The following is a 57671-nucleotide window of genomic DNA, read 5'->3' as shown; positions in this document are numbered from 1 at the left end:
TGTGGGGGAAACCGTATTCCCCCCACACTTTACCCGGTATTAATGACGCTATTGTGACGCCGATTCTTCTTGTCACGATCACGGTGCTGCGGTAATGGCACCTTCGCTGTTCAATACACTGGCCATGATCTGATTTTGCCAGTCGAAATAGGGGTTAAAGGTTAAACGGATATGCGTTTTTCCTGGCTCCTGGTAGCTCCAGTCGGAATACCACACGTCCTCCCTTTTCTTGCAGTCGTTGGCGGTGGGCGTGGCCGGGCCGTTAGAACAGAGACGTAAACTCCCTGTTCGCCCATAGAGTGGGTTATCGGGAGAAAACAACACCGACATATGGGAAAACTGGCTGATGCGCCATTCAGGCAGGCGATCGGCACGTACCAGCACCCGCTCGGATACCGGCTGTGCCGGGGGATTGCCGTACCAGATGACGCGACTGGCTGGGTTAGGGAACGCCTTGTCAAACTGTGCCAGCATAGCGGCGGTGTCGAGCACCGAATCGTGCTGCGCCAGCACCATCAGCACCGGCTTGTCATAGGGATTTTTTGCCAGCAGGTGGCGCACGTTGGCGCTGGAGTAATAAAATTGTGCGAAACCGTTAGTGGGGACGCGCAGGTAACGCGTAGCAATCTGCTGCGGCTGCCCCGGTCGCGGCGGGCGCAGCCAGTCGGTCACGGAGGCCAGCAGCGGAGCCAGAAAATCGAGCGGTTCATCAGAGCGTATGGCGGGAGAAAACAATACCAGCCCCTGAATGTCCGGATGCTGCAACGCGTATTCCAACACCAGATTGCCGCCCGTCGAAAAGCCGCCCAGATAGACTTCGCCCACCTCTTGGTGCAGCAAGGCGGCCTGCTCAGCCACCACGCGCCGCCAGTCTTCCACCGACACCGGCATCAAGTCAGCGGGTTGTGTGCCATGGCCGGGGAGCAGCACAGTGCGCACCAGAAAGCCCCGTTGTGTCAGTGCGGGAATAATATCGGTAAATGAACCGGGGGAGTCTCCCAAACCGTGCACCAGCAATATGCCTTTGCGCGCGACGCCTGTCGGTAGGGTTTCCGACGGGGTATTCCAGGTTAATTCTAACGCCTTATCCAGCGTTTGAAAACGCCGGTGCTGCTCAACCCAGCGCGTAGTTTCCTGCTGATAGCGGGCAAACGTCGGCTGGCCTAGCGGCGTAATAGACGCAGGCGTGCGACTACAGGCGCTCAAAAACGCCAGTAGTATCAACATATACAGGCTGCGCCAGTAGCGCGAGCGAGATAAACGGGCAGAGCGCATCAATGCCATCGATGAATCCATTGTTATTCGGTGAAAATGGTTGTCCGGTGAGATAAGCGCAGAAGCGTACCGAACGGATAATAGAGAATGGCGGATTTTTCAGCAACGGATTTGCTGTGGCTGCAACAGTGGTCAACCGCCGTGGTAAGCGGTCAGCTAACTTGGCGTGCTCTGCGCTCCGGTAGATACGGTTTGTTAAAATGCGCACCCGGTGGCAATTTATGTGACAGCTTCATGTTATACTTGCACCAGATTTGCGTATTTTTTATTCTTTGGTCAGGCCAATTTTGCGCCATCGTTGTTTGTGAAGGAAAAACAATAAGATGCGATTATATCAAGACATTGGTAACAAGATTCGGACAGACATTCTGGCCGGCAAATATCAGGTGGGTGACCGTCTTCCTCCCGAACGTGATATCGCAGAGAGTTTTTCCGTCAGCCGCAGTGTGGTGCGTGAAGCGTTGATCATGCTGGAGCTAGAGAAACTGATTGAGGTGCGTAAAGGCTCCGGCGTGTATGTGATTCAGATTCCGACCGAAGATCAGAACCGCAATACAGACAGCGGTTATGGTCCGTTTGAGCTGATGCAGGCGCGTCAACTGCTCGAGAGTGAAGTGGCTGCGTTTGCGGCGATGCAGGCGACCAAGACCGATATTCTCAAGATGAAGCAGGCTATCGATCAGGAGCGTCAGGCGCTGGATAACGGCAGCGTAGACGAGAGTGCGGACGAGCTGTTTCACTGTCTGCTGGCGCAATCGACGCAAAACAGCGTGCTGGCCAATATGGTTTATGAAGTGTGGCAGGCGCGTAAACGCAGCTCCATGTGGCGTGGCTTACATTCGCACACGGTAGATTTCAGCTACCAGCGCCAGTGGTTGGACGATCACCAGCGTATTCTGCGCGCGGTGACCCGGCGTGATGCCAAGCTGGCGCGTCAGGAGATGTGGCAGCATCTGGAAAATGTGAAGCACAAGCTGCTGGAAATTTCGGATGTCGACGATCCTGCGTTCGACGGTTATCTGTTTGAATCGGTGCCTGCGCCGCAGGAAACGTAATCAGGGCTCCCGCGCTTCCTGCAAGAGAGTTCCGTTATCTTGCAGGTTACACGCACCTTTTCTGTCCGTTGTCCCCGACCGATGCCGAGGACAACGCGGGGATGTTACAGCGTTGATACCGCCGCTTTCGCCCCTTTCTCACTCAGCAGCAGGTACGCTTTGGTGAGGCGGCGCACAAACTCTTCGTTGTTTGCCAGATCGTCGCCGAAGATTGCGGTTAATCCTAACAGGGCCTGTACGCGTGCTGCACCGTCTTGTGTTGCATCGACGACCGTGCGCAACTGTGCTGCCATCGGATCGCGTACGTCGATGGTTTGGCCCGCGTCATCTACGCCGCCCACATAACGCATCCAGCCAGCGATACCCAGTGTCAGGCAACTGTAATCGCTGCCGTTTTGCAGATGCCAGCGCACGGATTCCACCATACGCTGTGGCAGCTTCTGCGTGCCGTCCATGGCGATTTGCCAGGTGCGGTGTTTCAGCGCCGGGTTGGCAAAGCGGGCAATCAACTGTGCGGCATAGTCCGGTAAATCTTCGTTAACGTGCAGCGTCGGTGCCTGCTCTTCCAGCATCAAGCGCTGCGTCGCGCGGCGGTAGTGGGCATCGGCCATACAGTCATTAATGTGTTCATAGCCAGCCAGATAGCCCAGATAGGCCAGGAAAGAGTGGCTACCGTTGAGCATGCGCAGTTTCATCTCTTCGAACGGCAGAACGTCATTCACCAGCTGTGCACCTGCCACTTCCCACTGCGGACGACCTGCAACAAAGTTGTCTTCCACCACCCATTGAATAAAGGGCTCACAGGCGATGCCTACCGGATCGGCGACACCAATGGCCTGCTCAACTTCAGCCAGCGTTTCCGACGTGGCGGCAGGCACAATGCGGTCCACCATGGTGTTGGGGAAGGTGACGTTGGCTGCGATCCACTGCGCCAGTTCTGCGCTGCGCAGCTGTGCCAGCTCCAGCACCGCGCGTTTCACCACGTTGCCGTTTTCCGGCATGTTATCGCAAGACAGCACGGTAAACGGTTTCAGGCCACGTTCACGACGCACGCGCAGTGCTTCTACCAGCAAACCCGGTGCAGAAGCCGGTGCGGTCGGCAATTCCAAATCTTGTTTGATCAGCGGGTTATTAATGTCTACGCCGCCGCTGGTGCGATCGATGCAGTAGCCTTTCTCGGTTACGGTGAGGGAAACAATGCTAACTTGCGGCTCTGCCAGTTTTTCCACCACAGCGTAGATGCCTTCCAGACGTGCATGCAGCGATTCGTGGACCGAGCCGATAACAATGGCTTGGCTGCCTTCTGCCCCTTTTTCCAGCACGGTATAGCGGTGGTCCTGCTCACGCAATTGGCTAATCAGGCTTTCACCGCCAAACAAGATCACTTCACAGTAGCCCCAGTCACCGCCTTGTTGCGTTAGTACGCGGTCGGTCAGCAGCGCCTGATGCGCACGGTGAAACGCTCCAAAGCCGATGTGCACCATGCGGCTGGTCAGTGCGCTACGATCGTACTGCGGCTGGCGTACGGCCTCTGGTAGCGGGGTGTTGGCAAGGGTGGCGTGATGCGTTGCGGTGGTCGACGTTGTCATAACAATATCCCTGAGTACGGTAGGCCATCATGCGTTAGCGCGTTCACTCGCCCTTGACGGTGGAGATTGTGGGAGAGCAAGGTAAAAAGTGGCCTGACCAAATAATGTAAAAAGACGCTTCTGTATAAAGTTTCACGCAAAACTGTACTTGTTTCCACGTTAAAAGCCAATTTGTTTGTCCAAAAAGCATTATTTTGGTGATATTGGTCAACCTGTTTTGTTTTCTTGTTGGTGCTTTTCACCGGCTGGTGTAGGCTGTCATTGGAATGATAAACAAAATTGGTCGGCCTGTTTACCGCTTTGGTTGGTGATATTGATGACCTGTCGTCCCGTAGCGATTGCCGTGGACGGGGAACAGCGCAAGAGATGATTTTACAAGTTATTGATTAAGGGTAATAAAGATGGAACAAACCTGGCGTTGGTATGGCCCGAACGATCCTGTCTCTCTGGACGATGTCCGTCAGGCTGGGGCGACGGGAGTGGTAACCGCGTTACACCACATTGCGAATGGCGAAGTCTGGACAGTCGAAGAGATCGAAAAACGTAAAGCTGAATTGCAAGCCAAAGGTCTGGTGTGGTCGGTGGTCGAGAGTGTACCGATCCATGAAGATATCAAAACGCAAACGGGTCGCTATCAGCACTACATTGCTAACTACCAGCAATCACTGCGCAATCTGGCGCAGTGCGGTATCGACACCGTATGCTACAACTTTATGCCGATTCTGGACTGGACGCGTACCGATCTGGAATACCAACTGCCGGACGGCTCCAAAGCGCTGCGCTTTGATCAAATCGCGTTTGCGGCGTTTGAACTGCATATCCTCAAACGTGACGGTGCAAAGAACGATTACACCGATGAAGAGCAGGCGCAGGCTGCCGCTTACTTTGAAGCGATGACGGAAGCGGATATCGCGCGTTTAACCGGCAATATCATCGCCGGTCTGCCGGGGGCGGAAGAGGGCTATACCCTGGATCAGTTCCGCGCACGTCTGGCGGAATATGACGGCATTGACCATGCCAAGCTGCGTGAACACTTAGGCTACTTCCTCAAGCAGATCGTACCGGTTGCCGAAGCAGCGGGTATCCGCATGGCGATCCACCCGGACGATCCGCCGCGTCCGATTCTGGGGCTGCCGCGCGTGGTGTCCACCATTGAAGATATGCAATGGATGAAAGAGACCGTGGACAATATCCACAACGGTTTCACCATGTGCACCGGTTCTTACGGTGTGCGTGCCGATAACGATCTGGTCAAGATGATCGAAACCTTTGGCGATCGCATCCACTTCACCCACCTGCGTGCGACTTGTCGTGAGCAGAACCCGAAAACCTTCCACGAAGCAGCGCATCTGGGCGGCGACGTGAACATGGTGGCAGTGGTGAAAGCGATCCTGACGGAAGAATCACGCCGTAAAGCGGCGGGCGATCTGCGTCCGATTCCGATGCGTCCTGACCACGGTCATCAGATGCTCGACGATCTGAAGAAGAAAACCAACCCTGGTTACTCGGCTATCGGCCGTCTGAAAGGGCTTGCTGAAGTGCGCGGCGTTGAGCTGGCACTCAAGCAAGTGTTCTTCCCTGAACTGCTGTAATACGGCAGCTTCTCCGTAGCAATACGCCCATGAGGCGCTAGCGTTCACGCAGCGCCTCGTTCACTTTATTCAGCGGCTTGATCAAGTAATCGAGTACACTTTTTTGCCCGGTTTTAATCTCCACATTGGCCATCATGCCGGGAACAATGGCAAACCGGTCGCCGTTTTTATTGGTCAACCCACTCTCCAGCGTGCGCACATACACCCGGTAATAATATTGATCGCGCCGTACTTCATCTTGCAGTGTGTCTGGTGAAACGCTTTCCACTTCACCGTTGAGATCGCCATAAATGGATGAATCATAAGCAGTAATTTTTACAATGGCAGGCAATCCAGGGCGGATATAGGAGATATCGCGTGGATTGACGCGGGTTTCAATCAGCAGTTTGTCTTCCAGCGGTACGATTTCCAGCAACTTGCCGCCGGGTTGCAGTACGCCGCCGACGGTGGTGACCTGAATATCTTTGACGATACCGCGCACCGGGGAGGTGAGGGTGGCGCGCCGTAGCTGGTCGGCCTTTCCGTTGACCACTTCCAACTGTGCTTCCAGATCGGCGTTATTCTTTACCTGCTCTTCGCGCGCCCTGACGGCATACAGATTGCGTGCTTCATCGATCTTGCCGCGAATTTCACTGATTTGTCGCCGCAGACGGATCACTTCGACCGCGCTGGCAGCGCCGCGTGCCACCAGCGGTTCGGTCATTTTCAATTCCTGCTCCACCAGTTGCATGGACTGTTGCAGGTTAAGCACGGTTTCATCTCGGTTACGCAGGCGGGATTCATACAGTTGGCGTTCGCGCGCCGCCAGATTGGGATCTTTCAATGTCTCTTGGCTAAAGCGCAGCGGCTCTCCACTCAGTTCCGCGCGCAACCGTTCTGCCGAGGCGCGCAGGGTGGTGACGCGCTAAAAGGCCTCTCCGTAGACGGACTGGGCGCGGTTGATGTCCAATTGCGCCAACGTCTGGCCTTTTTCCACGATATTCCCTTGCTGGACGTACAGGTTATCGATTACGCCACCATCAAGACTTTCAATCACTTGCGCACGCGTGGAGGGGGTGACTTTGCCACTGCCGATGGTGACTTCATCGAGAATGGCGATTTTCGCCCAGGCGAAAAATACCACCAACCCCAGCAGCGTCAACCAAATCACTTTGGAGGAGGCTTTCCCTTTTGCGCTGAACAGCGTCTTGTTCATGATTTTCTCCCTCAGGCGACCTGCTGCGCATTATCAAGCGGTTTACTGACCGACTTAAGTATCTGTTCTTTTGGACCATCAGCAATAACGCGCCCGTTGTCGACGACGATCAGCCTGTCAACCAGCTTGAGCAGGGCAGGGCGGTGTGTCACCAACACCAGCGTGCGTCCTTCCAGCCAGCTTTTCATCTGGCGAATGACCTGTTCTTCCAGTTGCTCATCCATAGAAGCCGTGGGCTCATCCATCAGCACGATCTGCGGATTGCGCAGGATAAGACGGCTTAGCAGCACCATCTGGCGCTGTCCACCGGACAGGCCGCGTCCACCCTCCTGAATGATGCGCTCAAGGCTGGAGGCATCCTGCTGCACCAGACTGAGCGCGCCGCTGATACGCAGTGCTGCCAGTAATTCCTGCTCACTGGCGTGGGGGTTGCCCAGCATCAGGTTTTGCCTGAGACTGCCAAAAAACAGCCGAGAATCCTGGGAAAGAAAACCGACCTGGCGGCGCATGTCTGACGGATCCATGTGCGCCATGTCGACGCCGTCCAGCGTTATTTTGCCGCGCGTGGCGGTCGCCTGCCCGGCGAGCAGCTTAGCTACCGAACACCAACATGCCAGCATAGGTGAGTTGCTGTACCGTCGAGGCCCAGCCGGTCAGACGTGCGCCCCACAGGCGCTGCTTCATGCCGACGGCTGCGCTCACCTCGTGCGTTTGTTCCCACTGCCGTTGGAAATAGGGTTCTGCCTGAAGTGCCTTGATGTCTTCGACGCCCTCAATCGATTCCACCAGCACCGCGTTGCGCAGCGCGCTCTCGCGCATGCCGTCTTTAGCCAGTTTCGCCATCGGCCATTGCAGCAAGATGCCGGGAATGACAATCAGCGGGATTGCCAGCATGGGAATAAACACCAGCGGGCCGCCAACAAATGACATCAGCGCCAGAAACAGCAGCACAAAAGGCATATCTGCCGCCGCGCCGACGGTGGTCGAGGTCAGTAATTCGCGGACCTGATCGATTTCTCGTAGCTGAGAAATAAAGGAGCCGGTAGATTTGGGGCGCGCTTCGTTTTTGATAGCCAATGCGCGGGCGAACAGCATGCCGGAAACGCTCAGGTCGATCTGCTTGCCCATCAAATCGGAGATCACGGTGCGGGATAACCGAATCGCGTATTCAATGGCGGCGGCCAGCAGTACGCCACCAAACAGTACCCACAGCGTGGGCATCGACTGTGAGGGGATAACGCGGTCGTAAACTTGCATCGAAAACAGAATGCCCGCCAGCGCCAGCACATTGCCGATGATAGAGGCCAGCGCCACTTCACCAATCTGCCGTTTGGCATGGGCAAAGTGCTGCCAGAACCAGTGCTTACGGTAGGGTTTGACGAAATCATCGATACGGGCATCGCGGCCGCGCTCGGCAATGCCTGTCAGTACCAGCGTGTCCTGAATCTGCGATTGCAGCGTTTCTTTGTCGATTTTGCGCTGCAAATCGCCGCCGTCGCTGCGCCAGTACAGCAAATTCTGGTCTTCATCGATGGCTTCGATGACCAGCACACTGCCGTCATGCGCGGCGGCCAGCACCGGAAGAATACCGGGGCTCCAGCGTAGGCGATCCCAGCGGCACAGGCTGGTGTGTAGGCCCATCAGGCGTGCGATCTGTTCCAGCTTGCGCGGCAGCGGCAGTTGTTCATGCCAGCGCATCTGCTGTGCAACGGTGCGCACATCAATCACATGCCCATAATGTGCGGCTGTTCTTGCCAGCGCGGCGATCCATATTTCTGTGGTAGCAGACGCAGTCATGCACTCTCCTGTGTGTAAACGCGTGGTTATCAGCCACTTTTTACGCCGTTACTTTCGTGGGCGTTACAGCGATGGCAGCCGATCGCCATTGGCCTTGTCTCGTTCTATGCCGAGCATATCCAGCAGATTATCGACGGCAGCCGCGTAGTTGACCGTTGCATCCCAGCCGTCAAACTGCGCGGTTGCACGGGCGTTTTCAGCCTGAAGGACGTCCTGCTCAACGCTGAGCAAATCGTTAAGGCTACGTTTGCTCAGGCGATATTCGTCGCGATAGACATCACGGGTATAGTTGGCGCTGGTGAGCTGGCGTTTTGGCGCTGCTGCGCGCCGATCATATCGGCATAGGACGTGGCCGCGCGTTGGTTGATATCCAGCTTAGCGGCTTCCACCTCAGCCTGTGCAGCCTCGCGTGCACTCTGGGCGGCATCAATCTGTGCGCTCACGGCGCCGCCCTGATAGATAGGCGCTTCCACCAGCAGCCGTACTTGATCGTCCCAGTAGGCGCGATTGCGGGTATCGTTGCGTGCGCGCGCCGCCTGTACCGAGAAACTGGGCCAATGTTTGGCTTCTGCCTGCCTGATACGTTGGCGGGCTGCTTCCTGACGCGACTGTGCGCTGCGCACCAATGCGCTTTGCTCGTAAGGCAGCGCCTGTAAGGTGATCTCTTGCTGTAGTAGCGTTTGTGGCAAATCCGGTAGCTGCGCTGGCACCACGCCGGTCAACACGGTCAATTGCGCCAGTGCGGAGCGTTGCTGTGCGCGATATTGCTCCAGTGTCGCGACCGTGCCTGCGATGCGCGTCTCGGCCTGCAACACATCGGATTGTGAGTTCAGCCCGGCTTGCGCGCGCATTTGCGCGATGGCTTTCACGGCTTCCAGCGAGGCGATATGCCGCGCTGCCGAGGCCGACAGCGTTTGATAGCGCTTGACCTGTAAATAGGCGAGCAGCGTTTGTTGACCGACGCCGGTCATGATGCTGTAGAGTTGGTAACGGTAAGCCTCTGAGAGATGATGCTGTTCGTCGATGCTGCCGCTGGTTTTACCAAAATCGTAGATAAGCTGGGTTAACGAGACGCCCGCTGAGGTGGTGCGGCCGCGCGTGGCGGAGGTATCACTTTGGTTTTGTCGACCAATGCCGCCGTTCAGCGCAATCTGTGGCATCCAGGCGCTTTCCGCCAGTTTTAATTCGCTGGCACCGATACGGATTTGCGCTGCCGCCTGAGCGATTTGTGGATTTCGGGCAAAGGCACGCAGAATGGCCTGCTCCAGGCTCAGGCTGTCGATCTGCTGTTCACTGGGCGCTGCCTGCCAGGTTACCCCCAGTTGTTGTGCCAACGCGGGGGAGGCCCCGAGCGTGGCGGTGAAAAGAAAAAGCAGGCCAAGACGGCGTAAGGCTGCTCCTGTGCATGGCGGAAAAATGTCATTCCTGACAAAAAAAGATCGCTTAACGTTCAACATTATCAACACCCTGACCGTCATGTGCACCACAGGCATCGGCGTGCCTGTGGTGGCTGCTTCCGTTTTGTTATTAGACGATGTTGACGTGCAGCCCTTGCTGCACCAGCACATCTCCCAGTGTGTTGCCGCTCTCTAATGCCGAGTTGTGATACACATCGAACATCATGCCATCCAGCGCCCGTTGCCCAGCCAAGGCCCAGGTACCGCTGGGATCGGGGATCAAATTGACCTCGTTACCCGTCGCGCCCAGGATGCGCAAATCGTCTTCCGGTTTATCGGTGACCGACAGCGCGCGTGCCAAATCAAGCGTGATGCTATTGGTACCGGAAGCCCCGAGATCGAAGATTTCGATGTTATCGATGCTGAGTCCTAACGCCGTGAGATCCAGCGCCAGATGTTCGCCACTCAGCGCCAGCGTATCGGTGCCAGCTCCGCCGTCGATGTGAAGCGCGTCAAGTACCGATACCTGAAGCATATCATCGCCGTCGCTGCCGGTTAGCGTGTTGCTGTCCGTGGCTACGATAGCAACGCCACCGATGCTGTAGCTAACATCATTCGGCGTGGTCACCGTGGCACTTGCACCTGTACTTTGCTCCTCGTTCAGGCTGGCGAGCGTCAAGGTGCTGTCGTTATGCTCGGTACTGGTTTCGTGACGTGCCGCAACCGCAACCGTGTGGCTGGTTTCCAGAGAGACGCCACTCTCCTCAAGGGCCAGGCTTTGGCTCTCAAGGCTGGCGAACGTGAGAGGAAGTGAAATCCCGGTCGTCAGCCCGGCAGAGACGCCGACGCCGTTACCGGCGATATCCGTGACGGAGGCCGAGACTAAGGTGCCGGTCAGGACAGCAAGGATGTTCAGCACTGTCAGCCCCAGCGTTGCGAGCAGTGAGCTTTCCAACCGGGCGGTCCAACTGCCATCGGCTTGCACCGTGCCGGTCAGGGTGACGCCGTTAAGCACCGAGTTGGTTTTGAGCAGTGAAACGGAGACCTGCGCGCCAGCCTGCACATTGCGACTTTCACCGTGGATAGCCAGGCCGTTGGTGATAATACTCAGCGCACTTAACAGTGTGGTCGGATCGATCCCCAATTGCGGCAGTGCATGGGTTTTGACAATCGCGGTGCCGTTGGCACTGGTGCTGTTGCCATAGCGATCGGTCACTGTCACACCCACGTTCAGGTTGCCATCAAGAATATTGAGCAGGTTCTCCTTCGGTACGCTTACGCTCCAAGTGCCATTGGCGGCAACCGGGACGTTCAGCACCAGTCCACCGACGTTGACGCGGATGCTGCCGCCCACCGCGTTATTGACCGTCCCACTGATGGTTTGATTGACTTGCGCTTCCGTCAGATTGAGATAGCCATCACCGAACAGGGAACCCAGCGACAGTGTCGGCAGATTATGGATACCGATGCCCACGTTGGTGCTGACGCTGACATTTTTGCCCGCCGGGTTGGTGAGTGCCACGCCCAGCGCCAGAGTACCGTCAGTAAGCGCAGTGAGGTCGGTGGCGGACAAACCCACCGACCAGGTGCCATCGCTTTGTACCACGGTTGTCAGGGTTCTGCTGCCTAGCGTGACACGCAGCGTTGAACCCACTGCGTTGGTGGTGGTACCGCTGATGATAGGGCTGGTTGCTGCCTCTACGGCGTTTAACAGACCATCGCCGCCAAACAGTGGATTGAGGGTGATGGTCGGTGCAGCATTGATGGCAACCGTCACCAGATTGTTTTGGCTGATGCTGTTACCTGCGGCATTGGTCAACTGGGCATTGACTGTCAGAGCGCCGTCTGCAAAGGCTTGCAGATCCACGGTGGGCAGGTTCAAGGACCAACCGCCGCCCGCATTGATGGTTGTGGTGTAGGTTTTTCCTCCAAGGGTTAACGTCAGGGTGGTACCCGCTGCGGCCTGTGTGGTTGTCCCGCTCAGGATTTGGGTGCTGAGCAGGTCGTTCAGATCCAAAATGCCATTGCCGAACAGCGGGTTGAAGGTAATGGTTGGCGGGGTGAGCGCCACCGTCAGGCCTGCACTGGCGCTGTTGCCCGCAGCGTCGGTGATCGTTGCGTTGACCGTCAGGTTACCGTTCAGTAATGATTGCAACTGCGTTGGCGACACGGGGATACTCCACCCCCCTCCAGCACCGACGTTGGTGTCCAGCGAGAGTCCACCAAGGGTGAGCGTTATTTTTGATCCCTCCGCCGCATTGGTTGTGGTACCGCTCAGGATTTGGCTCAGCGCGGCTTCCGCCACATTGAGATAGCCATCACCGCCAAACAGCGAATTAAGGCTGATGGTCGGTAAGTTTTTGGTGATGGACGTGATGGTTTGGCTGATTGAACCGGTGTTACCGCTCGCGTTAGTAACGTCCACCTTCACTGAGACGATGCCATCGACCAGTGCCGCGAGATCGGCGGGCTGCAAGGTCAGGCTGAAGGCGCCGGCGGCGCCGACCGTGGTTTGGAAGGTTTTACTGCCCAGCGTCACGGAAACCTGCGATCCGACGGCGGCATTGGTGACCACCCCACTCAACGTTTGAGCGACCAACGCTTCTGCCGCATTGAGGAAGCCATCGCCACCAAAAAGGGGATTAAGCGTCACCACCGGCAGCGAGAAGCCCAGGGTTAACCCGCCGCCGAGTGAAACGCTGTTGCCCACGCTGTCGCTGGCGCTGACGGTGACGGTCACATTGCCGTTGCCCAGATTTTGTAGCAGTGCTAATGCATCGGTGCCGACGCTGGCACTCCACTTACCGTCGGCCCCGACCGTTGCGGCCAACGTTCGTACGCCGGCCAAATCAATCGTCAGCTGTGTGCCGGGCACCAGATTCAGCGCGGTGCCGCTGATCGTCTGGTTGTTGAGCAGATCGCCGAGATTGAGCAGCCCGTCACCGAAAATAGGATCGAGCGTCAGGCTGGGCAGGTTATTGATGACGGCCGGTACGTTAACGGTTTTGCTGACCACGTTGCCGGCGTAATCGGTAACGCTAACGCCGAGCGCCAGCGTACCGTCCTGCAAGGCTTTTAAATCCAGCGAGGGGATAGAGAGGCTCCACGCGCCGCCAACACCCACGGTAGTGTTATAGATTTTGGTGCCCAGTGTGACCTCGATCTTAAAGGCACCTTTGGTGAGATCGATATTGCCTACCACGCCGCTGATGATTTGGTTGGCGGCCGCTTCAACCGCGTTCAGGCCATTATTACCAAAGGCAAGAACGGAATCGAGGGTTGGCACAGAACGTAATACATCGATGTCGATCAGTTGATTCTTGCTGTTGCCATTGATGTCCACAATGGCAACGTTTACCTGCAACAATCCGTCAGAGAGGCCGGAGAGCAGCGTCGGAGGGAATGACACGCTCCAGGCACCGCCCGCACCGACGGTAGCCTCCAGCGTGGTGCCTGCAATGGTGACACTGACTTTGGCACCGAGAGAGCTGCCGGTAGCGTGGCCGCTGATGACCTGGGTTATCAGCGATTCGGCATAGTTGAGGATGCCGTTGTTACCGAAAATATCGTCAACGCCTGCGCCCAGCGTTTGGTTGAGCGCCACGTTTAAGGTCACGGTGGTACTGCTGCTGTTACCGGCGGCATCTTTAATGGTCAGGCCGATCACCTGCGGGCCGTCGGTGAGTGTGGTCAGATCAATGGATGCAAAGGGAATCTGCCAGTTTCCGTCGTTATCTACCGTTACCGGAGTGCTGGTGAGCGGGCCCGCTGTCAGCGTTACCGTAGCCCCTTTTTCCCCTTTACCGCTCAGCACCTGCCCCAGCAACGCTTCGGCCATGGTGAGGATATTGTTGCCCGCAAAGGCATCAATGGTGAGCAGCGGGATTTCCGTATCAACCCTGATAATAAGCGGCGCTGCGTCGGTGGAATTGCCTGCCGCATCTTTTAGCGTTGCGGTAATCGGATGCTGTCCTTGGCTGAGCGCATTGAGATCGGCGGTAGGAACGTTAACCGACCAAACTCCCCCTGTGCCGCTGCCATTATCGAGGACCTGCGCCTGATAGGTTTTCCCGTTCAGCGTCACAGAGACAAAGCGCCCAACCTCGGTGAAGGAGGCTGTGCCATTGATGGTTTGCGCCGTTGCCAGTTCGCTATTGTTGAGCGTGTTATCGCCGGAGAAGTTGGTGATAGTGACCGTCGGTGGCGTGATATCGACTTGAACGTTGGTGCTGGATTGGACGACGGGTGATTCCAGCGTTGTGGATACTGTGATCGCCACGGTGCCATTTTGAGTGAAGATATTCTCCGTCGTTGGAATATCCATACTCCAGATACCGCTGGGCGCGGTCATAGTTGTATATATATTGCCATTTATCACCATATTGATGAGTTGCGGGTTAGTGCCGTTGTGCAATACCCCGGACACGGTGACCGTGTTTTGTGATTCCGACAGATTGATAATGTTGTCATCAGCGATGGCGTTAATCACCATGGTTGGCACTGGCGGCAGGCTGAAATCAACCGGAACGTTTAACGTCTGGTTAGCCGTATTGCCTGCTTTATCCTGTGCTTCTACCGCGATCGTGGTTGTCGGAACGGTGAACTGCTGCAACTCCGAGGCCGGAATTAACACCGACCAACTTCCTCCGACGCCAATATTGGTGTCATAACTGTGGCCATTCACCGTGATGGTCACTTTTTGCCCGACTTCCAACCTGGTTGAGGTACCGCTCAAGGTCTGTGCGGTGCGACTTTCGACATAGTCCAGCCCATTGCCACCAACAAAAGCATCGAAAGCAATCGTCGGGAGTGTTCTCGCGATATGTATCTGACTATCGACGCTGGCGCTGTTACCTGCGGCATCGGTGGCGGTGACCGTCAGGGTTTGTGTTCCATCGGCCAACCCGCTCAATTGGGCCGCGTTAATCGACCACTGACCGTTAGTGACTGTGGCCTCAATCGGTGGATTACTGCCAATAGTCACCATGACCCGCGTGGCATCACCGGCATTACCGCTTAGTGCGGCAATTTCCGTCGCATTCAGATAACCGTCACCAAACGGGGTGTCCAGCGTAACGGCGGGCGCATGGAAATCGTTTTCAAAGGTTACCGTGTCGCTGGCCGTGTTGCCTGCTGCGTCGGTTGCCGTCACAATGAGCGTGTGGTTGTCACTTTCGGCTAACGAGCTCAACGCATTGGCTGGCAAGGTGACGCTCCAGGTGTTGCCCGTGACTACTGCCTGATAAATCACGCCGTTAAGATCAATCTCGACCTTGATGTTTTGCGCACTGCCGGTGCTATTGGTGGTGCCTGTGATGGTAATGGGGGCATTGGCTTCCGCGATGTTGAGGATGTTGTCACTGCCAAATAAAGGTTCGGTAATCTCAGGTGCGGGCAGCGTCAATGCCGCCGTAACGTTAACGGTGGCGCTGCTGGGGTTGCCTGCTTTGTCGGTGACGGTCACCCGTAATGTATGCCCACCTTCGGTAAACGCCGCCAATTGTGTTGAGGTCAAAGGCAGCGACCAGCCGCCCAAACCGTCTACTTGCACGCCAGTGAATACCTGTTGGTTCGCGGTTCCTGCATCCAGCGTCACCGTCACGGTTTGTCCACTGCCGCTGATCCCGGTTTTACCGCTCAGCGTCTGCGGTTTAGTTGACTCATCCAGATTGAGATAACCATCGCCGAAAGGCAGCACCAACGTGGCGCTTGGCAAAGTATGGAATAGTGCCTCTGCGCTGCCCGTGGTGGTGCTGCTGTTACCGACGCTATCCGTTACGGTCACCACCACGTTGACCGTGCCGTCCGGCAAGGCTGACAAGTCGGTGTTCGATAGTGGCAATGACCAACTGCCGTTGGCATTCACGGTGGCGGGATAGACCGTGCCGTTAATGCTGACGCTGACGGTTTGTCCGCTGTTGCTGGCAAGCCCGGTTTGCCCATTGAGGGTAACGCCTGCCTGAACCTCGCTGGCACTGAGGAAGCCATCATTGAATAATGGCACGGTAATGCCTGCTGATGGTACACCCTCCACGATACTGCTAAATCCACTGTTGAGCGGCGTGCTGGGGTTACCGGCTTTGTCTTGTGCGGTGACGATCAGAGTGTGAGCGCCATCGTTCAGGCCTTGCAGATCGGCGGTGGGTAACGTAACGCTCCATAAACCGGTCTCCGTCACGGTCGCGACATACGCTTTACCATCGATGGTGACCGTGACCTGCTGTCCCGCACCGTTGACGCCGGTGCTGCCGCTCAGCACCTGATCTGCGCCCGCCTCTGCGGCATTGAGCTTGCCGTCAATAAACGGGGTATTCAATGTCACGTTAAATGTGGTGTGCGTGACGATATCCAGTGTGCCGCTGACGCTGGCTGGGTTTCCGGCGCTGTCTGTGGCGCTGATGCTAACCTGCATGCTGCCATCACTTAATCCAGACAGCGCATTGGGCGGAATAGTGGCGCTCCACAGCCCGCCTGGCAAGGTGGTGCCGGTGGTGGTGTAGCTGCCAATGGTGATGGTGAGCGTGGTGTTGGCCGGCAGGTTGGTGTAGCTGCCACCAATGGTGCCACCGGCTTGCAGTTCGGCCAGATTGAGCTGGTTGTCGGTAAACAGGGTATTCACCGTGAGCGTGGGCAGTGCCTGTGTTTTCAGCGTGATATCCAGCGTATCACTGTTGCTGTTACCTGCGCTGTCGGTGGTTTTGGCAGTCAGGGTGGCGGTGCCATCCCCCAACGCCAGCAGATCGCTGGCAGAGAGCGTAGTCTGCCAGACCCCGTTGCTGTTCGTGACGGCAGTGTAAACGCTGTTGCCAACGGTGAGGGTCACGTGCAAGCCCGCTTCCCCTTTTCCGCTGATGGGCACGCCCACCAACGCGGTTGCCAGGCCGATATCACCGGGCGTCACCAGCGCATCAATTTCCAGCAGCGGTGGCGTGGTGTCCACGGTGATGCTGTGGCTATTGCTGGCCGGGTTGTTTGCAATATCACTCACGTTGGCGGTAATGGATTGCTGGCCCTGTGGCAGAGCCTGCACATCGTTGGCGGGCACAGTGGTGCTCCAGGTGCCGTCGCTGCCGACCGTAGCCAGATAGGTTTTGCCGTTCAGCGATACGCTAACGCTGCGCCCCGGTGTGACATGGGTGGTTGAACCACTGATGGTCATTGGACTGCCTGCGTCCTGCGCGTTAACCACATCGTCTCCGGAAACGGTAGAGATAGCGATGGTGGGCAGGTCTGCCGGTTGTGCGATCACATTCAGCGTATGGCTGTTGCTGGCAGGGTTACCCCCCTTGTCGCTGACGCTGGCGCTGACGGTAAGTTTGCCATCCGGCAGTTCGCTAACGTCCAACGCAGGGACTTGAACACTCCAACTGCCGTTTGCCAGTACCGTGGCGCTGTAGGGTTTACCATTCAGCGTCAGCGTGACGATTTGGTCTTGTTCAACGTGCGTGGTGGTGCCGCTCAAGGTCAGCGCTTGCGTGGCTTCTTGTGCATTGAGGTAATCATCGTTTGACAAGGTACCGATAGTCACGGTTGGCGCTTGTGTGAAATCGGTATCCAGAGTGACATCGCGCGTGGTGCTGCCAGTATTGCCTGCCGCATCAACCATGGTAGCGACAACCGAGGTAATACCGTTGGCACTGCCAGCCAGATCGCCTGCGGGAACGGTGATTTGCCAGGAACCATCGCTCAGCGCCGTGCCCTGATAGATTTGTCCGTTAAAGGTGATACGTACCACTACTGTTTGACCACTGTCATTAACGGGAGAAGTACCGCTGATCACCAGCGGTTGCAGGCTGTCGGCGATGTTGATGATGTCATCACTGCTGATCGCATTGATGGTCAGCACAGGGGGCGTCAAATCGATGTTGGCGCTGCCGTTAACCGTTGAGGTATTTCCCGCCGCATCCGTGACGGTGACGGAAATCGCGGTTACGCCGTCGCTGAGTTGGGTCAGAACGTTGGCGGGCAGCGCCAATTGCCAGTGGCCGTTGCTGTTCACTGTGCCGGTAAAGATCTCGCTGCCGATCGTCACTTTCACGGTTTGACCGGCACCGCTGATGCCCGTGGTGCCTGTCAGCGTTTGTCCGGCCTGTGCTTCATTCTGGTTGAGATAGCCGTTGCCAAAAGGTGCTTCCAGGGTGGCTTGCGGCAGTTGGTTGATATTGACCTGCAAGGTTTGGCTGCTGGTGACGGTTTTCCCGACCTGGTCGGTGGCAATGGCGCTGACGGTGAGCGGACCATCACCCAGTAGGGTCAGATCGCTACCCGGGATCGTTGCCGTTTGCCAACTGCCGTTTGCCTGCACGATGGCGGAGTAAGCTTTGCCGTTAAGTAGCACGGTGATGCTGGCTCCGGCGGCAATATTACTGCTGCTGCCGCTGATAGCAATACCGTCCGCTGCCTCCTGGGCATTGAGTCGGTTATCCCCGGTGATGGCGGCTATCGCAAGCCCACTGGTGTTGGTGTTGATGGTAATTGGCTGGCTGGCGCTGGCGGTGTTACCTGATGTGTCGGAAACGGAGGCGCTCAAGGTCTGGGTGCCGTTAACCAACTGACTCATATCCTGCAACGGGATAGTGGTGCTCCAGGTACCGTTGGACTGCACGATGGCGCTATAGGGCTTACCGTTAAACGTTAGAGTTACCGTTTGACCCGCTTCCACATTGAGCGTGGTGCCGCTGAGCGTCTGGCTACTTTGAATTTCTGCGCCATCGATGATGTTATCAAACGCCACATTACCCAAGGTAATCCGCGGGGCATGTTGTGCGCTGGCATCCACGGTGATGGTGCGCGTTACCGTGCTGCTGTTACCTGCGGTATCGCTCAGTGTGGCGCTGAGCGTGTAGGTGCCGTCGCTCAACGCGCCTAAATCGGCAGCGCTCAGGGCAACAGACCAACTGCCATCACTACCGACGACCCCGGTATAGGATTTGCCGTTGAACGTGACTGTGACGGTACGGCCTGCCTCTGCTGTAGATGCACTGCCGGTGAGGGTTTGTGCCGTCAGTACCTCGCTTTGGTTGAGGATATTATCCGTGGTGAGATTGCCCAGCGTTAACGTCGGCGGGGTACGATCGACCGTCACGGTCTGCGTCAGGGTACTTTGGTTGCCTGCGGCATCTTTGACGACAATGGATACGGGGCTGTTGCCGTCGGGCAGCGTCTGCAATGCAGAAGGCGGTAGCGTCACGCTCCAGCTTCCGGTCGGCGTTACGGTTGCGGCAAGTTCTGTTCCACCCAGCGTTACGGTTACTGTTTGTCCGGGCGTGGTACGTCCGGTCGTGCCGCTCAGGGTTTGTGCACTGCCAGCTTCTGCCGCATTCAGCACGCCGTCACCAAATACCGGGTTAAGCGTGGCGCTGGGCAGCGTGTGGATAAACACGCCGATCGCGTGGCTGCCGCTGAGCGTGTTGCCAGCACTGTCCACGGTGCTGAAGGTGATGGTGGTCGTGCCGTCCACTAACTGTTGCAGGTCGGCGGCAGGCAACTGGACGCTCCATTTCCCGTCTGCCGTGGTGGTGCCGGTGTAGGTTTTGCCGTGCAGGCTGAGGATAACAGCCGTGCCTGCCGCCACATTCTGGCTAGAGCCAGTAACCGTGATATTTTGCGCCACTTCGCTCAGGTTAAGTTTGTCATCACCGGTGACCGGATCGATGGCGATGCCGCTCAACGCGGTATTCACCTCGAAGCTGTGGGTTGCCGAGGAGGGATTGCCGCTCTTATCCTGTGCGCTGACTTCTAGCCGGTGCTGCCCTTGTGCCAACTGTGCCAGGTCTGTTGCAGGCACGCTGACCTGCCAGTGCCCCTGATTGTCCACGGTGGTGAGGTAGGTTTTGCCATTCAGGATGACGGTGACCGCTTGTCCTGCTTCCAGATTGAGGCTGGAACCACTCAGGATTTGCGCTGCCTTGATTTCAGCGCCGTCAATGATGTTATTACCGGTTACAGCATTAACCGTGAGCATGGGCAAGTTGGCGACGTTAGCGTCCAAAGTGACCTGCCCACTGGCGGTGGTGCTGTTGCCGGCAGTGTCGGAGACGGTGGCGCTGTAGGTGTAGGTGCCATCGCCCATCGCTTGCAGATCGGCGCTTTGCACCGTCACGCTCCAACTCCCATCGGCCTGAACGCTAGCAGAATATTGCTTGCCGTTGAATGTCACCAATACGTTACGACCCGCTTCTGTCAGTGAAGCATTACCGGATATCACCTGGTCGCTCTGACTTTCGCCGTGATTGATGACACCATCGAGGGTGATCGGTTTTAGCGTCAGAGTCGGGGGCACCCGATCAACGGTGACGGTGTTGGAAACGTCGCTGCTGTTGCCTGCGGCATCGGTTGCCGTCACGCGCAGCGGTTGCGGCCCGGCAGAGAGCACTTGAAGGTCGGCAGCGGGAAGGTCCGCGCGCCAGTTGCCTTGCGCATCCACGGTAGCCTGATAGGTTTTGCCGTTCAGGGTGATCACCACGCTCTGCCCACTGCCACTTACGCCGGTTTTGCCGATCACCGTCTGGCCGCTGGCCGCTTCGGCGGCGTTGAGCACGTTATCCCCAAAAGGCGCTTCCATTGAGGGCTGTGGCACATTGTGAATGTGTACATCCAGATTACGCTGGGCGGTAACCGGTTCGTCATCCGGGTTGGCAACGCTGGCATTGATCACGGTCGTGCCATCTTGCAGCGCGAACAGCGCATCACTGGGAATGGTCAGGCTCCAACTGCCGTTCGCCGCCGTGGTGGTGGTGTACTCTACGCCGTTTAAGGTAACGGTCACGGTTTGACCGAGGGTGACGTTTACCGTGGTACCACTAACGGTAAGCGGCTGTGACGCTTCTACCCGGTTCAGTTGGTTATCCATGGCGATAATGCTGATGGAGATGCTGTCGTTGTTGATGTCGACATCCCCCCAGGCACTACCACTGCCGCTGTTCCCTGCTGTATCGCTCACCTCCGTGGTGATCTCAAGCGGCCCCTCCGGCAATGCTGCCATATGGTCGGCGGGCACGGTGACCCACCAGTTGCCTTCACTGTCAACCGTGGCGAAATAGGTCCTGATGTGGAGTTTAATGGTGACAATTTGCCCCGCTTCCACGTTGGTGGTGGAGCCGCTCAAAATCTGGCTGACCTGCGTGTCTGCCGCGTTAATGGTGTTGTCTTCTGACACAAAGGCATTCACGGTAACGGTCGGTCGCATCGCGCTGTCGGCATCGAGCTTGATGGTTTTCGTCACCTGGGTGACGTTACCGGTGGCATCGGTCAGGCTGGCAACCAGAGAGTAAACCCCGTTGGGCAGAGATGTCAGCGCATGGGAGGGTAAGTCAACGCTCCAGTTACCGTCGTTGCCCACCTTGGTGGTATAGAACTGCCCCCCCAATGCAACGGTGACGGTCCTTCCCGCTTCGCTGATGGACGCCGTGCCGTTGAGCGTTTGTGTGCTTTGCGCTTCCTGAATATTGATGGTGTCGTCGGTGGCAATGGTACCCAGCGTCAAGGTCGGCGGTGTGATATCGACCAGGCTGCTATAGCTGCCCGTACCGTGATTGCCCGCTATATCCGTTGCAGTAACCTGAAGGGTCGCATTGCCTTCCGGTAGTTGTTGCAGATCGGCGGCGGGTAGGGTGGCATGCCAGTTACCGTTGGTGTCCACCGTGGCGTTGTAGGTTTTTCCACCCAGCGTTACCACCACGGTCTGTCCGTTACCGCTGATACCGGTTTTACCGCTTACGGTTTGAGCGCTGTGTGTCTCGTTGAGATTCAGCGAGCCGTTGCCAAACGGTGTGTCGATGGTTGGTGCGGGCACTGCATGAATATGCACGCCCACATTGTGCTGATCGCTGGCGGTTTGGCCTTGCGGATCGCTGACCGTGGCGGTTACCGCGGCATTGCCATCGCTGAGTGCCTGAAGGTCCGCGCTGGGAATCTGAAGCGTCCAGGCACCACCGGTCTGAACCTGCGTGGTGTAGCTCTTGCCGTTTAGCGTGATGGTAACGGTTTGCCCGGCAGGCACGTTAGCCGTGTTACCGCTGATGGCCAGCGGCTGAGCGGCTTCTGCCTTATTGATCAGGTCATCGCTGGCAATGATGTTGATAGCGATGGCATTACCTGCGGCATCCACCTCAATCGCTTTGCTGGCGCTGGTGCTGTAACCGGATTGGTTGCTGACGTTCGCTGTGATGCTCAACGGGCCACTTGGCAGTAGCGCCATATCAACGCTCGAAACGGTAACGTGCCAGGTGCCGCCACTTTCCACTACCGCGAAATAGCTTTTGCCGTTCAGCATCAGTGTGACGGTACGGCCCGCTTCAACGTGGGTTGTGGTGCCGCTGAGTTGGTGGCTGACCTTGCTTTCTGCGCCATTGACAATGTCATCGCCGGCGAACGGATTAATGGTTAGCGTCGGTAAGGATGTCACGCCGTTATCGACGGTAAAGGTATGGGTCAGGGTGCTGCTGTTTCCGGCTTTGTCACTCAGCGTGGCCGTGAGGGTGTGGGAGCCATTGGTCAGGTTGCTCAAGTCGGTAGTTGGCAGGGTGATTTGCCAGTTACCGCTGGCGTCGACAATGGCAGAGTAACTTTCGCCGTTCAGTGTGACGGTGACGGTACGGCCGGCTTCGCTTATGGGGGCCGTACCGTTGATGATTTGATTTACGCCCAACTCGCTATTGTTAAGAATGTCATCCTGTCCCACCGGAGAAAGGGTCAACGTGGGCGGCGTGGTATCCACGGGTACGGGTTTGCTCAGAACATTTTTATTGCCCGCGGCGTCGCTCACCTCTACGGTGACGGTACTGTCGTTGCCGGAAGGCAAATTTTGCAAGCCGCTGCTGGGTATCTTCACCTGCCAATTGCCGCTGTTATCCACGGTGCCCGTATAGGCCTGGCCGCCGATGCTGACGGTAACGCTCTGGCCCGGCCCGGTCACGCCGGTGGTGCCTTTCAGCGTTTGATCCTGACCGGCCTCTGTGCCGTTAAGCACGCCGTCGTTAAATGGGGGTTCCAGCGTTGCGGCTGGCAGCGTGTTGACGACAACGGTGACGGGATGCGTTGTGGTAATTGTGGTGCCGCTCAGGCCTGTCACGCTGGCACTGATGTCATAGCTGCTGTCGGTGTTAAAGACCAAATCGCTACTGGGGACGCTGAAACTCCAACTGCCATTGTTGGTGGTGGTCGTGGTGTAAACATGCCCGTTGAAGGTAATGGTGATGGTTTGGTTCGCCGCCACATTCGCGGTGGTGCCGGAGAGTAACAGCGGCTGTGTGGCTTCGACGGCGTTCAATCGATCGTCACCGGACACGGTGTTGATGTTAATCGCTTCCACCGCCCTGTTCACGGTAATGGTTTGAGCGGGCAGCGTCGTGGTATTGCCCGCCTTGTCCGTGATAGACGCGACCAGAGGATACGTGCCATCGGTAAGCGCTTGTAAATCCGAAGCAAGCAGCGGCACGCTCCAAGATCTGTCGCTATTGACGGTGGCGCTGTAAGTTTTGCCGTTTAAGGTGACGGTAACACTCTGTCCAGCCTCGTTGGGTGAGGTGACGCCTGACAACGTTTGCGTGTTCTTTAATTCATCGCTGGTCAGGAAATCATCGCCGGTAAGTTTTTGTAGCGTAAGGGTCGGCGGCGTAGTATCAACAATCAGTTCGCGGCTGATGCTGGTGCTATTACCCGCTTTGTCCACGGTCACGATGGTCATCGCGTTTGTGCCTTCGCTCAGCGCTTGCAAATCAGCACTGGAAAGCGGCAACTGCCATTTCCCTTCGCTATCGACTGTGGTGGTGTAGGTTTTACCGTTAAGCGTCACTGTGACCGTTAACCCGGCCTCACCGCGTCCACTCAGAGTTTGGCCTTGTGCTTGCTCCGCTGCCGTGAGGTAGTTGTCGCCAGTGAGCATATTTTCTGTCAGGAATGGCGGTAATGTGTCGATACCCAACGCTACGCTTTGTTGGTGAGTGCCGCCCTGAGCATCGATGACGCTGACCTGAATCGGGTAGGTGCCATCTTCCAGTCCAGCAAATACGCTGGCTGGCAGCGTGAGTTTCCAGGTGCCATCCTGTTCGACCCGTGTGGTATAGGTCAGGCCGTTAAACACTATCGTGACCACCGACCCTGGTGCCACATCTCGGGTGCTGCCGCTCAGTACCTGTGATTGGCTGTACTCCTGGCGGTTGAGGATATTGTCATTGGTCAATGGATTAACGGTCAGGGAGGGCGGTGGTGTAGACGGCCTGTCGTCATCGTTGCTGTTAGAGGCGGCTGCGGCAATGACACCGCCACTCAGTGCTACGGCACCGAGAATGCCACCGATGGCCGCTGCCGAGAGTCCGTTCGCGCTAGCGCTGTGTAACAGCAGTGTGCTGATATCAGCGAGAACATCATATTGCGGAATCAGGGCGATGGTTTCTCCTGCACTGAGCGCTGCTGCATCGCCGGGAGCACTGGAAAAATGAATATGTGTCAGACGGGTGCCATCATCAAACACCAGTTCGCTGTGGTAGCCTTCGGCATCCAGCAAGAAGAAGCGTTGATAGCGCACCACAGTACCATCCTGCATGTGCAAGATGAGATCGTCGCCCTGGCGCTCGTAGCGAGCAACACGGTCTGGTGAACCGGGGATTCTCACCGTGCTGCTGTGCTGCAATACGATATCCGTTACGTCAGGTGAAACGTGTTGAATGACATTTCCACTGCCGCGGCGATCCGTGATACCGATATACCCTTGGACAACGTTGTTCTCTTCCATGATTCACCTTTTTTTCGCTCGTCACTGAGGTCTGAACGGGGATATACGTTGATATGACCCGTTCAATGCGGGGCTCCAGAAAAAGGGGAGCGCTAAAGCATTACCTGGTGAAGAAAAGGTGAAACAAAACACGCCAACCGCGTGCGCGCGTCAGGTGATGACGTGCGAGAAAATGCGCTTATCGCTTATTTTTTGAGTGTTTTTTGTTATGTATTGCTGGTGTTTTTGTGCATCTGAGTAATAGGTATAGGAGTGCTTTTTGTAAAGATCCACACGGTTGGACATGTTTCGACATGAAAATGTAAGTTATTTCTTAAGATAGCGCTAAGCGGTGTTGTAAACGTATTGCTGCTTGATATGTGTTTTTTTAATTAATTCATCTTGTTAGCTAAGTATTGACGAAATCGTCTCTCTCGCTGGGGAGTGTTGCGGTAATGTATTCATAATGAATATTAATATTTATCCATTGTTAATTTTTTATCTCACTTTTGCCTACTTCAAGGCTGTTGCCTAATATTGTGATTAGCGACATTTGCCCTCCTGTTTCGTCTTGGATTTTGACCTACCTCCCTGATTGCTGGAATTTGATGCGATATGCATTTTTTTTGCATGAAAAGTGAAGTTTGCATTTGCTGCTCCGTGGGGAGCATGGTAGGAATGATGCCGTTTGTGTGCAGCTACCTTTGCACACGCCAAGGTCGCTGCAACAGACGTTTGGAAGAAACGTTATTCGAATAACAGGATCCGTTATCATGCGTCGTACAATACAAAAATACCCCCCGTTTCATGCCGATCACGTCGGGAGCCTGCTGCGCCCTGCTTGCCTGAAACGCGCGCGCTCGGCGTTCGTGGCAGGCAAGCTCACGCGCCTACAGCTGACACAAGTGGAAGACGATGAAGTCAGACGCGTAGTGGAACAGCAAAAGGCCTGCGGTATTCATGTGATTACCGATGGTGTGCTGCGTAGAACCGGTGGACATTACGACTTTTTTGCCCACCTGCACGGTATCGCTGGCCCGGAGGGGAATCAGAATTATTGTATGACGCGGCAGGAGATGGCCACTTGCCATCTTCAGGTGGTGGGGCCGGTCTCTTTTAATCCCGAGCATCCCTTTTTGGCGCATTACCGTTTTCTGCATCAGGCGGTGGGTGACGATCCCCAGGCCGTCGCCAAGCAGACGCTGCCAAGCCCCTGCATGTTGATGTATCGCTCTTTGCGCCGAAATGGTGTCTATCAGGCGTTGGATGCCTACTGCGAAGACTTAGCGCAGGTATATGTTCAGGCGCTGAACGCTTTTTACGCCCAGGGCTGCCGCTACCTGCAACTGGATGATACGTTCTGGAGCCTGTTCGGTGATGTCGCAGCGATCCGCACCGAACTGGATGATGGCACCGATCCTTATCAGCTCATTGAGCACTGCGTTTCTTTGCTTAACCGTATCATGCAGGATAAGCCAAAGGATATGTATATCAGCCTGCACGTATGCAGTGGCGATCTGGATACCAAAATTCTGCACCGTAATCCCTTTGCCGATGTAATTGCCAAAGCGCTGGGCCGCTTGAACGTGAACAGCCTTTTTCTGGAGTATGCAGATGCGCATTTCAGCGGATTGGAAACGTTGCGCGCTATCGGCGCACAAACCGTGGTGCTCGGTGTTATCACCTCTGAAACCGGAGAGCTGGAGGATGCGCGCAGCATCAAGCGTCGAATTAATGACGCCTCGCTCTACTTACCGCTAAACCAATTGGCATTGAGTCCGATGTGCGGATTTGCCTCAGCCGAGAGCGCCGCATGGCTGACGGAGGAGCAGCAATGGAACAAACTGCGCCACGTGGTCAATCTTGCCCATGAGATCTGGGTGATGTCGGAGTAGCGCGTATACTCCCACCGCTATCTGCGGGCGTATCACGGCAGATTCCCCTCTCTTTCCCTGAGGCGCAAGCTATAGCGTGCGCCTTGCATTTTTACTTCTTTTTGCATTTTTTTTCATTAGGTTATTGCCAATTTGCGATCCCGCAAACGATACCGCTGCTTACACTCGGGCAAGATGAGCGGCTTCGGAATCATTGAGAGGTAAATAGCAACATAGGAAACGTTTATACGCGATAAATCCGTTTATTTCGTAGGGAAATGCTGCTGTGGCAGGCAGTAGTGGCATTTTATTGTTCATGCACTGAAGAGTGGATAACTGTGATGAAAAGGATAGTGAGATCGCTGTTAGTAGTGATGGTGGTATGTTTTTCCGCGTTAGCGGGTGCGGCGGAAAAATTACCCCATATCGTGATCCTGGCAACCGGCGGTACCATTGCCGGTTCCGCTGCGGCAAACACGCAAACGACCGGATATAAGGCTGGTGCATTGGGGGGTGATACCCTGATTAACGCTGTTCCTGAGTTAAAAACTTTGGCAACCATCAGCGGTGAGCAGGTGGCGAACATTGGCAGCGAGAACATGACCAGCGACGTGTTGCTGACGCTAAGCCACCGTGTCAATGCACTGTTGGCGCGCGACGATGTCGATGGTGTGGTCATCACGCACGGTACGGATACCCTGGATGAATCACCGTATTTTCTGCAACTGACGGTGAAAAGTGACAAGCCGGTGGTGTTCGTAGCGGCAATGCGTCCTGCCACTGCCATCAGCGCAGATGGTCCGATGAACCTGTACGGTGCGGTTAAAGTGGCGGCGGAGAAAAACGCACGTGGTCGTGGGGTGATGGTGGTGTTGAACGATCGCATTGGCTCTGAGCGTTTTATCAGCAAAACTAATGCGTCGACGCTGGATACCTTCAAGGCGCCTGAAGAGGGGTATTTAGGCTCGATCGTTGGCGATCGCGTCTAATTCAATACCCGCTTGGACAAAATCCACACCACGCGCTCGGTGTTTGACATCGCCGGCGTTAAAACGCTGCCTCGTGTCGATATTATCTATGGTTATCAAGACGACCCCGAGTATATGTATGATGCGGCCATCACACACGGCGTTCAGGGTATCGTCTACGCCGGAATGGGCGCTGGCAGCGTTTCCAAACGCAGCGACGCGGGCATTCGTAAAGCGCTCAATAAGGGGATCGTAGTGGTACGCTCCACCCGTACCGGCAGTGGTGTTGTCCCGCCCGATGCCAACCAGCCTGGCCTGGTTTCAGATTCGCTTAACCCCGCCAAATCGCGCATTCTGCTGATGTTGGCCTTGAGCAAAACGCACAATGCCGACGTGATTCAGGAATATTTCCATACCTACTGACGCCTGAGTCGCACGTGGAAATACCGCGCACTATCGTTCCTGATGGGCGCACAGCAGGCTGCTATCCTTGGTGATGGCAGCCTTTCCTGCTTTTCCCTTTGCTATCTATTTCATTAAATCGTGCATTTACCCCGAAATAACAAACAACGTGGCGGTGATGCGGGGTAAATCAGGATAGATATGCGGATTAACCACCAGAGGCTTTCTTGTTGTCATGCTTTATCGGTATGATGCCAGTTGATATCGATTAATAGGTTCCGGAAACTGCCGGGAAAGTGAGAAGGGTAGGTCATTACATGTCACAGCCCATTTTTATGGTTGGGGCCAGAGGATGCGGTAAAACCACGGTCGGCACTGCGCTGGCGCGTGCGTTAGGTTATCAGTTTGCCGATACCGATCTGTTTATGCAGCAAACCAGCAAAATGAGTGTGGCAGAGGTGGTTGCTAATGAAGGGTGGCACGGTTTTCGCCAGCGAGAAAGCGTCGCCCTGCAACAAGTGACACAGTCGCGCTGTGTGATCGCCACTGGCGGAGGTATGGTGCTTTCGCCGCAAAACCGTCAGTTTATGCGCTCGCAAGGGATAGTTATCTATCTGTTTGCCTCTGCGACGCTGTTGGGCGATCGTCTGGAAGCCTGCCCTGAAGCGCACCAACGCCCCACCTTAACGGGACGTCCGATTGTTGACGAGATGGCCGACGTGCTGGCGGCGCGCGAGACGCTGTACCGCGATGTGGCGCACCATGTGGTCGCTGCCTCTGCCACGCCGGATGTTATCGTGACAGAGATCCTGCAAATGTTACGTGTTTCTGCCGCTTCATAGGCGGTTTTCGTCTGTTATTTCTTTTTTCTCGTTTCTGATCACAGGTGCTGTATTTATGTTGAATGTTAATGAATATTTTTCTGGAAAAGTGAAATCTATCGGTTTTGACAGTGACTCCATCGGCCGTGCCAGCGTGGGCGTAATGGAAGCGGGAGAGTACACCTTTGGTACTGGACAGCCGGAAGAGATGACCGTGGTGAGCGGCGCGCTAACGGTAAAACTGCCGGGCAGCGATGAATGGCAAGTTTTCGGACCCGGTGCCGTATTCTCTGTGCCGGGCAACAGTGAGTTCTACCTGCAAGTGGCCGAACCGACCTCTTATCTGTGCAAATACCTCTGATTTATTGCCCCTGCATGCAGGGGCAAGCTCGCCTCACCCACGGCATCAAAGCACCTTCATCTTGAAAAAACGCTCATAGCCAGATTTTTATTCGGCCGCAGTTTCGTTGATCTTGTCGCCGAACAAAGGCCTGTGGTGCCGTATGGAAATTATCACCCTGTGCGCCAAGCCATTAATTGACTGGATAAATAGCGAATAACTCGCTCAATATTCATATCTTTTTCTTATATCTATTAATAAGCACACTATCTCGGTGATATCATTTTATTTGATGAAATAAACTGATTTTTTATGCCAATCTGGTAATGCGCCGTGAAGTGCAGGCCTGAATGAGTGAAAAATATCATACTAAGTTCTATTTTCCTGTTATACATCTTCTTTAGCGCCGCAATCCGCGCTCAAGTTTGATTTTATTCTGTCGTTATAGAATATATAGCTATCTTCCACTAAGAGTGATTTATGCTGAAAACAACGCGAGCGCGCATATTGGCGGTGTGTGCATCTATTGTGGTTTTTTCTCTCGCCGTAAATACCTACCTGAATTACACCATTGCGAATAATGCGAATGAGTCTTCCATTGAGGATACGCTGGATTCGGTGACCAGTAGTCACAGTCTGGCCATCAGCGACTGGGTGGCGTCAAAAATTCAGATGATCTCCTCCATGAACGACTGGGTATTGACCCATGAGGACCCGATTCCGCTGTTCAAACAGATGGTGTCGGCGGGGAAATTCCTCAACGTCTATATGGGGTATGCCGATGGTACGGCAAAATTTGCCGATCCGGGCGGTATTCCGGCGGACTAAAATCCGACCGTTCGCCCCTGGTACAAGCAGGCCGTGCAGGTGGGTAAACCGGTTGCCACCACGCCTTATATTGATATGGTAACCAACAAGCTGGTGGTGTCGTTTGTCTCACCGGTGGTTACGGGTTCCAGCGTCAGAGGTGTACTGGGCAGTGACGTGACGATGGAAAATGTGATTGCCAACGTGCGTTCCATCAACCCAACGCCAGCCAGTTTTGGCGTGCTGATAGACAAAAACGGTGTGATCATTGCGCACCCGGATGAAAATCTGACGCTGAAAAATATTACGGATATTGCACCGGGCGTGGTGCTCAGCGAATTACTGACCGCTCAGCACCCGGTGACCGTTGAGATGGGGGGCGCGGAGCGTATGGTGCGGGCGGCCCCGATTGCGGGCACCGACTGGTACATTTTGGTGGCGCTCGACCGGGCAGAAGCCAAGGCAGGCATGCGTTCGCTGCTGACGACCTCGGTGATAACGCTGGTGATTATTTCACTGCTCGGCTCGCTGGTTGTTGGCGTCATTATTACTAAAACCCTGAAACGCCTGCTGCAAGTGCGCGATGCGATGGATGACATCAGCAACGGTAACAATGATTTGAGCCGGCGCTTACCCGATGAAGGCCATGATGAAGTGGCGCAGATTGCCCGTTCATTCAACGTCTTTATCGACAAGCTCAGCATGGTGATGATTCAGATTCGTGATATCAGCGCCTCGGTGAAAGTCGCAGTGGATGAAATTTCGTTAGGTAACAACGATCTTTCTGCGCGTACTGAGTCAGCGGCAGCAAGTATTCAACAAACAGCCGCCTCGCTGGAACAAATCTCGGCAGCGGTCACCGAATCGGCCAGTTCGGCACAGCATGTGAACAGTCAGGCGCGTATCCTGTCTGAAGATGCCAGCATTGGCGGTAAAGTAGTTTCGGACGTGATTGTGACTATGGAAGATATTGTCGCGGCGTCCGGCAAGATCGGCGATATTATCGGTGTGATTGACGGCATTGCTTTCCAGACCAATATTCTGGCGCTGAATGCGGCAGTTGAAGCCGCAAGGGCGGGTGAGCAGGGGCGTGGTTTTGCGGTGGTTGCCTCTGAAGTTCGCGCGCTGGCACAACGCAGCGCGCAGGCAGCCAAAGAGATCAAAACCCTGATTGAAGCGACCGTGGTCGGAGTGACCTCCGGCTCTACGCAAGTGCGTCAGGCCAGCAACACGATGCAGGAGATTGTCGGTGGCGTTTCTACCGTGACCACGGTGATGTCGGAAATTACCCACGCGGCGAATGAACAGATGCGCGGCATTCAGGAGATCAACAAGGCGATGGCGCAGTTGGATTCGATGGTGCAGCAAAATGCGGCGCTGGTGCAGGAATCCACGGCGGCCACAGAAGCGCTGCTGGCACAAACGGAAGAGCTACACTCCACGGTCGGGCACTTCAAGGTGTAACGAACGTTGCTGCGGTAAACACGATGAGCGCCGCAAGGCGCTCTTTTTATTACGCGACTTTAATCAGCACCATGCCCAGCAATAGCAGCCCCAATCCAATCCAACCGCTTTTGTTGAGACGTTGGCCGAACAATATCCATCCGGCTGCCACGGTAGCTGCAATACCAAATCCCCCCCACAGTGCGTAAGCAACGGTGAGATCGATGCCTTTTACGGCTTGCGCCAGTGCACTAAATGCGGCCAGTACACTTATCAGCGATAACATCCCAAGCCACAGGTTGCGAAAGCCGTCCGATAACTTCAGGAAAATGTTGGCGGCAATTTCCAACACGATGGCCAGTCCCAGGAACGCTGCATGCTGCCACTCAAACGGTAACATGATGATTTCCTCGCGTTGCGCTGGCAGTAGGGGCTTTACGTACGCCCGATTTCACCAGCAGGATACCCACCAACAATATTGCCAACCCGATGACTTTTAACACCGAAAGGGATTCATCAAACAGCATGACGCTAAACAACGTAATAAAAATAATGCCGATACCTTCCCACAGCGCATAGGCCACGCCCATTGCTACACGCTTGATGGCGAACGATAGCAAAAGGTAGGAGAGTGCAATCATGCTATACATCACCATATGGCCTAGCGGACTACCGCTCAGGCTGGCGTATTTCATGCTCAAGGTGCCGATAATTTCTGCCGCGATCGCGCAGACTAAAAAGATCCAGTAAATCATTCTATTTCTCCCTGATAGGGTGACGCGTCGCCTCTGGATAATGCCCGGTGATATCCCTGTGAAAACGCGGTACATCGATAACGCAGAGGTCGGTACCCAGACGCCATAAAGAGGTGGCTCAGCAGACAAACGCGCAACACTGCGCTGCCATCGCTGAATTCAGAGAGAAACCTAAAGTTCGCTACACCAGTGATGCTCACTGGCAAGAATGGCTGAAAGGAATAACATGTAGATGGAAGTAATGATGGTTTTGCTTTGTATTTTCTTCATGATAATGTTGTATTACCCGCCGCATATGATGCGATTTGTCCACATTCCTCTGAATTAAAAGAATATTACGCTGGTGTATTTGTAGCATGCCTTATCGGGGAAAGCAAACCAGCACTCGGTTTGACTGTGCGCCATTGTATGTTGGTTTAGCGAGCGGCGCAGACCGATTCTGCACCGCTGGCAGTTATGCCATCAGGCTTATTGCAATAGGCGTTAAGCGTCTAACGGCATCCGTAGCAGGGGATGTGGATGTTGTTCGGCAAAGTAACGATGAATGTGATGCAGGATGTCACGCTGGCCGGGGAAGGGCAGCATTTGGGTCGCTTCTTCAAACGTTGCCCAATGGAATTCGCTGTGCTCAGCGTTAAGCACAATGTCGGCGTCGGCAGCGACATAAGCCACAAACACCGGCACCAGCGTCAGGCCATTGTTATCCGCTTCGTAAAACTGCTCACAGCGATCCGCTGAGTAGAGGTCGGTTAACTGTAATCCCGTCTCTTCTTGCGCTTCACGGCGCGCTGTTTGCCAGGCGCTTTCTCCGGCTTCAATACCACCGGCTATCTGGCACCACTGTCCCGGCTGGGTATGGCCGTTGCGCCGCAGCAGCAGGACTTGATAACCGGCCTGCGCTGGGCGCAGTACATAAAGCGCGATAGAAAAGCAGCGCACCGGAATTTCATGTCGCATAACGCCCTCTCTTCCCTGTTTTGTTTAGCGCTGCGCTTCGCCACCCAACGCTTCAACCAGATTGGTCGTTAGCGCAGAAAGCTCGCTGGTCATCAGAATAAAATCGGCATCAAAGCGTTGAGCCACATCGTCTCTGTCGATATCGTCGTTCTGCTCACGCAGCGTGTCGGCGAACTTGAGGCGTTTCAGCGTGCCATCTTCTGCCAGTATCAGTTGGATGCGTTCCTGCCAGTCGAGGGCCAGTTTGGTTACCACTTTCCCTTTTTCGATATGCACGGCGATTTCATCACTCACCAGATCTTGCTTCTTACAGCGGATCACCCCGCCGTCTTCCAGAATCGCTTTCAATTCGGCTTCGTCTTGCAGGGTGAAACCGGCTGGCACATCGCCAGAGCGCACCCATTCGGTCAGTGTGAGTTCAATAGGGTTTTCCAGCGTCAGGGGCACGACGGGCAGTGAGCCCAGGGTTTTGCGCAACAGCGCCAGCGTATCTTCGGCTTTTTTGGCGCTGGCAACATCAACCATAATCAACTGGTTAACGGTATCAATCCATAGCCACACCTGACTGAAACGGCTGAAGGCGCGCGGCAGCAGCGTATGCAGCACTTCATCTTTCAGGGTATCTTTTTCAGTTTTTTTCAGTTTGCGGTGCTGCTCGGCTTCCAGCTTGTCGATTTTGGCCTGGAGTGCCTGCTTGATCACCGGAGAGGGCAGCATCTTTTCTTCTTTGCGTGCGCAGAGCAGCAACTGGCCGTTAACGCTGTGGGTCAGTGCATCACTGTGAGCGCCCATCGGGGATACCCAACCGGTGCGAGAGAGATCCTGGCTTCCGCAGGGGGTAAAGGCGAATTCACTCAACTGCTTTTCTAACGCATCAGTGGAAAGGGCGATATCGCGGTTCAGGCGATAAATAATAACATTTTTAAACCACAGCATGGTGTTATCCCTGGCGGTGCGTGCGTGACACGCGGATGAAAAGGGGAGGGACGCATCATAGCGGATTTGGCGCGCGAGTGCAGCGCGTAATGGTGGATTCGGTATACACTACAATAAAGTTACTTTGTGCCAGGTGCGTGAAAACTGTGATATTTATTCATGCATTATAGGAATTTTCTGAGGAGGCGGTGTGCGTATTGGAATTGATTTGGGTGGCACCAAAACGGAGGTCATCGCACTGGGGGACTACGGTGAAACGCTGTTCCGCCATCGTCTGCCGACGCCGCGTGATGACTATCAGGCAACGTTGCACACCATTGCTACGCTGGTCAACGAGGCCGAAAAGGCCACCGGCATGACCGGGAGCGTCGGCGTGGGGATCCCCGGCACCCTGTCGCCGTTGTCCCACCACTTCAAAAACGCCAATTCGGTGTGGTTGAACGACCAGCCGTTGGATAACGATCTCTCCGCGCTGTTGCAGCGCCCGGTGCGCCTCGCCAATGACGCTAATTGTCTGGCGGTGTCTGAAGCGGTGGACGGTGCCGGAGCCGGACTCGATGTGGTGTTTGCCATTATTATCGGTACCGGCTGTGGTGCGGGCATTGCGCTCAACGGACGTGCTCACGCCGGGCGCAACGGCATCGCTGGCGAATGGGGGCATAACCCTTTGCCCTTGCAGAATGAGCAAGAACGCCAGTTTGCGCAAGCGGTGCCTTGCTATTGTGGTCAACGCGGATGCATTGAAACCTTTATTTCCGGCACCGGTTTCGCTGCCGACTATCGCCATGTCTCGGGCCATGCCTGCAATGGGGAAACCATTGTCTCATTGGCACGCCAAGGGGATAGTGGTGCAGAACAGGCGCTGCAACGCTATGAGCAACGTCTGGCCAAATCCATCGCACACGTGATCAATTTAGTGGATCCCGACGTGGTGGTGTTGGGGGGCGGGATGAGCAATGTCCCGCGTTTTTATCAGACGCTGCCCGCGCTGATAACCCCGTGGATCTTCGGTCAGGAGTGCACCACGCCGATTCGTCAGGCCACCCACGGTGATTCCAGCGGTGTGCGCGGTGCCGCCTGGCTGTGGCCGGCGGCATAACGCGTTTACGCCTGTATAAGCAGAGCGCTACAGGGCGTAGCGCTCATCAAGCTGACTTACGCCCAACCCATTTACCTTTTTGACCTTGATTTGCGTCGAGATACGCGCTTTTATCGCCTCCACGTGGCTGATGACGCCAATGGTTTTGCCGGTGGCATTGAGGTTATCCAGCGCATCCAGCGCGCTGTCCAGCGTATCCGCGTCTAGGGTGCCAAACCCTTCATCCAGAAACAGCGAATCGATACGGGTTTTGTTGCTCACCAGATCGGAGAGCGCCAACGCTAACGCCAGGCTGACCAAAAAGCTCTCACCGCCCGACAGGGTGCGAGTGTCGCGCACCGCATCGGCCTGCCAGGTGTCGAGCACATGCAGGCCAAGCTCATCATCGGTTTTACGTTGTAGCTGATAACGACCGTGCAGGTGGGCAAGGCGCAGGTTGGCCAGATATACCAGATGATCGAGCGTTAGCCCCTGAGCGAACTTGCGGAATTTATCACCGCTTTGCGAGCCAATAAGATCGTTGAGGCAGCTCCAGTCAGCATACTGCTGGCTCTGTTGTTCGATCTCTTGTAGCAGTGCTTGCTGTTTATCCCGTTGCATCTCATCGTTGCGCAGCCGTTGTTGGCATTCACCTTGTTGATAGAGATTGGTTTTCAGCGCGCTATCAAGCTGTTCCAGCCGTTGTTCAGGCGTTGTGGTCTCGTCGTCATCCGGTCCGGTTGGCGGGCGCTGTGCCAGATGCGTACTCAACCCGGCGGTAGCCTGCTGTCGCAGCGCTTGGGTTTCTGTGACGGCCTGACGCACTGCGTCGAGTTTAGTGCGCAGCACCTGACGCGTATCATCATTCAGCAGCGCCTGCTGGAACGCAGCTTCATCAGTGAAGGGGCTGCGCGCCAAGGCTGTCGCAAACTGGGCTGTGGCTTGCTGTTCTGCGTCTACACAGTGTTCGCAGTGTGTGCGTTGACCTGCCAACGCTCCCGCTAGTTGGGCGAGCTGTGCCGCTGCCTCTTGCAGCACGACGGCTAACTTATCAACGCGCTGCTGATGCTGTTCGCTGTTCTGCCGCCATTCCTGACGTACCTGCTGCGTGTCGCGATCGCCAAACAGGGCGTGGCGTTGCTGGCGCAAGGCTGCCAGCTGTTTTTCCCCATCCTGCCATTGTGTCTGCTGTAGTGTGGCGCTCGCATCGAGTGCCTGTAACGTTTTTTTCCGTTCCTGCACGGTGGCATGCAGTGAGGCCAGCGTGTTGTCATCGTGCTGCAACTGCTGTTCGGTGGTTTTCCAACGCTCCGCTTCGGTGGCACGTTCTGCCAGCCAGTGCTGTTGTTCGGCAAGTGCTGGTGGAACCAACGCATAGGGCGCGAGCGCCGCGGCGAGTGTTTCTTGCTGTGTTGTCAACGCCGCGGTGAGCTGTTGCTGTTTGTGTGCGGCCTCGGCAAGCCCTTCCCGGTGCGCTTGAATACGCTGTTGCAGCAAGGCAAGCTGCTGCTCTGTTTCCTGACGCTGCTGCTGCGCAGCGGTCAGTGAATCCTTACTTTCTTGCCAGCTGCGTTGCAGCTGCTCTTGCGCTTCTATCTGGCTAAACAGGGTATCTGCTTCGCGATCGCAGGTCGTCAGCCATTCGGCAATCTCTTGTTCCTGCTCAGGCGTGAAGGTTACGTGTAAATGCTCACTCACCTGTTGCCAGTCGTTATAGCACGCTTGGTACCGCTTTTCCTGTTCGGCCCGCTCGGCCTGAAGTTCATCGCGCTGTTTTGCCAGGGCGGAGAGCGCGCCCTCGCGCTGCGCCAATTCGCTGCGCGCCTGCTGACATAGCGTGCGCAGTTGTGCCACCAGCCCTTGCGCCTCGGACGCGGTGTGCGTCAGCGTTTGATACTCTGCAATCGCCGGATGGTGCGTTGAGCCACACAGCGGGCAGGCCTCTCCCGGTTGTAACTGTGCGCGTTCAGCCTCCAACTTAACGATGCGCTTTTCCAGTTCGACACGCTGTTCGACATCGCTCAACTGCTGCTCCAGACGCTGACTGTCTGCGCGTTTCGTGTCGTTAATCTCGGTGTCGGCTTGAAAACGCTGATCCAGCTTGATCCCTTTGCTGGCGCTATTTTGCTGTTGTTGACGCAGGTTGCTGAGTCGTTGTGTCAATTCTCCGAACTGCCGCCGCGCTTGTCGTGCTCGCTGGTGTGCCGCGTAACGTTCACGCAAACCGGCAATCGGATTCGCCGTTTCTGCCTGTTGCCACACCTGTTGCTGCTGTTCGCATTGATGCTGCAAGGTGTCGTAGCGCTGCTGTTGCGCGCTACGCTGTTCGATCAGTGCCACCTGCTTGCGCGCCAGCTCTTGTTCCGCGTTTGTCAGGCGCTGCTGCTGCGTACCATTAGCGGTCAGTTCTCCAGACAGGCGTTGCTGCTCCTGAAATGCCGCACGCCACGCGCCAAGCTGCTCGCTCCAGTGACGGTGATGGGGATGCTGCTGCTGGTAGTTGAGTCGGGTTTCTCGCTGGATTTTCAATGTATCGCGCTGACGAAGCAACTCCGCCAGTTGCTGTTGTTCGTTATCACGCTGCGTTTGCGTTTGGGTCAACGCTTGCCGATGTTCGGCACAACGCTCCCCTTGGCGTGCGATTTGCTGATCGAGCGGTATTACCTGTTGCGCAATCAGTCCTTCTTCCTGCTGGCGTGCTGCATTGTGTTGCTGCTGTGCTTGTTGCGCTTGCAGCAACAACTGCTGTTGCTGCTGATGTGCTGTCTGACTGGCAGTGTGCTGCTGGGCTAACGCCGTTTCACGCGTTTGTGCTGCAACCCGAGCCAACTGAGTGCGTTCGCGCTCGCGCTGCAAGGGGCGCAATTTTTCTGCTGGTTCGTCACGTTCCAGCCGTAATCGATCGGGCTCGGCATCACGTTGAGCCTGCTCGGCTGCCTCGGCCTGCTGCTGCTTTTGGCGTAAGTCCTGCTGAAGAAGCCGTTCTTGAGTCAGCCATTGCTGGTGTGTCAGTGCTTGCTCACGTTTTTCCCGCAACCCTTTCTCTTCCTGCTGTCGCTGCGTCAGTGCTGCCAGTACGGTTTGTCGCTCACTGTCATCCAACAATGCAATGGCCGAGGCGCGTGCTTGTAGCGTGTCCAATGCCAGCTTAACGGCCTTATGCTGCTCATAGATCCGACTGGAAATCTCGCCATAGATCACCGTTCCGGTCAGCTCTTCCAGCAGTTCTGCACGTTTATTCTGTTCGGCATTGAGAAACGCGGCAAATTGCCCCTGTGAGAGCATCATTGAACGGGTAAAACGCTCAAAATCCAGCCCGGTAATACGGACGGTGTGAGCCAGTTTTTCGGACAACTTTTGCGTGAGGATCTTACCGTCTGCGATCAGCGCCAGCTCGGCTTTCGGGGTTTGCAGGTTGCCGTCTGCCGCATCTTTGGCGCGGCGTTGACTCCAAAACGCGCGATAGCCGATGCCTTTGACCTCAAACTCCACTTCAGCCAGACAGTCGGCGGTGTTGCGCGTCATCAGTTCGTTTTGCGTAGCGGAGAGCGTATTCAGCCGCGGTGTCTGGTGATAAAGCGCCAGACAGATGGCATCCAGCAGCGTGGTTTTGCCCGCGCCAGTCGGGCCGGTGATGGCAAACAGCCCGTTGCTGGCAAACGGCTCCTGCGTGAAATCGATCTTCCATTCGCCTTTGAGCGAGTTAAGGTTTTTTAACCGTAAACTCAGGATTCTCATGCTTGCGGCGCTCCTTCGGTGACGTCGCGGACTATGTCATCGAACAGTGGGCGCAGCCGTGCTTGCTGTTCCTGTGCTATGTCGGTCAGCGCCAGTTTGCGTTCGAAAACGTCCTGTGGGGATAATTCGTCCAGCGTTTCTTTCTTTTCGCGCGCAATCGCCTGCATACGCTGCTCACGGTTGCGCCGTAACAGCAACACGTCGACGGGCAATGTGTGCGTTACCTGCTGAATACGCTGCTGCATGTCGCTAAGGTAGGTGTCGGTGGCGATCTCAATATCCAGCCAGATGCGTTGCCCCGCTTTGGGAGCGGGTAGGTTGTGCAACTGCTGCTCAATGTCCGCCAGATTGCCTTTTATCAGGCGCATCGGTTGCGTCACCGGTACGGGCAGTAGCGTTATCTCCGGGGGAACGCCTGGCGGGAAGTCGATCAACGCGACCGATTTTTCACTGCCAAGTTCATCAAAACTCAGGGCAATCGGGGAACCGCTGTAGCGGATATGCTCGCTGTGTCCTACGCGTTGTGGGCGGTGGATATGGCCAAGGGCGATATAATCGGCAGGCGGAAAGGCCTGCACCGGGTAGGCATCGAGCGAGCCGATGTAGATCTCGCGTACCGCTTCCGAAGCGGTAACCCCGACCGTAGTCAGGTGTCCGGTGGCGATAATCGGCAGGGGTACTGCTAGCGTGTCGCGTAAATCGCAGGCGTGCTGGTAGCATTGCGCGTAATGTTCGCTGATGGCGTCCTGCAAGGCGACCTGTTTTTCCACGCCGGATTGACCTGCCAGGCTGCGCAGGATGTCGCGTGGGCGTAGGAAAGGGATGGCGCACAGAATTGCGCCGGGCACACCTTGACGGGTATTGAGTGCAAATACCTGCTGCGTTGCATCCTCGGTGACGTTGGCGATAACACGGGTATTGAGGCACGCCAGCAGGTCCCGTGATTCATTCAGGGTCGCCACCGCATCGTGATTTCCGGCCAGCAACACCAACTGGCACCCGGTGGTGCGCAAAGCTACCACAAACCGGTTGAGCATCTCGCGTGCGTAACTCGGCGGCGCACCGTTATCAAAGATATCACCGGCCACAATCAGCGCATCGACCTGATGGTCGGTTATCTGCTCGATGAGCCAGTCGAGAAACGCTTGATGCTCAGGTGCGCGGCTTTTAGTATAAAAATATTGGCCAAGATGCCAGTCTGCGGTGTGAATGATACGCATGGCGTTTCCTGTTAGACGTGCTATCGCGTGTAGGGCGATTATACCCTAAATAATTCGCGTTGCAGGAAGGCGGTAAATGAACGAATCCCGATGAGCTTACTCAGGTAAGTGATGCGGGTGACAAATCTGCAGGGAGCAGATTTGAACGCCGTGTGCGGCGGCCTCGTAAGAGGTGAGGCCCAGGGATGGGCCGAATAATGAATGCAGCCAACGCATCTGCAACGTGCAGTATGACGGGTATAAGCAGTGAGGGCGGAGACTGTCGTTATCACCGTGAAAATTTTGGAAACAACTGCTAAACAGGGTGTTACCTTCAATGTGGGTTTTCATAAATCTGTCATAAAACTGACGCATACTGCTTTCGCCCACAGAAGATAAGCCGCTCAGGCACCTTTTAGGTAAAGTGGGCAATGGTGAGATTTCGTTATTGTTGACGCGTTTCATACGCTGACTAACGGCAGGATGAACAATGGCAAGACGCATACTGGTCGTAGAAGATGAAGCGCCGATTCGTGAAATGGTGTGCTTCGTGTTAGAGCAAAACGGCTATCAGTCCGTTGAAGCGGAAGATTATGACAGCGCCGTGACGCGTTTGTCCGAGCCCTATCCGGATTTGGTGCTGCTGGACTGGATGCTGCCAGGAGGCTCGGGGTTGCAGTTTATCAAGCACATGAAGCGCGAAGCGCTGACGCGGGATATCCCGGTTATGATGTTGACGGCGCGTGGAGAAGAGGAAGATCGCGTGCGTGGGCTTGAGGTTGGTGCGGATGATTACATCACCAAGCCGTTCTCGCCTAAAGAATTGGTCGCACGCATCAAGGCGGTGATGCGCCGTATTTCACCGATGGCGGTGGAAGAGGTGATCGAAATGCGGGGGCTGAGCCTAGACCCAACCTCGCATCGCGTTACCACCGAACAGCACGCACTGGAGATGGGGCCGACCGAATTCAAGCTGCTGCATTTCTTTATGACGCACGCTGAGCGTGTATACAGCCGCGAGCAGTTGCTCAATAACGTTTGGGGAACTAACGTTTATGTTGAGGATCGTACTGTGGACGTGCATATTCGTCGCTTGCGCAAGGCGCTGGAAACCAGCGGACACGATAAAATGGTGCAAACGGTCCGGGGAACGGGGTACCGTTTTTCTACGCGTTATTGATGTGCGTGTGAGCCATAGCGTGCGCGACATCGTGGCTGAATACCGCCAAAGCGGAGAATTTTTAACGTGTTAGAACGTCTTTCGTGGAAAAAGCTGGCATCGGAGCTGGCTTTTTTTTGCTTGCCCGCCCTGCTGCTGGGATTGATTTTCGGCTACCTGCCCTGGTTTATGCTGGCGGCTGTGCTGGTGGTACTTGGCTGGAATTATTACAACCAGCTTAAGCTCTCCTACTGGCTGTGGGTCGATCGCAGTATGACGCCACCACCCGGACGCTGGAGCTGGGAGCCGCTGTTTTACGGGCTGTACCAAATGCAGCTGCGTAATCGGCGGCGGCGGCGTGAGCTGGCTTTGCTGATCAAACGTTTTCGCAGCGGTGCCGAGTCGCTACCCGACGGCGTGGTGATCACTACCGAAGAGGGCACCATTATCTGGTGCAACGGCTTGTCCCAGCATTTGCTCAGCCTGCGTTGGCCTGAAGATAACGGCCAGAATATCCTCAATTTGTTGCGCTATCCCGAGTTCACCCAATACATGCGCCAGCAGGATTTCACCCGCGCCTTGACCCTGCAATTGATCAATGCTCACCATGTTGAATTCCGTGTTATGCCTTACTCGGAAGGGCAATTGTTGATGGTGGTGCGCGACATCACCCAGATGCACCAACTGGAAGGGGCACGGCGTAATTTCTTTGCCAACGTCAGCCATGAATTACGCACTCCGCTCACTGTGCTGCAAGGCTATCTGGAGATGATGCAGGACGATTCGCTGGACGGTGCCTTACGCAGCAAAGCACTCTCGACCATGCAGGAGCAGACGCGGCGCATGGACGGGTTGGTGAAACAGTTGCTCACGTTATCGAAAATCGAAGCGGCGGCACCGATCAATCTGTCGGAAAAGGTCGATGTGCCACGTATGCTGCGCATACTGCAACGTGAAGCTCAGACGCTGAGCCAGGAGCGTCATGAAATTGTGTTTCGCATCAACGATGGGTTGAGCGTTTATGGCAATGAAGAGCAGTTGCACAGCGCCTTCTCCAATCTGGTGTACAACGCGGTTAATCACACGCCGGATGGCACGCGCATTGAAGTGTGCTGGCAAAAAATCAGCCAAGGCGCGCAATTTCAGGTCAGCGATAATGGTCCTGGTATCGCCGCCGAGCATATCCCTCGCCTGACGGAGCGTTTTTACCGCGTGGACAAAGCCCGATCGCGCCAAACGGGTGGCAGCGGATTGGGGCTTGCCATCGTCAAGCATGCGCTCAGCCATCATGATTCGCGGTTGGAGATCCTCAGTGAACCCGGTGCCGGAGCACGTTTTATGTTTACGCTTCCTAACCGGTTGATTGTCCCTGCCTCTCTGTCGGAGAATAGCACCACCCCTTCGGCTTGATGGATATGACCTATGATGCCAGCCCCGCGTTTTTCGGGTTTATTGCTCTGTACTGCGCTGTTACTCAGTGGCTGGAGCCACATTGCGCGCAGTGAGCAAATGCTGGCGGGTAACCTCTCCAGTGCCGGCTCTGACACCTTGGCGACGCTGATGGCGTTTTGGGCCGCCGATTTCAACCAGCATTATCCCAGCGTTAACGTACAGATGCAGGTGGCGGGGTCGTCATCGGCACCGACGGCACTTGCCTCCGGCGCGGCACAGCTTGGTCCGATGAGCCGTGCCATGAAGGCCAGTGAGATTGAGGCCTTTGTGCAACGCTACGGGTATCCACCATTGGCTGTGCCAGTGGCGATGTATGCGCTGGTGGTGTTAGTGAATCAGGATAATCCGCTGCCGGGGTTGAACGTGCAACAGCTCGATGCGCTGTTCTCCATTACCCATCGCTGTGGGGCGACGCAAACCGTCACTCACTGGCGCGACCTCGGGTTGAGCGGGGAATGGGCATCGCGCCGCGTGTTGCGCTACGGGCGTAACTCAGCGTCGGGCACCTACGGTTTTTTTAAGCAGCAAGCGCTATGTGGCGGTGATTTCTTGCCGCTGGTGAATGAGCTACCGGGTTCTGCGTCGGTAGTTCAGGCTGTGGCCACTTCCACACAGGCGATTGGTTATGCCAGCATCGGTTTTCGCGCCAGCGGAGTGAAAATGTTGCCGCTGGCGGCGCAGGGAAACGACTACGTTGCGCCGACGGTGGACAATATTCGCAGTGGGCGTTATCCCTACGCGCGCTATCTCTATATTTATGTCAACAAAGCGCCAGAGCGCGCGCTGGATAGCCTGACGGCCGCCTTCATGGATCGGGTTCTGTCTACCACTGGGCAAAATCTGGTGAGTCAGGATGGCTATCTTCCCTTGCCTGAGCCTGTGCGCGTTACCGCACGCCAGCAACTCGGCCTGTAACACGCCATCATTCTCACCCATCACCGTCATTCCCGCGAAGGCGGGAATCTTGTGCAGGTGAAACGCGTTCATTCTGGTAGCCATCCCCGGCTTTCGCCGGAAATAACCAGGGGAAAAGTGACTTTTTCATCAGTCTGACGTGAATTTTATTCATGTTAGTCGCGGAAAGTGAAAATTATTCTATTGCCCTCACTCTGCTGCCATGACAGGATTTACCTACCTTCTAGCCGTCCAGATGTCTAAATAAATATAAGGCGTGATTACTGTGCGTTGTGACTATTCATTTTGAAACTACTTTGCAATGCCGCTTGCCTCACGCTGCAACGTACGGGCGCGGTTGCGAAAGATCAGGAGTTTATCATGGCTAAAGTACTTCCCCCTTTCCGCGCCGATGTGGTCGGTAGCCTGCTGCGTCCCGCCGCCATCAAAGAAGCACGCCTGCAATTCCAGTCCGGTGCCATTAATGCGGAGCAACTGCGCGCCGTAGAAGATGCAGAAATTTTGCGTGCAGTTGCGTTGCAACGTGAAGCCGGGCTTCAGGTGGTCACCGACGGTGAATTCCGTCGCGCTTGGTGGCATTTCGACTTTTTCGAAGGGCTGAACGGGGTAGAGGCTTTCGAAGCGGACCACGGTATCCAGTTTAACGGTATCCAAACCAAGTCTCGTGCCATCAAGGTGACGGGCAAAGTCAGCTTTAACCAACAGCACCCGATGCTGGCGCATTTTCGCTACCTGAACAGCATCGCGGGTGATGTGACCGCCAAGATGACGATTCCTAGTCCGAGCGTGTTCCATTTCCGTGGTGGACGCAAGGCCATCGACAGTCAGGTTTACCCAACGCTGGATGCTTATTTCGACGATCTGGCGCAGACCTGGCACGATGCGATTCATGCTTTCTACGCCGCAGGCTGCCGCTATCTGCAACTGGATGATACCGTATGGGCTTACCTGTGCTCAGACGATCAAAAACGCCAAATTCGCGAACGCGGTGAAGATCCGGAACAGCTGGCCCGTATCTATGCCGACGTGTTGAATAAAGCATTGGTAGGCAAACCAGCCGACCTGACGATCGGTTTGCACGTATGCCGTGGCAACTTCCGTTCTACCTGGATTTCTGAAGGCGGGTATGAGCCAGTGGCATCGATCCTGTTTGGCGACGTCAATGTGGACGAGTTTTTCCTTGAGTATGATAACGATCGCTCAGGGGGATTCGAGCCGCTGCGTTTCATCAAACCGGGACACCAGCAAGTGGTGCTGGGTCTGGTGACAACCAAAAACGGCGAGTTGGAAGATCCGGCCTTGCTGAAGGCGCGCATCGCGGAAGCCGCGAAATATGTTGATATCAAACAGCTTTGCCTCAGCCCACAGTGTGGTTTTGCTTCCACGGAAGAGGGCAACAGCCTGACGGAAGCACAGCAGTGGGCCAAGCTGCGTCTGGTTGTGGATACCGCTGCCGCCGTGTGGGGCAACTAATACACGAACGCATAGCACCGGGGGGACGCGAATCCGCTATCCCCGGTGTAACTTCGACGCTCCGCCGTGGGGTGTCACAATCTGCAAATCGGTTCACACCGTTTACCGCGTAATCCCCTGCGACTTGTCCCCTTTTGCAGCAAAAAGCGCTTCTTATGCTGAAGTATCGCCTCTTTTATGTCCGTTTTGCGCGTATTACGCGTTTTTATACTGGTTTTATTGCAAGGCAAAGACGCTAAATGCACAAATCATGTGCGGAAGGTTGTGTGAGTAGTGATATTATGTGCTGACTATTTCTGTTAGGTTGGCGTAATACTTCGCATTTTGGATCACTACTTGTCTTTTATTGCTATAAACGTTTTACTTAGCGCCCTATAACGTCTGCGTGATAAGAATAATTTATACCACGTCGCAGTGCGTCTTCCCATTTTGTCGCATTTATATACAGGCAACACAACGTAACTATGAGTCATCGTTTAACATCCAAAGATATCGTGGCGCTGGGGTTTATGACCTTTGCGCTGTTTGTCGGGGCGGGGAACATCATTTTCCCGCCGATCGTGGGTTTGCAGGCGGGTGAACACGTCTGGACCGCCGCGCTTGGCTTTTTGCTCACTGCGGTTGGCCTACCGGTGTTAACCGTGGTAGCGCTGGCGCGCGTGGGCGGTGGCGTTGATGCGCTGAGCTCCCCCATTGGCCATAAGGCTGGCGTTCTGCTGGCGACCGTGTGTTATCTGGCCGTCGGACCGCTGTTCGCTACACCGCGTACTGCCACGGTATCGTTCGAAGTCGGATTGGCTCCGCTGTTTGGCGATGCTGCCACGCCGTTGCTCATCTATAGCGTGGTCTATTTTGCGCTGGTGATCGGCATTTCTCTCTATCCGGGTCGTCTGCTGGATACGGTCGGCCATGTACTGGCACCGTTAAAAATTCTGGCGCTGGCGGTTCTGGGATTGGCGGCGGTGATGTGGCCGGCGGGTTCGCCGATCCCGGCGACCGAGGTCTATCAAACCGTGCCGTTTTCTAACGGTTTTGTGAACGGTTACCTGACCATGGATACCCTGGGTGCCATGGTATTCGGCATTGTTATCGTCAATGCCGCCCGTTCACGCGGCGTGACCGATGCTAGGCTACTGACCCGTTACACCATTTGGGCAGGTTTGATTGCTGGCGTCGGATTGACGTTGGTCTATCTGAGCCTGTTTAAGCTGGGCTCGGTGAGCGGCGAGCTGATTCCTAACGCGCAAAACGGGGCGGAAATTCTGCATGCTTATGTGCAGCACACCTTTGGCAGCATGGGCAGCGGTTTTCTGGCATTGTTGATTTTTATCGCCTGCATGGTGACGGCGGTTGGCCTGACCTGTGCCTGCGCCGAATTTTTCTCCCAGTATTTGCCATTTTCCTACCGCACGCTGGTATTTGTGCTGGGTGGCTTCTCGGCGTTAGTGGCTAATCTGGGGTTAAGTCATCTGATTCAGCTTTCCATTCCGGTGCTGACAGCGATCTATCCGCCCTGTATCATTCTGGTTTTGCTGAGTTTTACTTTGCGCTGGTGGAATCAGGCTTCGCGTATTGTGGCCCCGGTCATGTTAATCAGCCTGTTATTCGGCCTGATTGATGGGGTAAAATCATCGACCTTTGCGCCATTGCTGCCAGCCTGGAGCCTGAACTTGCCTTTAGGTGAACAGGGATTGGCCTGGTTGCCACCGTCACTGGTGGTGCTGCTGGCCGCGGTTATTTATGATCGGCTAAGTGGGCGTCAGGAAGAGACGGCGCACCAATAACGCACTAACGCTGCATTTTTCACCACAGGCTGCCGCCTGTGGTTTTTCTTTTGTAAGACAGGGCGGCTTAATTTATGGAACAACAATCCGCTAAGCTAAAGCGTGGGTTAAGCACGCGGCACATCCGCTTCATTGCACTCGGATCGGCGATTGGTACTGGGCTGTTTTATGGCTCGGCCAGTGCCATTCAGATGGCAGGACCCAGCGTGCTGTTGGCTTATATCATCGGTGGTGTTATCGCCTATATCATTATGCGGGCGCTGGGAGAGATGTCGGTCAATAACCCGCAGGCCAGCTCCTTTTCCCGCTACGCCCAGGATTACCTGGGGCCGATGGCGGGCTACATCACCGGATGGACCTACTGCTTTGAGATCCTTATCGTTGCCATCGCGGATGTGACCGCATTTGGTATCTACATGAGCGTCTGGTTCCCTGATGTGCCGCACTGGATTTGGGTGTTGAGCGTGGTGCTGATCATTGGTGCCATTAACCTGATGAGCGTGAAGGTGTTCGGTGAGCTGGAGTTTTGGCTCTCGTTCTTCAAGGTCGCCACCATCATCATCATGATTGTGGCGGGCATCGGGATTATCGTGTGGGGTATCGGTAACGGTGGTCAGCCCACTGGAATCAGTAACCTGTGGAGCCACGGCGGTTTCTTCAGTAACGGCGTGATGGGCATGGTCCTGTCGCTGCAACTGGTGATGTTTGCCTACGGCGGTATTGAAATTATTGGTATCACCGCAGGTGAAGCTAAAGATCCGCATAAATCCATTCCGCGTGCGATTAACTCAGTGCCGTGGCGCATCCTGGTGTTCTATGTAGGCACGCTGTTTGTCATCATGTCGATTTATCCCTGGAACCAGGTGGGGACAGAAGGCAGCCCGTTTGTGCTGACCTTCCAGCACCTTGGTATCACGGCCGCCGCAGGCATTCTGAATTTTGTGGTGATCACAGCGTCTCTGTCGGCAATTAACAGCGACGTGTTTGGCGTGGGCCGCATGATGCACGGCATGGCCGAGCAGGGCAACGCCCCCAAGGTCTTTGCCAAAGTGTCGCAACGCGGTATTCCGTGGGTCACGGTCGTTGTGATGATGGCTGCGCTGCTGGTGGCGGTTTATCTGAACTACATCATGCCGGGCAAAGTGTTTTTGGTGATTGCGTCGCTGGCAACCTTTGCCACCGTGTGGGTGTGGATCATGATCCTCTGTTCACAAATTGCGTTCCGTCGTCGTTTGAGTGAGAACGAGGTGAAAGCATTGGCGTTCCCACTGCCGGGGGGCGTGGCGTCTTCGGTAGTCGGTATCGTGTTCCTAGTGTTTATCATCGGGCTGATTGGTTACTTCGAAGAAACGCGCGTTTCCCTCTACGTGGGCGTGTTGTGGATAGCGCTTCTGCTGTTGGGCTATGCCTTTAAACAGAAATGGCAAAAGCTGGCGAATAACAACGCGTAAATGGTGTTGAGAGTGAACAGAGTGCTGATGCGGTAAACGCATCATCCTGATGGGAAGCCTTCAGGCGAACACGTGCTGTGCGCCTGAAGCGGTAACCGATAAACCCTGGCTGATCAACTCTCGACCAATCTGCGTGTATAGCTGGATTGTGGATGGTGGAACAGGTTGTGCATATCGCCTTGTTCCACGACCTGTCCCGATTTTAATACCAGTACTCGGTGTGCCAGCGCTTTGACGACGGACATATCGTGACTAATGAACAAATAGCTCAGGCCATATTCCATCTGTAAATCGCGTAATAGCACGATCAGTTTTTTTTGCACCAACCTGTCGAGCGCTGCGGTAGGTTCATCCAGGATCAACAGTGCTGGATTAAGGATCAAGACGCGCGCCAAGGCAATACGTGCGCGCTGTCCGCCAGATAACTCATTAGGATAGCGTGCGGCTAAGGTTTCATTCAATTCTACGTCCTGTAGTACCTTGCTTACACGCTGGTGTACTTGTTCGAGAGAAAGCTGCTTTTGTTGGTAGAGTAGCCCTTCGCTGACAATATCAAACACACTCATGCGCGGTGACAGTGCTCCGTAAGGGTCTTGAAACACATACTGTAGCTTATTGCGTAAAGTTCCCCAGTCATACAGCGACCAGCGATCGACGCGTTGGCCGAGAAAGACGATCTTCCCTTCTCCCGGTTGTAATCCCAGTATGGCTTTTGCCAATGTGGATTTACCGGAGCCTGATTCCCCAACAATCCCCAAGGTTTCCCCCTGTTTCACGGTTAGGCTGATATTCGTCAGCGTAGGGGCGGTGGGCGGAACTTTTCTCAACCAGCGTCGCTGGCCAGGGTAGGTGACACTCAGGTTTTCAATGGACAGAACCTCCTTTGCTTGAGGCTCGACGGGATGGGGACGTCCCTCTGGTTCGGCGGCAATCAACGCGCGGGTATAGTGGGTTGTTGGTGCAGTCAGCACCTGCTGTACTGGCCCTTGTTCGATGCATTTTCCTGCCCGCATCACACTGACATTATCGGCATAGCGCCTGACCAGGTTGAGATCGTGGGTGATCAGCACCAGCCCCATACCTTCACTGTTTTTTATTTCATTAAGCAAATCGAGAATGTCCCGCGCCACCGTGACATCCAGTGCCGTCGTGGGTTCATCGGCAATCAATAGCGAGGGACGGTTAGCCATTGCCATCGCGATCATCACCCGCTGGCGCTGCCCACCGGAAAGCGTATGTGGAAAAGCATCGAACCAGCGCGGTGATGCGCCCAGTTTCACGCGATCCAACAGTACCATGGCTTCCTGACGCAATTGCTGCACTGTCCGTTTGCGGTGTAACGCAATGGCTTCCATCACTTGTTTGCCGATGGTGTGTAACGGATTGAGTGAGGTCATCGGTTCCTGAAAAATAAAACTGGCGGTTTGACCTCGATGACGGATGAGAGTGCGCTCATCCAGCAGTGAAAGATCCATCCCATCGAGTTTGATGCTGCCGCTGACCTGCAAGCTACGGGGGAGCAGACCGAGCAGTGACAGTGCGCTGATGGATTTGCCAGAACCCGATTCTCCCACCAAGGCATGGGTTTCACCGCGTTGAACGTGAAAGTCGAGTCCGTCAACCAGGCAGCGCTCCGCGTTAGCTATGCGCAGTTGTGTGACGTCTAGTAGGTGTTGCACGGAGTGCCTCCTTAGGCTGTGGCGAGCGTGATTTATTGACGACGCTCATAACGGGGATCGAAAGCATCACGTAGCCCTTCCCCAATAAACACCATCAGTGACAGGAGTAGCGTCAGTGAGAAAAACGCGGTGACCGCCAGCCAGGTGGCCTGTGGATTGTTGCGAGCCTGATTGATCAACTCCCCCAGTGAGGCGGAGCCCGGTGGTAGCCCAAAACCGAGAAAATCCAGTGATGTCAACGTGGTAATAGCCCCGGTAAAGGTGAAGGGTAAAAATGTCAGGGTCGAGATCATGGCGTTAGGCAATATATGACGCCACATCACCGTTCTGGCTGGCAGGCCCATCAGCGTAGCGGCCACCACGTAGTCCTGATTGCGTGTGCGTAAGAATTCAGCGCGCACGATGTCCACCAGACTCAGCCAGGAAAACATCACCATTGTCAGTGTTAACCAGCCCAAACTGGAGGTGACCATGCTTGAGAGGATCATCAGTATAAACAGGGTAGGAAGCCCGGCCCATATCTCAATAAAACGCTGTCCATAGAGATCGATCCGTCCGCCCCAGTAGCCCTGGATGCCGCCGATCAGCGTACCGAGCACAACGGCCCCGGTGCTGACAATCACGGCGAACAGCAGCGAGATACGAATACCGTAAATGACTCTGGCCAGTACATCGCGACCCGCGTCATCAGTGCCCAACCAGTGGCGGCTCGAGGGTGGGGAAGGCACCGTCTGTGTATTGGCAATGTCGATCGTTTCCCATGTCCAGGGAACCGGGGCCCGAACCCAATACCCTTTACTTAATATCCAGTGTTGTACCTGGGGATCGCTGTAATTAGCCAGCGTAGGTAATGTGCCGCCAAAGGTGGTTTCCGGATAATCAAACAATAAGGGAAAGTAAACGTTTCCATCGTACTTAAGCAACCAGGGTTTATCTGTAGCGATCGCATCGGCAAATAACCCGATGACAATTAATATCAGCCATAAAACACAGGCAATAACCACTTTACGGTTAGAGAAAAAAAGTCGTGCACGACGCTGTGTTAATGGAGAAAAACGTGTGGGTTGATAAATAGCCGCAGTTTCATTTGTCATGATCTGCCCTCAAAATGAATACGTGGATCGATCCATGAATAAAGCAGGTCACTCATTATTTTTACCAGTAAATGGATCAGGGTGAATAAATATAGCGTGCCAAAAATAACCGGATAATCTCGCGTCAGAATCGCTTCATAACCCAGAAAACCCATTCCCTCCAAAGAGAACATATATTCAATCAACAACGAGCCACTGATAGAAATAGCGGCAATAGACCCCGGTAAACCGGCCACCACAATCAGCATGGCGTTGCGAAAGATATGGCCATACAACACTTGCCGGTTGTTGGCACCTTTAGCGCGCGCGGTCAGCACATATTGACGATGAATTTCATCCAGAAAGCTGTTTTTGGTCAGCAGCGTCAGTGCAGCAAAACTGCCCACCGTATTTGCCAGCACCGGCAGTGCAATATGATGAAAATAGTCGGCAATTCTGCCCCAGGTAGACAGCGATTCTGCATTCCCTGACGCCAACCCGCGTAATGGGAACCAGTGAAAGTATTGTCCACCGGCAAAAAAAGTGATCAACAGTGAGGCGAACAAAAAACCGGGTACCGCATAACCGATAATAATGATGCTGGATGTCAGGCTATCGAAGCGCGAACCGTGCTTGACCGCCTTGGCAATGCCGAGTGGAATGGAGACCAAATACATCAATGGCATGGTCCATAATCCGAGAGAGACAGTGACCGGAAGCCGCTCCTGAATCAAGGTTGCCACGCTGACACCACGAAAAAAACTGTCGCCGAAATTGAACTGAATGTAATCGCCAACCATGCAGGCAAAGCGCTGCCACCAGGGTTTGTCAAAGCCAAACTGGTGGTTGAGCTGATCGATAAAAACCTGATCCAGCCCCTCACTATGTGCGGTGCCGGATTGGGATACCCCATCATTATTGCCACCAAAGAGACTGTGTTCGGCACCCAGTGTGTTCATGCGCGCCAGCATTTGCTCCACTGGTCCGCCCGGTGCAGATTGAATGATGGCAAAATTGAGCAACAAGATGCCGAGCAGGGTGGGCACCATCAGCAACACGCGGCGAACGAGATAGTGCATCATCAGCGCGTCTCTCCAGCACTCGGTGTGAGCCACCAGGATTCTATGTCAACGCCGTAGCGGGGTTGAAGAACAGGCCGATTAAGACGCCGTGACAGCGCCATGTTATACCCCGCCGCGTGGTATAACGGCACCACATAGGCATTGAAACGCAACAGCCTATCTAACGCGCGGGTCGCCGCCAACAGATCTTCCCGCGTATCGGCTCTGATCAGGGCGTCAACCAGCGCATCAATCGCGGGGTTTTTGATGCCTGGCGTATTGTTACTTTCCGGTACATCGGCATAGTCACTGGTCCAGTAATAGCGTTGTTCATTGCCCGGACTGTTGGATTGACCAAAAACATCATGGATCATATCGAATCGGTGCTGCTGAAGCCGGATTTGGTACTGGGCAGGATCGATAACACTGATCCGGACTTGAATCCCAAGTCGGGCCAGATTCTGCACGTAGGGTAATGCAAGGCGCTGTAACCCGCTGTCGGAGAGCAACAGTTCAAACGTGAAGGCTTTGCCTGTGGCATCCACTAACCGTTGTTGTTTGATTTGGTAGCCTGCCTGTTGCAACAGATGGAATGCTTTATCCAAGCGCTGGTAACGATGTAACACCGTGTTATCGGGCAGTGCGTTGTCAATTACCGCTGGCGGAATTTTCGTGCCCAAGGTGCGCAGCAGCGCCAGTTCTTTGCCCTGAGGGCTGCCCGTGGCTCCCATGTCAGAATCCTCAAAAAAGCTCTGTGTTCGCTGGTAAAGTTGATAGAAAAACAAGCGGTTGACAGTATCGAAATCAAAAGCCAGTGCTAATGCTTCGCGTACCCGTTTATCTTGGAACATCGGGTTGCGCAGGTTCATCACCCAGGCCTGCATCGGGGCGGGCGATCCCCGTTTCACTGTGATTTTTTGAATATCGCCCCGAGCCACTGCCGGGCCGCGATAGTCGTTCATCCAGCGTGAGGATGAGGTTTCCAACCGGTAATCCACCTGACCCGCAAGAAACGCTTCCAGTGCGACACTATCGTCACGGTAGTAGTCATAGATGATGCGGTCAGGGTTGTAACGCCCCCGATTGACTGGCCGATCGCGGCCCCAATATTCCGGGTTACGCTGGTATTCAATCTGTGATCCCGGAGATACCTTGGTCACACGATAGGGGCCGGATCCGATGGGAATATCCAGTGTTGGCCGAGTGAAATCTCGGCCACGCCAGATATGTGCAGGCAGTATGGGGAATTGCCCCAGAATAAGCGGCAATTCACGTGAGTTGTTCTCTGCCAGAGCGAAACGAACCGTGCTGGGATTGGGGAGCGTGACGTCCAGCACATCAGCGTAGTAGCCACGATACAAGGGTAATCCCTGCTGCCGTAACAGTTCGAAGCTGAATTTTACATCGGCTGCGGTCACCGGGACGCCATCGCTGAAGCGGGCATCAGAGTGAATATCAAACTCAATCCATCGGCGTGCCGGGTTCAGTCGAATGCCGGAGGCGATCAGTCCATACTCGGTAAAAGGTTCATCCGTGCTATGCACCATCAGTGACTCATACACCAATCCACTGCCCAATGCTTTTAATCCCGCGGCGGCGGTGCCGTTGATAATCATGGGGTTGGTGGAATCGAAACTGCCCTGTACTGAACGAACCAGCGTACCCCCTTTCGGCGCACGGGGGTTGACGTAGGGAAAGTGATCAAAATCAGCGGGCAGCATCGGATTATCGTAAAGTGCCAGACCGTGCACTGTTGGCACGGCTGCCTGTGCCACCGGCATCAGCGTCAACACCAAGGCACAGCCGAGTGCACATCTCCCCGCAGCCACTTTACGTTGGGCACCACGTGGGGGGGCTGTCCGAGTGCGCCTCAGGTGCTGATAGAGTGACTTAACCATTAGCATCGGTAATGACCGCCAGACGAGTAACACCGGTTTTTTGAATCGTCGCCATCGCTTTGGCCACGTGCTCATACACCACCTGACTGTCTGCCCGCAGTTGCACGGCGCGTTGTTCATCCTGCTGATGGGCGGCGCTAACCGCGAGGCCGATCTGTTCCAGGGGCATCTGCTGGCGATCGATATAATAGTTGCCTTCCTTGTCGACACTGACCACCAGTGGTTTAGGCTGATTTGGGGGCGCAACGCTGGCGGTACTGGGCAGCTTGAGCGGGATGGCATTGGTTAATAACGGGGCGGTGACGATGAACACCACCAGCAGCACCAGCATGACATCCACCAGGGGCGTCACGTTCATTTCACTCAGTATTTCGTCGTCTTGATGATGAGATATCGCCATTAGATCCCACTCCCATCATGCTGTAGCTCAGTGGAGAAGCCGGTTTCCTGCGCCAGGCTGTAAAACTCTTCTGCAAAGGCTTCCATATCGCCGCTGGCAAGTTTGAAGCGGCGAACAAAATAGTTGTAAACCAGCACGGCGGGTACTGCGGCGGCGATGCCGATGCCGATGCCGGTGGCGATGAGCGCGTGCCCAATCGGGCCAGCAACGCTATCCAGCCCGGCTTCACCGGTAATGCCAATACGCACCAGCGCCTCCATAATGCCCCACACGGTTCCGAACAGCCCGATAAAGGGTGCGGTGCTGCCAATACTGGCGACGATGGCTAATCCCCCTTCAAGGACGCGCCGTTCACGCAGAATTTGCTGACGGAGGCTGCGTTCCAATCGCTCGCCCCGGTTAATTTTGCGTGCGAGCTCGCGGCGATGAGTGGAAATATCATTGCCGCTGATGACATCCAGTCCCACCCGTGCGATGCGTGCGAGAGACCCCTGGCTCTGTCGTGCAACCTGACCGCCTTCCACCAGGTCAGGTGATTTCCAAAACTGATAAGAAAACTGCTTGTTTTGTCTGCGGAAACGAGAGAACTGTACCCCTTTGATCAACAAGGCGGCCCAGGTTACCACCGAGAAGAAAATCAACACGCCAAGCACCGTCGGGACAACCAGTGAGCTGAGTGGGCTGGAAAGTAATTCATTGCCAAACAGCGCTGTCTCGGGCTGAAAGGGCACGGCTGTCTCGGTTGCGGTATTGGAAGTCGACGGCGTAGGCGCAGCTAAAGATGAGGGCTGCGTGGTCTGCGCTGTTGATTGGCTACTGTCGGACGACGCCAGTGCCGGGAGCGTTTTTTCGGTCATGATAGAAATACCTTATGCTGACGCTGTTAATGGCTTCATTTGGGAAGCCTGAACGTGATGGTTTGAATCGCATAACCCTTGATAGCGACATTGCCGCGTTTGGCTGGAATAAAGCGCCATTGCTGCACCGTCTGGACCGCGGCATTATCCAGCAGCGTGGATTGGCTGGAGGCCGTGACCTGAACCTCACCCGCTTTGCCATTTTCCAGAACCAGAATTCGCAGCGTCACGCTACCCTCCTGGCGGCGGCGAAGTGCCAGCGTAGGATAGTCCGGTGCCGGGTTTCCCAGACTCTGCATGCCAGAAACGGCTGGCGTAACGCTTTCTCCCCCGCGACTACCTTGTGGGTTGCCTTTGGCCTGATTGCTGCCCGTTGCGGTTTCTCCCAGTGTGTCGGTGGGAGCGCTGCTGTTATTCGTGCTGGCAGGCGCTGCCGCCTTGGTTACCGCACGGGGTATCGGCTTGGTTTTTACCACTGGCGTGGGTTTGGCTACAGGCGGTTTGCTCACCACTCTCTGTTCCGGTTCCGGCGGAGTAACGGCGTCTTCATCGACATGAACACGCTCGGGTTCCTCGGGCTCAATGGGGATCGGGTCAGGTGTGGGTTGAGGGGGACTCTCCTGCGCCTGCGACGCGCTGGCGGTGTCAGTCAGATCCACCATGACGGATTGCTCACCTTTGGCGGCAATCATGGGAGGGAGCTCTGCCGAACTGATACCGGGCGGGTGCAGTAGCAGCCAGAGCAGTGTACCGTGTGCAACAGCAGGGCGGCTACCGATAGCGCCATCACCTCGGTGCGAGAGATAAATCTGTGTTGATTTTTTGCTTCCAGAAACATCGCTGGCCTTCACCATTACCACAGGGCAAGAGAAGACATCAGCACAGCACCGCAGGGTTACCGGGGCGCTGCGCCAATGTCGTTTAGGAACTCAACTCATTTGAAGTGATAGCTAAAGTCCAGCCACCATTGACGTCCGTAAGGGTCGTAATTTCCTGTCGGATAATTCGGCCAACCGGCAGAATCATCTTTCTTCACTTTGTCGAGCACATTGTTGACGGTGAGGCCCACGCTGGATTGCGGTGTGGTTTTATAGCGAACGCTGGCGTTGACGACGGCCCACGGGGTGAGGCGACCCGTCCCTGCGGCGTTGGCGACGCTACCGTACCGATTAACGAATACGGTTGAAATAAAGTCGTTGATATTCCAGGTTAAACTGGCATTGATTTTACTTCTCCAGTTCGCTGACTGGGTGTAATCGTTGCGCAGATCGAGAGTCGGTGCATCATCGGACTCTTTGTAGAAGTGGGAGAGCACCAGCGAATAGCCTATGCTTGAGCTGAAATCACCCCATTGGTTGGCATCCCAACGCGCATTCGCCTTGAAATCTAAACCGCTGGTGCGTTCGCTTGCCGCGTTGATAGCGTTGATAGCGTTGATGCGTACCCGCTGCAACTTGTTAGGATCCACTGCGCTGGTGGCGGGGTTACGTATGATGCGCGATAGGACTTCCTGGCAATGACTGCCGGTATTGCCGGAGATGCGGCACTGATACTCTTCCTGCAACAGACGGTTTGCATCCACGGTAGTCAGCAGATCCTTGATCTGTACGCGCCAGAAATCCGCTGAGAAATCCACGTTGCTGCTGGGAGACCACACCACACCATAGCTCCACGATGTACCGTGTTCTGATTCAAGATCGCTGGTGCCGCTTTGGGTGTAGTTCACCGCATTCGGATCGCACGCCCCTTCGATGCCTTGCGCACAGCCGTAGTAGTCTTTCTGTCCAGCGAAGTAACCGTTGCTGTCAGCCTGGTAGATATAGTTGAGATCGGGGGCGCGGAAACTGGTGCTGTAGTTGCCGCGGAACAGCAAGCTTTTCACCGGACGCCACTCCAGCCCAGTATTGTAGGTAAAATCTTGCTCTGAGCGTCCGCTGAATTTGTATTGATCCCAGCGGCCTGCGGTTGATGCCAGCAGGGTATCTGTCAACGGAATGCTCAGCTCTGCACCGAGCGCGTAGCGGTCTCGATCGCCACCGGAAACCGACCCAGGGGTGGTGTTGTAAAAGGTGCCGTCATTGAGACGTCGGTCGGGACGCACGGAATACGATTGTTTGCCGTATTCTGCGACACTGGCGAACCCGACTGGACCGGCGGGTAAGTTAAACAGCTCGCCATTGGTAGTGAAGCTGTAGGTTTGCGATTCAGATTTACTCTTTTGCGTCAGCACTCCGCTATATCGTGCCCACTCTTCGCGGGTGAGCGGTCTATCGAGGCGTGATGTATCCGGCGCATAGACGGGGTAGCCATTCTGTTCGCCCAACTGTGGCCCAAGGTAGAAATCCTTAATTCCACTTAGCGGGGTATAGCGAGTGCTGCGATCGCTGGTGTATTGCGAACGGGTGTAAGCGACTTCATAATTCCAATCGCTGCTACCAATTTTGTCCGAAAAACCCAGCGTGCCAGTCCAGGTGGTTTCGCGCCATTCGCTGTTATTACGCTCCCGTCCTCCTATCTCCTCGGGCGAAAAGATACGCG

29 protein-coding genes and 5 pseudogenes (1 of these 34 only partly in view) are annotated in these 57671 nt (G+C 55.3%); 14 read left to right on the top strand and 20 right to left on the bottom strand.

Annotated features, from left to right (window positions below):
* Positions 1 to 78 precede the first annotated feature (78 nt).
* Complete coding sequence (locus K6K13_RS18670) at positions 79 to 1275, bottom strand: alpha/beta hydrolase (RefSeq protein WP_434064619.1); 1197 nt, start codon at positions 1273 to 1275, stop codon at positions 79 to 81.
* Positions 1276 to 1598: 323 nt separating this feature from the next.
* Here K6K13_RS18670 and K6K13_RS18665 point away from each other — a divergent pair, with 323 nt between their 5' ends.
* Positions 1599 to 2330: an FCD domain-containing protein gene (locus K6K13_RS18665; protein ID WP_222158322.1), complete on the top strand. Its 732-nt coding sequence runs from the start codon at positions 1599 to 1601 to the stop codon at positions 2328 to 2330.
* A gap of 104 nt (positions 2331 to 2434) precedes the next feature.
* Here K6K13_RS18665 and K6K13_RS18660 read toward each other — a convergent pair whose 3' ends face one another.
* A complete protein-coding gene (locus K6K13_RS18660; protein ID WP_222158321.1) occupies positions 2435 to 3919 on the bottom strand; it encodes a mannitol dehydrogenase family protein in 1485 nt (494 codons plus the stop codon).
* Positions 3920 to 4320: 401 nt separating this feature from the next.
* Between K6K13_RS18660 and uxuA the strand changes: the two genes are divergently transcribed.
* Positions 4321 to 5511 carry a mannonate dehydratase gene (uxuA, locus tag K6K13_RS18655; protein ID WP_222158320.1) on the top strand — a complete coding sequence of 397 codons (1191 nt, stop codon included), beginning with the start codon at positions 4321 to 4323 and terminating at the stop codon, positions 5509 to 5511.
* A 37-nt stretch (positions 5512 to 5548) separates the two neighbouring features.
* Here the strand turns inward: uxuA and K6K13_RS18650 are convergent.
* The 4 genes and pseudogenes from K6K13_RS18650 to K6K13_RS18635 form a co-directional block, all read right to left on the bottom strand.
* Positions 5549 to 6706: pseudogene (locus tag K6K13_RS18650) on the bottom strand (beta-barrel domain-containing protein).
* A gap of 11 nt (positions 6707 to 6717) precedes the next feature.
* Positions 6718 to 8503, bottom strand: a pseudogene (locus K6K13_RS18645) (ABC transporter transmembrane domain-containing protein).
* A gap of 63 nt (positions 8504 to 8566) precedes the next feature.
* Positions 8567 to 9960 (bottom strand): annotated as a pseudogene (locus K6K13_RS18640) (TolC family outer membrane protein).
* Positions 9961 to 10030: 70 nt separating this feature from the next.
* Positions 10031 to 24634 carry an Ig-like domain-containing protein gene (locus K6K13_RS18635; RefSeq protein ID WP_222158319.1) on the bottom strand — a complete coding sequence of 4868 codons (14604 nt, stop codon included), beginning with the start codon at positions 24632 to 24634 and terminating at the stop codon, positions 10031 to 10033.
* 752 nt (positions 24635 to 25386) lie between these two features.
* Between K6K13_RS18635 and K6K13_RS18630 the strand changes: the two genes are divergently transcribed.
* From K6K13_RS18630 to K6K13_RS18610, 5 genes and pseudogenes are all read left to right on the top strand, one after another.
* Positions 25387 to 26508: a 5-methyltetrahydropteroyltriglutamate--homocysteine S-methyltransferase gene (locus K6K13_RS18630; protein WP_222158318.1), complete on the top strand. Its 1122-nt coding sequence runs from the start codon at positions 25387 to 25389 to the stop codon at positions 26506 to 26508.
* A gap of 353 nt (positions 26509 to 26861) precedes the next feature.
* A pseudogene (locus tag K6K13_RS18625) lies at positions 26862 to 27878 on the top strand (type II asparaginase).
* 296 nt (positions 27879 to 28174) lie between these two features.
* Positions 28175 to 28699 carry a shikimate kinase AroL gene (gene aroL, locus K6K13_RS18620; RefSeq protein ID WP_222158317.1) on the top strand — a complete coding sequence of 175 codons (525 nt, stop codon included), beginning with the start codon at positions 28175 to 28177 and terminating at the stop codon, positions 28697 to 28699.
* Between the two features lie 55 nt (positions 28700 to 28754).
* Entirely contained in the window at positions 28755 to 29039 is a 285-nt protein-coding gene (gene ppnP, locus K6K13_RS18615) for a pyrimidine/purine nucleoside phosphorylase (protein WP_222158316.1), read from the top strand.
* Between the two features lie 459 nt (positions 29040 to 29498).
* Positions 29499 to 31289, top strand: a pseudogene (locus tag K6K13_RS18610) (methyl-accepting chemotaxis protein).
* Between the two features lie 49 nt (positions 31290 to 31338).
* Here the strand turns inward: K6K13_RS18610 and mdtI are convergent.
* The 4 genes from mdtI to rdgC form a co-directional block, all read right to left on the bottom strand.
* On the bottom strand, positions 31339 to 31668 hold the full coding sequence (gene mdtI, locus K6K13_RS18605; RefSeq protein ID WP_222158315.1) for a multidrug/spermidine efflux SMR transporter subunit MdtI: 330 nt from the start codon (positions 31666 to 31668) through the stop codon (positions 31339 to 31341).
* Positions 31655 to 32023, bottom strand: coding sequence for a multidrug/spermidine efflux SMR transporter subunit MdtJ (gene mdtJ / locus K6K13_RS18600; RefSeq protein WP_222158314.1), 369 nt, complete (start codon positions 32021 to 32023; stop codon positions 31655 to 31657). The genes mdtI and mdtJ overlap by 14 nt, the downstream gene beginning before the upstream one ends.
* Positions 32024 to 32506: 483 nt before the next feature.
* Complete coding sequence (locus K6K13_RS18595) at positions 32507 to 32980, bottom strand: NUDIX hydrolase (protein WP_222158313.1); 474 nt, start codon at positions 32978 to 32980, stop codon at positions 32507 to 32509.
* A gap of 24 nt (positions 32981 to 33004) precedes the next feature.
* Positions 33005 to 33916 (bottom strand): recombination-associated protein RdgC, encoded by a 912-nt coding sequence (gene rdgC / locus K6K13_RS18590; protein ID WP_222158312.1) that lies wholly within the window; start codon positions 33914 to 33916, stop codon positions 33005 to 33007.
* Positions 33917 to 34106: 190 nt separating this feature from the next.
* Between rdgC and mak the strand changes: the two genes are divergently transcribed.
* A complete protein-coding gene (gene mak / locus K6K13_RS18585; protein ID WP_222158311.1) occupies positions 34107 to 35015 on the top strand; it encodes a fructokinase in 909 nt (302 codons plus the stop codon).
* Positions 35016 to 35042: 27 nt separating this feature from the next.
* Here mak and K6K13_RS18580 read toward each other — a convergent pair whose 3' ends face one another.
* Positions 35043 to 38732, bottom strand: a complete 3690-nt coding sequence (locus K6K13_RS18580) for an AAA family ATPase (RefSeq protein WP_222158310.1) — start codon at positions 38730 to 38732, stop codon at positions 35043 to 35045.
* Positions 38729 to 39952 (bottom strand): exonuclease subunit SbcD, encoded by a 1224-nt coding sequence (gene sbcD / locus K6K13_RS18575; protein ID WP_222158309.1) that lies wholly within the window; start codon positions 39950 to 39952, stop codon positions 38729 to 38731. The genes K6K13_RS18580 and sbcD overlap by 4 nt, the downstream gene beginning before the upstream one ends.
* A gap of 469 nt (positions 39953 to 40421) precedes the next feature.
* On the opposite strand from sbcD, the gene phoB reads away from it, so the two are divergent.
* The 6 genes from phoB (at position 40422) to proY (ending at position 48165) form a co-directional block, all read left to right on the top strand.
* Positions 40422 to 41111 carry a phosphate response regulator transcription factor PhoB gene (phoB, locus tag K6K13_RS18570; RefSeq protein WP_195315276.1) on the top strand — a complete coding sequence of 230 codons (690 nt, stop codon included), beginning with the start codon at positions 40422 to 40424 and terminating at the stop codon, positions 41109 to 41111.
* 66 nt (positions 41112 to 41177) lie between these two features.
* Positions 41178 to 42500: a phosphate regulon sensor histidine kinase PhoR gene (phoR, locus tag K6K13_RS18565; protein WP_222158308.1), complete on the top strand. Its 1323-nt coding sequence runs from the start codon at positions 41178 to 41180 to the stop codon at positions 42498 to 42500.
* 12 nt (positions 42501 to 42512) lie between these two features.
* Positions 42513 to 43457 (top strand): PstS family phosphate ABC transporter substrate-binding protein, encoded by a 945-nt coding sequence (locus tag K6K13_RS18560; RefSeq protein ID WP_222158307.1) that lies wholly within the window; start codon positions 42513 to 42515, stop codon positions 43455 to 43457.
* Positions 43458 to 43817: 360 nt separating this feature from the next.
* Positions 43818 to 44930: a cobalamin-independent methionine synthase II family protein gene (locus tag K6K13_RS18555; protein ID WP_222158306.1), complete on the top strand. Its 1113-nt coding sequence runs from the start codon at positions 43818 to 43820 to the stop codon at positions 44928 to 44930.
* A gap of 464 nt (positions 44931 to 45394) precedes the next feature.
* Positions 45395 to 46714: a branched-chain amino acid transport system II carrier protein gene (brnQ, locus tag K6K13_RS18550; RefSeq protein WP_222158305.1), complete on the top strand. Its 1320-nt coding sequence runs from the start codon at positions 45395 to 45397 to the stop codon at positions 46712 to 46714.
* A 74-nt stretch (positions 46715 to 46788) separates the two neighbouring features.
* Complete coding sequence (proY, locus tag K6K13_RS18545; protein ID WP_222158304.1) at positions 46789 to 48165, top strand: proline-specific permease ProY; 1377 nt, start codon at positions 46789 to 46791, stop codon at positions 48163 to 48165.
* 113 nt (positions 48166 to 48278) lie between these two features.
* Here proY and K6K13_RS23465 read toward each other — a convergent pair whose 3' ends face one another.
* The 8 genes from K6K13_RS23465 to K6K13_RS18505 form a co-directional block, all read right to left on the bottom strand.
* Positions 48279 to 49844, bottom strand: a complete 1566-nt coding sequence (locus K6K13_RS23465) for an ABC transporter ATP-binding protein (RefSeq protein ID WP_222158303.1) — start codon at positions 49842 to 49844, stop codon at positions 48279 to 48281.
* 32 nt (positions 49845 to 49876) lie between these two features.
* Complete coding sequence (locus tag K6K13_RS18535) at positions 49877 to 50938, bottom strand: ABC transporter permease (protein WP_222158302.1); 1062 nt, start codon at positions 50936 to 50938, stop codon at positions 49877 to 49879.
* Positions 50935 to 51999, bottom strand: coding sequence for a microcin C ABC transporter permease YejB (locus tag K6K13_RS18530; protein ID WP_222158301.1), 1065 nt, complete (start codon positions 51997 to 51999; stop codon positions 50935 to 50937). Before K6K13_RS18530 ends, K6K13_RS18535 begins: the two co-directional genes overlap by 4 nt.
* Positions 51999 to 53807, bottom strand: a complete 1809-nt coding sequence (locus tag K6K13_RS18525; RefSeq protein WP_222158300.1) for an extracellular solute-binding protein — start codon at positions 53805 to 53807, stop codon at positions 51999 to 52001. The genes K6K13_RS18530 and K6K13_RS18525 overlap by 1 nt, the downstream gene beginning before the upstream one ends.
* A gap of 61 nt (positions 53808 to 53868) precedes the next feature.
* On the bottom strand, positions 53869 to 54276 hold the full coding sequence (locus K6K13_RS18520) for an ExbD/TolR family protein (RefSeq protein WP_222158299.1): 408 nt from the start codon (positions 54274 to 54276) through the stop codon (positions 53869 to 53871).
* On the bottom strand, positions 54276 to 55133 hold the full coding sequence (locus tag K6K13_RS18515; RefSeq protein WP_222158298.1) for a MotA/TolQ/ExbB proton channel family protein: 858 nt from the start codon (positions 55131 to 55133) through the stop codon (positions 54276 to 54278). Before K6K13_RS18515 ends, K6K13_RS18520 begins: the two co-directional genes overlap by 1 nt.
* A gap of 35 nt (positions 55134 to 55168) precedes the next feature.
* On the bottom strand, positions 55169 to 55987 hold the full coding sequence (locus tag K6K13_RS18510) for an energy transducer TonB (RefSeq protein ID WP_222158297.1): 819 nt from the start codon (positions 55985 to 55987) through the stop codon (positions 55169 to 55171).
* 80 nt (positions 55988 to 56067) lie between these two features.
* A protein-coding gene (locus K6K13_RS18505) for a TonB-dependent receptor plug domain-containing protein (RefSeq protein ID WP_222158296.1) crosses the window boundary here: on the bottom strand, positions 56068 to 57671 show its 3' portion. The gene runs 1147 nt beyond the window's last position; only the last 1604 of its 2751 coding nucleotides appear in the window; the start codon falls outside the window, past its right edge; its stop codon occupies positions 56068 to 56070.

The sequence above is a fragment of the Symbiopectobacterium purcellii genome (assembly GCF_019797845.1).
Classification (GTDB): domain Bacteria; phylum Pseudomonadota; class Gammaproteobacteria; order Enterobacterales; family Enterobacteriaceae; genus Symbiopectobacterium; species Symbiopectobacterium purcellii.
The sequence above is the reverse complement of the archived record's forward strand: the minus strand, read 5'-3'. Positions and strand labels throughout refer to the sequence as shown.

Coding starts and splice junctions, on each gene's coding strand:
- K6K13_RS18670 (WP_434064619.1), bottom strand. CDS start 1,275: ATGCGCTCTGCCCGTTTATCTCGCTCGCGCTACTGGCGCAGCCTGTAT.
- K6K13_RS18665 (WP_222158322.1), top strand. CDS start 1,599: ATGCGATTATATCAAGACATTGGTAACAAGATTCGGACAGACATTCTG.
- K6K13_RS18660 (WP_222158321.1), bottom strand. CDS start 3,919: ATGACAACGTCGACCACCGCAACGCATCACGCCACCCTTGCCAACACC.
- uxuA (WP_222158320.1), top strand. CDS start 4,321: ATGGAACAAACCTGGCGTTGGTATGGCCCGAACGATCCTGTCTCTCTG.
- K6K13_RS18635 (WP_222158319.1), bottom strand. CDS start 24,634: ATGGAAGAGAACAACGTTGTCCAAGGGTATATCGGTATCACGGATCGC.
- K6K13_RS18630 (WP_222158318.1), top strand. CDS start 25,387: ATGCGTCGTACAATACAAAAATACCCCCCGTTTCATGCCGATCACGTC.
- aroL (WP_222158317.1), top strand. CDS start 28,175: ATGTCACAGCCCATTTTTATGGTTGGGGCCAGAGGATGCGGTAAAACC.
- ppnP (WP_222158316.1), top strand. CDS start 28,755: ATGTTGAATGTTAATGAATATTTTTCTGGAAAAGTGAAATCTATCGGT.
- mdtI (WP_222158315.1), bottom strand. CDS start 31,668: ATGTTACCGTTTGAGTGGCAGCATGCAGCGTTCCTGGGACTGGCCATC.
- mdtJ (WP_222158314.1), bottom strand. CDS start 32,023: ATGATTTACTGGATCTTTTTAGTCTGCGCGATCGCGGCAGAAATTATC.
- K6K13_RS18595 (WP_222158313.1), bottom strand. CDS start 32,980: ATGCGACATGAAATTCCGGTGCGCTGCTTTTCTATCGCGCTTTATGTA.
- rdgC (WP_222158312.1), bottom strand. CDS start 33,916: ATGCTGTGGTTTAAAAATGTTATTATTTATCGCCTGAACCGCGATATC.
- K6K13_RS18580 (WP_222158310.1), bottom strand. CDS start 38,732: ATGAGAATCCTGAGTTTACGGTTAAAAAACCTTAACTCGCTCAAAGGC.
- sbcD (WP_222158309.1), bottom strand. CDS start 39,952: ATGCGTATCATTCACACCGCAGACTGGCATCTTGGCCAATATTTTTAT.
- phoB (WP_195315276.1), top strand. CDS start 40,422: ATGGCAAGACGCATACTGGTCGTAGAAGATGAAGCGCCGATTCGTGAA.
- K6K13_RS18560 (WP_222158307.1), top strand. CDS start 42,513: ATGATGCCAGCCCCGCGTTTTTCGGGTTTATTGCTCTGTACTGCGCTG.
- K6K13_RS18555 (WP_222158306.1), top strand. CDS start 43,818: ATGGCTAAAGTACTTCCCCCTTTCCGCGCCGATGTGGTCGGTAGCCTG.
- brnQ (WP_222158305.1), top strand. CDS start 45,395: ATGAGTCATCGTTTAACATCCAAAGATATCGTGGCGCTGGGGTTTATG.
- proY (WP_222158304.1), top strand. CDS start 46,789: ATGGAACAACAATCCGCTAAGCTAAAGCGTGGGTTAAGCACGCGGCAC.
- K6K13_RS18535 (WP_222158302.1), bottom strand. CDS start 50,938: ATGACAAATGAAACTGCGGCTATTTATCAACCCACACGTTTTTCTCCA.
- K6K13_RS18530 (WP_222158301.1), bottom strand. CDS start 51,999: ATGATGCACTATCTCGTTCGCCGCGTGTTGCTGATGGTGCCCACCCTG.
- K6K13_RS18520 (WP_222158299.1), bottom strand. CDS start 54,276: ATGGCGATATCTCATCATCAAGACGACGAAATACTGAGTGAAATGAAC.
- K6K13_RS18515 (WP_222158298.1), bottom strand. CDS start 55,133: ATGACCGAAAAAACGCTCCCGGCACTGGCGTCGTCCGACAGTAGCCAA.
- K6K13_RS18510 (WP_222158297.1), bottom strand. CDS start 55,987: ATGGTGAAGGCCAGCGATGTTTCTGGAAGCAAAAAATCAACACAGATT.